The sequence below is a fragment of the Pseudoalteromonas luteoviolacea NCIMB 1942 genome (assembly GCF_001625595.1).
GTDB classification, from domain to species: Bacteria; Pseudomonadota; Gammaproteobacteria; order Enterobacterales; family Alteromonadaceae; genus Pseudoalteromonas; species Pseudoalteromonas luteoviolacea_A.
The window spans coordinates 1-46,709 of sequence record NZ_AUXT01000101.1; the positions used below are offsets into that span (position 1 = coordinate 1).

The following is a 46,709-nucleotide window of genomic DNA, read 5'->3' on the forward strand; positions in this document are numbered from 1 at the left end:
AAGTGTGATCCCGCCCTGGGTAATGAAAAGCAGATATTTATTGTTTGGTGCTATATGTTGCTTTTTTACACTTGGAGTGTATTGCAGGGCGCTGAATGGTATCGCTTTTTGGGAGTCGGAGAGCATATGGCTCAAATGGCGGAGCACGGACTATTGGAGCCTGCAATTGTCACTTCAATGATTGTGCTCATTTTAACTATTTGGGGATTCTACGGTTTATCTGGTTTTGGAATTTTACCGCGTCTTCAGTTCCAAAAGCTTATACTCGGACTTATTATCTGCGCACTAATGTTTCGAGGTATTGGCTTTCCATTAATCATGTCTCGTTTTCCTGAAAACTCGCTCACTTTTTGGCTTGTAAGCTCAGCTATTTGTTTGATTATGGGCGCATGTTTCGCAGTTGGTACATGGTCACTGGTTAAAAACACGGCAAAAGCCTCATAGTGCCTAATTCAGACAGTGTCAACTGGCAATCAATTTATTTTTAAAGCTATTACTTTCCTGTATACCGAATGCTTCCATAATTTCTGACTATAGTAATAGCTGGCACCATACTTGATAAGTAAACAAGTAGGCTCGTGTCTAATTTTCATCTGCACTATCCTATGTAGCGCGAATAGTGGACTAGGTAGGGCTGTCAGGTTTAAGCACAAACATAACAAGTATTGACATGGTGCAAGCTGCACCAAAAGGGGGCAAGAATGAATTATTATGAAGTGAATTTCGATGGACTTGTTGGACCAACACATAATTATGCTGGTCTGTCATATGGAAATGTAGCTTCTAAAGCAAACGCAAGTAGGTTCTCAAATCCTAAACAGGCAGCACTACAAGGCCTTGATAAAATGAAGGCTCTATCTCAATTAGGTTTGCATCAAGGCGTTTTAGCCCCCAATGCTCGGCCAGATATAAAGACGTTGAGAGCGCTTGGATTTGCCGGTAGTGATGAACAGGTCATTTCGAAAGCGGCAAAAGTCGAGCCGCAATTATTAAAAGCTTGTTATTCTGCATCATCAATGTGGACAGCAAACGCGGCCACCGTATCACCGAGTAGTGATACACAAGACAACAAAGTTCATTTCACACCAGCCAATTTGAATAACAAACTGCACCGAGCTATTGAAGCTGATACCACAGGGCGTATTTTGCAGTCAGTCTTTGATAATGATGAGTACTTTTCGCACCATACTCCATTGCCTCAACACAGCCTATTTGGAGATGAAGGGGCTGCCAATCATACTAGATTGACAGACGCCTATGGACACGCTGGACTGGCGGTATTTGTCTATGGTGAAGACGTCAACAGCACCGTGAGACCAAAGAAGTTCCCAGCAAGGCAAACACTGCAAGCGAGTCAAGCTATTGCTCGAGGACACCAGTTGAATTCAGACAGGTGTTTGTTTATTCAGCAGAACCCAAATGTAATAGATCAGGGGGTGTTCCACAACGATGTCATTGCGATTGGAAATGAAAATGTATTTTTGTTCCATGAGCAGGCCTTTCATGAGCAGGTAAAAGCTGTACATGCTATTCGACAGTCTTATACAGGTAGTAGGCCGCTGCATTTAATTGAAGTGTCAAATGCAGATGTGAGTGTAGAAGATGCTGTGAAGAGCTACATATTCAACAGTCAATTAGTAAGTTTACCAAGCGGAGGGATGGCACTGATCGCCCCAAGTGAATGTCAGCAAGTAAACAGTGTTGAAACATATTTAGGCACACTAAAAAGTGCCAGCAACCCCGTCAACGAGATTATTTATCTTGATGTAAAACAAAGTATGCAAAATGGCGGTGGGCCTGCATGCCTGAGGCTTAGAGTCACACTATCCGAGCAAGAGCTTGCCGCATCTAATCAAGCTTGCTTATTAACAGATGACTTGCATAAAAAGCTAACTATGTGGATCGAAAAGCATTATCGCGACAGATTGTGTGAGCAAGATTTAGCAGACCCTCAACTGCTCAATGAAAGCTATGCAGCATTGGATGAGCTTACGAATATTTTGTGTCTCGGCTCGGTTTACGAATTTCAATTGCCTTAAGGTACATAAAAGGTGCGCGGAACATTGCGCACCTGCATTTTACATGTTTTTACGTTAATTCGAGACTCATGCAATCAATCAATGTAGAATTATTGCTTAGATAGGAATAATTAAGCTTGATGCATAGAGCACTGGTTGCTTGGTAACTATTGTGCCGCATAACTCGTAATTACTTAAAAACTATAATATCAATATGTACGATTCTTTAATAACAACAATGCAGAGCCTCAGTTTTGTTGGTCTACTGCTGATCATCATGTTTATTGCAAAGTGGCTGTACAATTTCACCACTCCTTACGATACATTCAATGAAATACTGATAAAGAAAAATGCTGCTTTAGCCACGTCTGTAGCTGGGTATATCGTTTCCGTTGCGATCATTTTCTGTGCAGTTTTGATGGGGCCAAGCAATGGGTTGGTGAATGACCTAATTACGGTAGCCGGATACAGCCTAGCGGGTATGGTGATGTTACTCATGTCTAGAGTCATTAATGACAAATTAATTTTGCACGCGTTTTGTAATAGCGCCCAACTTATAGAAAAGCAAAATACTTCAACTGGGGTTGTACAAGCGGCTAGTTACATTGCAAGCGCATTACTAATTGGGGCATCTTTACATGGAGAGGGCGGTTGGGCATCCGCTATTGTGTTTTATGGATTGGGACAAATCACGTTAGTACTTTTCGCTCGAATTTACGACCTTTTGACCAGTTACAATTTGATGACTGAGTTGGAGTCTGGTAATAGTGCCGTTGCGGCGACATTTTCAGCGACCCTGATTGCACTGGGGATGGTGTTGTTACATGCGCTTGTTGGGGAGTTTGAAAGCTGGCATTCCAGTATTACCTTGTTTGTACAAGACGCAGTGATAGGATTTGTCATTCTACCGTTAGCACGTTTATTTATCGACAAGGTCATGTTTCCGAGCGTTTGTATTAATAAAGCTGTCGGGGAAGAGCACAACATGTCAGTTGCACTTGTTGAAGGCGGAGTAGCCCTGTCAGTGGCGGGTGTGATAGTAGTTGTGTTGTAACAATGAGTAAATTCCGGTGTGTAGCAACAACACTTACTTCTACTATATATTACGTCTGGTTTCGAAAATTGTGTATTAAAGGTCCTATCTGCATGATAAATAAAGCTTTCTAAGTTTCAAATACTACCGAACTACTCCATATTAATTCGCTACAACCGAAGATGGCGTCGTGAGCAGGTTAAATAGAGTGTCATTATATCCGAGTCAGGCGCGTTGTTGGAATAGAGGGTATAGGCCACCAACTAGGCCCCATTCTAGCTTTCAATAACGAGCGCTCAAATGTGTTACTAAACTCAATAATCATAGTTAGTTTATAATTATTAATATGTTACGAAGCTCATTGTGATGAGTATGCTTCGGTAGACGAAATATACCTGAAATCAGAAGTGAATTATTGAACTTGTTGATTATACTTTAATCATCCTATCTAGGCATTTTGTACGTGTTCTAGTCGATTGGCAATTCTCCGATTCGATTATTCGGTTTTGTTTGAGGTAGATAGTGATTTTCATACGATAACCAATGAGTGGGTGATTAGCTATGTCACTAGTACTTCGATGCGCACGTCTATTTGTGGCTCTGGTTGCATGTTGTGCGAGTTTTCTTTGTTTAGCTCAGGGAAACTCCTCTACAGCAAATGAAGCCTTTGAAAAAACAATATCTGAAATTCACAAAGCTTTAGTAAATAAGAACTACCAAGCCGCTTACACAAAGGCCGAACAAGGTATCGATGAGTTTGCTGGCGACCCTAATTTTGACTTCCTCTATGCTCAGGCCGCGCTTGAAGCGGCCAAGTATGATGAAGCTATTTTTGCACTTGAAAGGGTACTCGTTAGTTGGCCGGACCATGTGCCAAGTCATTATTTACTAGGGTTATCATATGCAAAGCAAAAGAACTATGGGCAAGCAAAGCAGATTCTTCAGGGGTTGCTCTCAGCCCAATTGACGTCCGCGATGAGGGGGAACGTTACACGTGCTTTAGATTCAATAGAAACGCGTTCCAGCGACTTAGAAGAGTCTTATAACCATGCAATTTCGTTGGTGCTTGGACACGACTCAAACGTAAACAGCGGTGCATTGGATGATAGGGTAGTAATTGGCGGAATACCTTTTTTACTTGATAAAACAAGTCAAAAAACAGCCGATAACTTCATGCGATTTCGATACAGCTTTAAAGCGAAATGGCAACAGACTCAATATCAGGCTTGGAAATTAGATGTCGATTACTCAGACCAACGTCATCAAGACACTAACGATTACGACCGATATCAAGGTACTGTCAGAGTGGGTTACGAACACAAAAAAGACAATGCAGCCTTTTCAGTTGGTGGGCAGTTTGGCGTATTAACTCTAGATGATAATACCTATCAGCAAGATGTTGGTTTATATGGCAGTGTTCAATATTACTTTTCGGGAAATTGGTTTACCGCAATAAGCGGCTTTGCTTTTTTACAAAATAACGTACAAGACAGAAATTTGGACAGCCGTATATTCACAATACAGGGCGGAGTTGGTCACTCTTCTGACTTATGGCTGGTACGCGTTGATGCCGGATATACTTGGCAGCCAGCTCGGTATGATGAAGGCGAGCACTACGGTCGAGACTATGACTTTATTTCGGGATCAGTATCTCATCGCACATCGGAAAATAGTTTACTGTCTTTTAAAGCCCAGTATAGGGATATAGAGCATCGAGCAGTTCATCCTTTTTTTCTAGAAACCAGAAATGAAGAACTCGTCATTTTAAACCTCAATTGGCGATATCAATGGGATCAGGCATGGAGCATCGACGTATCAGCATCCTATTACGACAAACACAGTTCCATTACTTTATACAGCTACGATCGTACTGAGTGGTTCACAGGAGTCCGTTATGAATTCTAACCTTACACCGTTTAATCAAAAGCAGCTTTGCATTGGTGCTATGGTACTTAGTTTGTTGTTACCACTTTCTGTATCTGCTGCGCAGGCTGGCAAAACCATCATGTCTCGAGGAGAGGTGGTTGCAACTGACACCGCAACTGAGGCGTTAAGAAATTTAAAAAGGCGCAGTCCAATTTATGACGTAGATATTGTCAATACGGGTGCTGCGGGGCAAGCGCAGTTACGTATGCAAGATGGTGCTTTGATTGCTTTAAAGGCCCAAACGCAGCTAAAAATTGATGAATATCAAATGGGCAGCGCAGATGGCGGTTCTGTTGTAATGGAGCTTATTTCTGGCGGTTTGCGCACGATTACTGGTGAAATAAAGGGTGATAAAGGCAATTATAAGCTGAAAACTCCCGTGGGAAGTATCGGTATTCGAGGAACGCATTATGAAGTTGAGTTGAAAGATAATGAATTATTCCTCGCCGTATGGGATGGCACAATTGAGCTAGATATGAGCAATGCGACAGGAGGGGATGAAGGGCCTGTTTTACTCGGTAAAGGTGGAGATTTCTCTTTTGCAAAAGTGAGTCAAAGCGGCGCTGTCACGTCCTTGCTTAAGCCTCCTTCACAGCTATCCTCAATCTCTTCTACAGTGAGCCAGTCAGCCCAAAGTACGGAAACGGATGAAGAAACTGTCGCAATTTCAAATACAGAAGTAAACACGACAACACAAACGACGCTACCCTTTTTAGCCGGTAACGTTTCACAAATTGTGAGAGATGTTTCTCAAAACGAATTTATTAACGAACAGGAACTGGATAGCTTAGGTGTGAAACCTTTGTCGGAATTGATTGCGGAGCGCTCAGGTAGTAGCGCGTATTCTGTATTGGACAGAATAGACGCAACCTCTAGCTTGGGGGCCGTCAGTGCGATTGATATGCAAATGACAGTGAACTTCGACAGAGGTACGGTTGAACAAGGTGCTTTGACATTTCAAGACTCCGGAGGCGAGTGGTTTGCTGCATTTAATGGCTTGATTAACCAAGAAGGAATGACTTTGGGCGTAAACTTTGCTGCTCATGGGCAAAGTTTGGCTACTGGCACTATCCAAAGTCAGTTTACGAATGGATTAGACCGTTTAACAGGCTCTTTTAATTTACAAGAAGTAGAGAACCCGAGTGTAGTTGCTCAAGGGGCTTTCATTTTGAGTCAGCCTTAGGAGATGGAAAATGCGCATTCAGTCAATTTATCAAACGCTTACTGCTGCTATAATCACAGGCTTTTTATTAACAGCTTGTGGTGGTGGTGAAAGTAAACCATTACAGCAATCCAGTAGTGCTGGCGACAACGCTTCTCCTACGCAACAGGCTCCGCAACAACCGAATCTGGTATCGAACACGCCAAAAATAGTCAATTTTTCCTATCAACCTCGGTTTCGCTTCGCTCGACTAACTGAAAACCAAGTTGTTGACGAAGTCATGATCAACGGAACTGGGGATCTTATACATCCGCTTGATACAGTGACAGAGCGCGGTAATTTAACCGTCTCGGTTGATAACATTGAAGACCCTGACGGCATAGGTCGCGTCTTGGTAGGGTTCAACGACACTGAGCAAGCGATTGTCTTATGCGAAAACAATTGTTCTTCACCTTTTAAATTTACTCAAACTGGTATTAACCCTTTCAACTTTGGTCAACAGAGTGGTTCAATTAACATACAAGTGTGGGTTGAAGACCTTGAAGGTAATGCGACAGTTGTGGCAACAAAGCAGGTTAATTGGATCCCTAGAAGTGTTGTTGTGGAACCATCCCAAAGGGGTGAAGATGGCACGCTCTCTGTGAGCTGGCAAGCGCTGGAAGAAGCGCTGCGATACAATGTATACCTCGCGCAATCCCCCATCAATGACCTTTCTAATGTGACTTCATTACCTGATGGCAGACGTGTTATTGCGCTGAGTGAAACTAGCCAAAACTTTACAGGCTTAGATCCACAAAAGCATTATTACTTGAGGGTAACTGGAATTGATGGCAGTGGTGAGAGTGCGTTTAGTGGCTCTATAATGCTACCTGCAACAGATTTAATTTTACCCGTTGTGAACGATGACTCATTTACAGGGGAGCAGTTTCAAACAATAAGCGGAAATGTGCTGAGTAATGATCAGGATTTAGGGTTTGGGCCTTTAGAGGTTGTGGTGCCAGCTGTAGTGGCCCCACAAAATGGTGTGCTTAACCTTCAGTCAAATGGTAATTTTACTTACACTCCAAATGAGAGCTTTTTTGGCTCTGACAGTTTTGTTTACCAAGTTGTCAACACACAAGGCGCCACTGCGCAGGCTACCGTTAGCATTACCATCGAGAGAACTAACCAAAACCCCATGGCTATTCCAAATAGCTATGCATTACAAAAAAATAGCGAATTGACTGTTTCAGGCGGTGGACTATTAGTCAACGACATTGATTTTGATGGTGATTCGGTTTCAGTCAATCCTACACCAGTAGTTAATGTGCAAAATGGTACGTTGACGCTTAACTCCGATGGTACTTTTACGTATGTACCGACTGCGGACTTTGTTGGGGCAGATTTCTTTCAATATCGAATTGAAGATGGTAATGGTGGTTTTGCGACAGCTGATGTGTCGTTAAGTATTGAGGAAGAGTTGAGCAATACACCGCCTGTAGCAGTGAATGATAATTATGAAACAAGCGAAGATATTCAACTGCAAACACCGGCACCCGGTATTCTAGAAAACGACAGTGATGACCAATTAGACAGCGACAGTACAAGTGTAATTGGTTTGCAAATAGACATCTCTGAGACGACAAAAAGTGGTACTTTGGAGCTTACCAGTGAAGGTGGTTTTAGATATACACCAGGAGAAAACTTTTCTGGTCAGGACTTTTTTGTCTACCAAATCACTGACCAACAAGGTGCAACCGCTGCCGCGTTCGCTGTTATAAACATTGTTCCGGTCAATGATCCACCTATGGCAATAGATGACTCTGTAGAAGTCACTGCTGGGGCACAAATCGAAATTGATGTAGCAAATAACGACTTGGATATTGACGGCGTGTTAGATCTGTCTACGCTGACGTCAGTTATGCAGCCAATGCACGGTAGTTTGTCTCTCAACAGTGACAATAAATTTGTCTATCAGAGCGAGTCTGGTTTTGATGGAACAGATTATTTTACCTACACGGTGAAAGATAATGAAGGTGCGGTATCCAATGAAGCATTTGTTTATATCTTTGTAACTACAGAGAATATACCGCCAGTTGCGGTGAATGATGTCGCTTCAACATCACAAGATGTGTCGGTTAATATCAATGTACTCGCAAATGATAGTGACACGGATGGCAGCCTGAATGGTGCAACATTGGAAATTGTTACAGCGCCTGAAAACGGCAGTGCCAGCATTGAATCACCAGAACATACTATTGTTTATATTCCAGCGTCGGGCTTCGTCGGAGTCGATACTTTTGAGTATCGGGTACAAGATAATAGAGGGGATTTCTCAAATACGGCAACAGTTACTGTCACAGTTTCTGCGGCTAATCAGTCACCAGTTGCAAATAATGACAATGCAGAGGTAGAGATTGGCAAATCGATATTTATCGCAGTATTGGAAAATGACTCAGACCCCGATGGATTGATTGATTTCAGTACGCTCGAGGTAGTAAGTTCGCCTACAAAAGGTACGGTGAGTATAGAGTCCACTGGTGCATTTTCTTATGTTCATACTGGGACAGCCGTTGGCACTGATAATTTCTCATATAGAGTGAGAGACAACGCGGGGGCGTTTTCAAACAACGCACTTGTTTCAATTACAATCGTTGAGCCTGATACAACGCCTGTGGCGAACCCTGATAGCGCGACGCTTGATAAAAATACTTCCGTCATGATTGACGTGTTAGCTAATGACGATGCAAAAGGTCTTACCTTGGTGCCATCAACGATTGAAATTGTTACGCCGGTTGCACATGGCTCCACCTTTATTGACACGTCAACAGGCTCTATTAGTTACATACCGATGAATAATTTTGTTGGTAATGATTCATTTACTTATCAAGTAAATAATAATAGCGGGCAAACTTCTAATATCGCGACTGTCTCGATTGTCGTAAATGATAGAAACTATGCACCTAGTGTCACAGGTGGTTCAGCCAATATTCAAACCAATGTGTCCGATGGTGACTTTGTGCTTCAAGTCAGTGCTTCAGACCCTGATGGTGATGATATTAGCTTGAGTCTAATTGGTGACGATGGTGGACTATTTGCAATTGCACAGGATGGCAGAATTACCGTGGCTAATTCGTCACTAATCGCGTCTAACGGGGCGGTGACTTATAACCTGACTGTTCAAGTGTGTGACAGTGTGTCCCCCCCACTATGTGCAACAGACTCTATTACTATTAATGTCACAGTTGCGCAAACAATATTCGTTGCTAACAAGCTGACTACCTTCGGAACGGATGGTGAAAAGGTCGTGCGTTTGAGATCGTCGCTGGAATATCATGAGGTCGGGCAATCAATCGTACTTTCTGATGGTAAAGTTTTGGTAGTAGGGGGTGTTGGTACTTGGGTTGAAAGTATTAGTAGAAATATTCATAGAGCCATCGTTACTAAGAGGTTACCTAACGGGTATCCAGATACCAGTTTTTCTAGTCAAGGCGTATTTTCGAGCTACTTTGGGATAGAAGTCTCAGACCAACCTCAAAACATAGTTGCTAAAGCGGTTGCTGTTGACAGTGAAAACCGCATTTATGTAGCTGGCTATGCTGATTTTGGGGCAACGGAAGCCCAAGAGCTGTTGCTGTTTAGGTTAACGCCAAGCGGCGCACATGATGCGTCTTATGGTGCGGGCTCAGGCTATACTAAATTGCCTCTGACAACGGGAGCACGCATAACGCCTGTTGCTGTCATGGTGGATGATTCTCAAACAGTGACTGTATTGAGTGATGTTAAAGTAGGTAATAACACTATAATTGCATTGACTCGAGTAGATGCATCTGGGGATATAGTTGGCTCATTGGATTTAGCTCCTAGCTCTTCTCAATATGCAGACGGCGTTATTGACTTGGGTACTCACTTGCTTGTTTATGGCGAAGTTATGTCAGAAGCGGGAAATAAAGATCTGTTATTTGCACGGGTTAATAAGTCCACTTTGTTGCTTGATACGGATTTCCAATCATCAGGCTTCTTACAAATAGATATTTACAGTGCTTCGTTTGATAATCAGGTTCATGATGCCATTGAACTCAGTGACGGAAAAATATTACTCACAGGTGATTCATACTTAACCGGCGGTAGTGACAAGTCTGCATTTATCATGAGGTTAGATAGTAACGGTAATATGGACACCACTTTCAATTCAAGTGGTTATATACTCTACGAATTAAATCAACTTCCCGTGTCTGGAATTGAAGGACAAGATTTCTCAGCTTGGAATGCCTACGGATTTGGCATTTATGCTGATGATAACCACTATTATGTTGGAATTGGGCGTGGCCAATTTAGTACTTCATCCAACGCAGCGCAAATAATCAGAACAGATCACAGTGGCACAATAGATTCTGCTTGGCTGCCTGACAGTGGCGGGCCAACTGCATATCGTCAATTTTTATTAGCACCTGTTAACATGCACCGCACTACTGAAGGGTTCTTAATGCATGGTTATCAATATCGTTCAGTCGGTAATAGTTTCTTTTACTCACTGTGGTTGGGGGAAATTACATCCAGTGCGCAGTTTAACGCTAATTTTGCGTCTGGTGGACAACTCGACTTAGATACAGGCGATGGAAACGAAACCTTCAGTTCTGGGCAAAGTGCAATGGCCGCCTCAAATCAAGCATTTATTGCTGGGCATGCGACAAGTTGGCAAGGTGGTGAAGTGCCCTACATTTATAAGTTAGATGATACAGGTAACGGCGTCGCTAACTTTGGCAATATAGGTAAATCTCAGTTTGCATTGAGTGCCACGGGGACTACAAGCGCCATGGTAGAAACAGAGGCTGGCAATCTATTATTGGCAGGAAACCAAAATACCAGCCAAGCTTTCATTGTTAACATGAGCAGTGCTGGGGCGCAAGACTTTGACTTCAAACCAGATGGAAGCGGCAGTGCTATTAGCATTAATGCTGGCGATTATGGTGGCACCGGCAGCACTGTTGTTGTAACCAAGTTATATAGTTTAATCACTGGTGATTTCTTAGCTTTTGCCAAAATAAATGATGGGTGTATTGACCAAAGCCACGCATTTATTTACTCCAGCGTTGGACTTATGTCTGGGCATTTCCAGTACCCAGTTCCCAGTGGAGTATCTTGTGGCACCACCGCGCGCGGCATTGATTTTATTCATCCAGTTTCGACCTTTTTAGTCGGAGTAGGAACTGATGAGCAAGAATTTACAGAGCCTCGTGTGATTTTAGCCAAAGCAACAGTGACAGGTGTATTAGACCCTACTTTTGGTACGGCGGGGGTCGCTGCACTGGATATAGGGCTTGTCACAGGTGAAACGTTGGCACTCAAAGGGTCGTTTGTCGATGGCGAGGGACGGTTTGTTATTTTTGGGACCGGTGGAACGAAGAATTTTGTGGTCAGAGCCAATGTTGACGGTTCTTTAGACAGTACCTTTGGCACGAATGGTGTCTTTATCTTCGAACAGTTAGGCACAACGGCTGTGGCTGTTAAACAAGGATGGGTTCAAAGTACAGGTGAGTTGGTTATGTTTTTACAATCAACCTCAGGCCTTGACGTCTACGTCGCTCGAGTGAAGTTAACAGATGATGCAGGTACATTAGACTTGTCATTTAACTCAGTCGGTTATCAGCAGTTCAGTGTAAGCATGACAGGGCAGCTAGAGTCTGCTATTAGTTTAAATAACGGCGATAGCTTTGTCCTTGTATTACAGCAAGATGAACCTAAAGTGATTGTCTTGCAAGCTGGCAAGATAGAGATCTCTGACTAGCCGACAGTGAGGTTTGTACACGATGAAGTTAAAATTCTACGGCGTACGGGGATCTATCCCAACGCCGGGACCTGACACGGTAAAATATGGAGGAAACACTGTGTGTGTTTCCTTACAAAGTAGTTCTAGCGCTCATATTATTTTGGACTCGGGAACTGGCATCAGAATACTGGGGGATGAGTTACTCAGTGACAAGCGACCGATATGTATTTTACTGAGCCATAATCATTGGGATCACATACAAGGCTTTCCATTCTTTGTACCTGCTTATATGCCTAATCGCGATATTACGATTGTTCCTGGGATTACAGAAGAGTTGGCTCCTGATGCAATATTAAAGCAAATGCAAGGTAGCTACTTTCCTGTTCAGTCTAAAGATTTACCCGCAAACGTTAAATTACAGGTTCAAAAACAAGATTCTTGGCTTTATCAAGATATCAACATAGAGCGAAAAGCGATGAACCATCCAGGAGGGGGCAGTGCTTATCGACTCACCGTGGATGGTATTACAATCGTGTATGCAATTGATAATGAACTCTATCCACCCAATGAGCCTGTGACTAGCTTTGATGATTGGGCTGCGTTTGTGAATGAAGCAGATTATTTGATCCATGACGGACAATTCATTCCAAGTGATTACCCATTAAAAATGGGTTGGGGCCACTCTCAAATCAAGGATGCTTTGGCACTCGCCGAGTTGGGACAGGTTAAAAATTTAGTCATTATTAGCCATGATCCTGCACGCACCGACGCTGATTTGGATAAAATAAACGAAAATATCCAAAATAGTAATTATCCATTCTATACTATTTTAGCCCATGAGGGGCTAGAAATAACATGAAGCTAAAGAAGTGGTTCAAGCTTTATCGCCTTCAATGGATCTCTGGCGCAGTCATCACACTTTTATTCATATTACTTCATTTCCTTGCCTTGTCACCAGCTTCACCTTATGGACAAGTTATCAAGCGCTTTGAGGGCCTTGCATATGATGTTCGATTAAAAGAGTCTCTAGTATTTCAGCAGCGCTCGTTCTTGCCGATTCTCATAGTTGATATCGATGAACAAAGTCTTATTGAAGTTGGAAGGTTTCCCTGGAGCCGACATGTGATGGGTCAGCTTCAAAGTCAGTTGGCAAATGCTGGTGTTGCTGTGGTTGCTTACGACGTACTGTTTTCGGAACCTGAGCTGAACCCTGCCATGCAAGTTGTTAGTCACTTGGGTGGTAGCAAGACCGATATCATCAATACTTTAGAGGCACTTGCGCCAGATATTGATGCTGATATCGCATTTTCGAAAACACTTGAAGCAACCGATACAGTATTAGGTATGTTATTTGAGCATCAAGAAGACATTTTGGTCGGTAACTTGCCTGCTCCCGTTTTTACTAGCAAAATTAAACCCAAAGAGTTGCCTATCCCTGATTTTGCAGGGCATGTTGCCAATGTAAGAGTATTGCAGCTTAACAGCCCTGGTACAGGGTTCATCAACAGTGCACCAGATGGTGATGGATTTGTCCGATACTCGATGTTAATGATTAAACATAATGAAGAGGCATATCCCGCACTCGCTTTAGAGGCTGCGCGACTTTATACGCTCGCTGATGAGGTAAAAATAGTCGCAAAACCTTTTGGGGATGGGCACAGTGTGCAGGGGATTAAGCTGGGCACGACTTTAATTCCGACAGATGATTATGGCAGAGTTGCTATCCCATTCAGAGGCCCTGCATTTAGTTTCCCGTATGTATCTGCGATTGATGTGTTAAAAGGAGAAATTGACGCGAAGTTATTTGATCAAGCAATTGTATTTGTTGGCACGTCTGCTGTTGGCCATGCCGATTTACGAACAACACCTGTAGGTGTGCAGTACCCGGGTGTTGAGGTTCACGCAAATGTTTTAGAAGGGCTCGTGTTTCCTGAGTTACTGCCATCAAGGCCTGATTGGATTGACGGGGCCGTAGTTCTGTTATTACTGTTGCTAGGTATTATAACCTCTATTGTTTTACCCATTTTGGGTGTGTTTGGAATGACCTTAGTTGCGCTTTTTATTACTGGCGCTTTTATATTTTTTAGTTTCTATGCGTGGGTTGTATGGCGACTCGACTTTCCACAAGTGGCGGTACTGGGACTAACGATTACTCAAACCACAGTTTTGGGCAGTCTAGGCTTTGTGAAAGAACATAAAGAGCGCGTACAAATAAAATCAATTTTCGACCAATACGTTCCGCCAGCCCATATAGCTTCGATGCTAGAACAACCAGATCAGGCTTCAATGGAAGGAGAAAAACGCGTAATGACAGTATTGTTTGCAGACATTAGGGAGTTTACAAGCATTTCTGAGTCCTTGGATGCAGGCAGATTAAAAGCTTATCTCAACCAGTATTTTTCTCCCATCACTCGGATTATTTTTGAATACCAAGGCACAATAGATAAATACGTTGGTGATATGGTTATGGCGTTTTGGAATGCGCCCCTATTAGTGGATGACCACCCAGAACTTGCCGTGAAATGTGCGATGCAAATGCAGGTACAAGTGGATGCGTTGCAAGCACAAATGAAAGCGCAGGGGTTCCCACCATTTGCCATTGGGGTTGGGCTCAATACTGGAGATATGAACGTTGGCGACATGGGCTCAGAGTATCGCCGAGCTTATACGGTATTGGGGGACGCAGTAAATCTTGGTTCACGTTTAGAGGGACTCACTAAATTCTATGGCGTTGGTATTTTAATTAGTGAAATGACCTTTGAACATTGCCCGAATATAATGTTTAGGCCGATCGATAAAGTAAAAGTGAAGGGTAAAAATGAGGCCGTCACTATCTATGAGCCTATTGCATTTAAAAATGATATTACGAACGAGCAACTGGAGGAGCTTGAAGCACATAATTCAGCTTGGCAGTTGTATTTATCGCAATGTTGGCAGGAAGCTTTGCCAGCTTTTACTAAACTTATAGAGTTGCAACCACAAAGAAAGGTTTACCGCTTGCTTTGTGAAAGAGTGCGTGAGATGCAGTTACGTCCGCCTGGTGAAAATTGGGACGGCAGTTACACGCACAAGTCTAAATAGAAAAGGCATGATGGGTCATGGATTTGTCTATTCCTAAAACTGTCACTGAAGAGGTGCTTATTGAGAGCAATGTTGCTCTTAAACACTTGCTCAAGTTGGCAACAGAGTTGTCTGCAGAACATGATACAGACAGATTGTTAGAGCATATTTTAGAGTCAGCTATTGCACTTAGCAATGCTGAAGGGGGCACGATATATTCAGTCTTCGAGAGCAATCAGCTTAGCTTCGCTACACTCATAAACGAACCGCTGGGTATGCATATGGGAGGGACTTCAGGGACGGACATTCCATTTCCTGCCATTCCGATATACCTAAAAAATGGGCAGCCCAATGAGAGTGCTTTGGTCGCCTTGGCGGCCGCGAAGAAGGAGCTGATTCGCATAGATGACGTCTATGATTGTACCGCATATGATCTTTCTGCAGCTCGTGCGATGGATAAGAAGACGGGCTATCATACCCAATCAGTCTTGACTGTACCGATGGCAAATCATGAAAGTGACCTCAATGGTGTTTTGCAACTCATAAACCCTCGGAGTAATGGCAAGGTGGTCCCATTTTCAAAAGGTCTTGTTGAGCTTATTTGCTCCATTACATCATTAGCCGCAGTAGCAATTACCAATCGACAGTTAATTGACGATATGGAAACACTGTTTCAGGCATTTACACGCTTGATTGCGAAAGCAATAGATGAAAAGTCGCCGTATACAGGAGGGCATTGCCGACGAGTACCAGAGCTGACAATGATGATTGCTGAAGCTGTCCATAATGCGAATGAAGGCCCAATGGCTGACTTCAAGATGGACCAAGCGGACAGGCATGAATTGTCTTTAGCTGGCTGGCTGCATGACTGCGGCAAGATAGCAATTCCTGAGTATGTAATGGATAAAGCAACGAAGTTACATTCTGTGTACGATAAAATTGATTTTGTGGTAGCAAAAATTGAAATTGCGAAGCGAGATGTAGAACTAGAATATATAAAGGAAATTACGCGCGCAGAAGTGCTTGACCAGCAGGAAAAGGTCACGTGTTTGAAAAAAGAGTTGGACCAAAAGCTTGCCGAAATGGAGCAAGAAAGTGCGTTTTTACAAAAAGCCAATATTGGTGGTGAGTTTATGAGGGACGAAGATCAGCAACGGGTTCAAGCTCTGGCTGATAATTACCAAGTTGAAATAGCATCAATTAAACAACCCCTATTGAGTGATGAAGAGGTATATAACTTGAGTATTGCTAGGGGGACACTTACCAAAGAAGAGAGGTTAGTAATCAATAAGCATATGGATATTACGCTTGAGATGCTTGAAGCTTTACCATTTCCTAAACACCTACGCAGAGTGCCAGAGTTTGCTGGCGGACACCATGAGAAAATGGATGGCACTGGTTATCCAAAAGGGTTGACTAGAGAGCAAATGTCGGTACCAGCCAGAATAATGGCAATTGCAGATATTTTTGAAGCACTGACAGCGGCAGATAGGCCATACAAAGATGCAAAACCGCTTAGTGAGTGCCTTTTCATCATGGGCAAGATGAAGCTGGGTGATCACATCGATCCAGACTTGTTTGATGTGTTTGTCAGCTCAGGCGTGTACTTAGAGTATGCTCAGCAATACTTAAAGCCTGAACAAATTGATCAAGTTGATGTGACCAAAATTCCGGGCTTTGAGCCTAATTAAAGTAACTCACTTCAATTGACACGCCATGGTGGGTTCAATCTATTTTCGCCCGCCCAATGGAGTTTTATCTGGTTAACAGAGGGATCAAATAGTACGGCTTCCTTCCATCGTGCTCGAAATAAATTGTAGCGCCATTATTGAATGTTTCAGTTTCGAGTGATAGAGAAAAATAGTTGTCACCTTCGGGGCATTTAAATCTAGCATAATGAGGTATAACAATAATTAATGTGAACCAAGGTAATTAATAAAAATCAAATGCTTATCTCATGTTTGTTACGGGCAGTGTAACTTGATTTAGATTCATTGCTATTAGCTCCTTGCAGTGATGTTATTTTTTTAATTGCGGGATTTTATTTGCATTTATTATTAAGAGAACCTGATTGAGATTCAAGAGCACTGTATATAACGTACTCTGTTAATTCAGGAAAAAAGCCTAAAAATAATTGCTCTAGCTCGTTGAAGTTATCTTCAATCTCTTCTCCAACCCCTATAAATTGATTGTCAAATCGTATCCGTTTTGAAATGTTGTCCAGCGCCTGAGTCGTTCCGTGCAGAGATTGGTAATGAGCAAACCAATCATTATTAATCATATTACCTACGACACGTTGCATCCCTAACGGCATATAAAGCAGGTTTTTCTGCAGTAATTGATAGCTATGCTGTTTAAAAAAATCAAACTGCACAGGGGTAAATAGATGCCAGTTTTTAATCAGCATATGGTCATACAATACGTCAAGTGCTACGCCAGAAAAGCGCTTTCTTTTGGGACTGAATAGTGCTTTTGAGCGCCTCACAGCGTCATGCTGGTCAGTAAATTTGTCGACTAAAATATGGTTTGCTAACCCACTCTTGACGTGGCAATTTAGCTGGCTCGTATCAAGGCCTTTTTGAAAATCGCCAAGTAAATTACCAAAATATGAGTCGGCATTATTCTGAGCTAAAAACAAATGGGCTAAGTAGTTCAAATGAGTACCCTTGTGCTATTCGAGATTACTGCGTTCATATCAATATTAAACCTCTTTAAATCTATATGGGTTAAAGAACAAATAATCAATTCAAGCACTCAAAATGCCCCCGAGTTAGTCACAATATGAACACAATCAAAAATGCTTTTATGTCCAAGTAATGAACGGAACGAGTGTGTTATTTTTTAATTACATGGCAGTCAAACTTTGATTTGTTCTGCTAATCTTAAAGTACGATTAATAGCAAAGAAGATCTTTAATGTTAAATCTACTGCACTCTGAAGATGAGGTACAGTGATGATTGCATATGGATTTTTGCCTTTCTCAGCATATGTCATTTCAGACTTTATATTTTTTCATCGCAACCGTTCCATAAGCTTTGATGTATTGGTGAGGCAGGTCAGGTTTACGGGGGTTGAAGCTCTTGGGCTTGTTGTGCTGATTGCGATGCTAATTGGTGCATTAATAATTGTTCAAGGGTATCCGCTTTTAGCAGCAATTGGTCAAGGCAATTGGATATACGACATTCTGATATCAACCATTGTGCGTGATCTTGGGCCGTTTATAGTTTGTTTTATTGTTTTGGCAAGGTCGGGAACAGCGATAACGACAGAACTCGGTAACATGGTAGTGAGCAAAGAAATTGATGCGTTGATCTCTATGGGCGTATCGCCTATCTCATACTTAGTAGCACCGCGGGTGTTAGGTATGGTTATCTCTTTGGTTTTATTGATGAGCTACTTCGTAGCCTGCGGGATTTTTGGCGGTTACTTAGTAAGTAATGCCTTCCAATCGATACCGGTTAGTACTTTCTTTGCCCGTTTAATAGGGGAGTTACATTGGCTTGATATTGTAATTATGTTGGTAAAAGTGGCACTGTCGGGTTTGTTTATCAGCCTTATTTCTAGCTACCACGGACTAACGGTGAACCGTGCGATTACTGAAGTACCTCAGCGCAATATAAAAGCGGTTGGACGGGGGTTAATCTCGCTGTGCTTAATTCATGTGGGGCTAACGTTACTGTACATCGTTATGGTGGGTAATTAGCTATGCACATTGAGTTTAAAGAGATCTCTCATACGATAAAGAATAGGCAGGTGTTTTCGGACTTAAATACTCAAGTTAGTAGCGGCCAGTGTTTGGTGATTTCAGGTCGTTCTGGGTGTGGTAAAACGCTGTTTTTTAGCATTGCCAGTGACATTATTCGACCAGATGAAGGAGAGATGCTAATTGATGGGGTGGCAGTCAAGAACATGAATGCCCAGAGATACTCGGAATTCAGACGAAATCTTGGCGTTGTGTTTCAGTTATCCGGGCTGATTTCCAATTTAACATTGGAAGAAAACTTAATGCTACCTTTGAATCGTCACCATAAAGATGTTTGCAAGCTAGAAAAACAAGCAAGAGTAAAGGCGATAGCGCGCGAGTTTGCTCTAGAGCAATATCTGTCGCAGCGCACAGAGCAGTTGTCGTCTGGTCAAGCCTCCTTGGCGGGATTGGCGAGAGCACTGTTACTCAAACCTAAAGCTGTCGTTTGGGACGCACCTATGGCAGAAATTGACGACCAGTGGAGCCAGTACGTTTTGGACTTATTGCTGTGTTTAAAGCAGCAAGGCACAACGTTGATACTGTGTTCCAATCGAAAAGAGGTCATAGACAAACTCGCAGACACACAATTGGAGTTAAACAGTAAAGTGTGTTTTTCGGAGCATTAGTATATGCAGCATAGCCCCAACAAAACCAACAATATTGTGCTGGCTTTTGGCATTGCGGGTATTGTCTTACTTATTGTATTTACCGCGATGATCTTGGTGAATAATCATACCTTTGCCGACAAAACATACTATAAAACCGTTTTAAACGATGCCAGCGGCTTGAGTTCATTGCCTGCGGTATATTTCAAGGGGCTGAAAATCGGTCGAATTGATGGGTTTAGATTGAACCATCAGACAAATCAAATTGAAGTTGAGTTGTGGGTATTTAGCGAGTATCAATCTAAAGTGGTTGAATATGCCGTGCTTGCTGGTGAGCAACACCCCATCTTTGATGATGTCACTACGTTCGAACTTATTTTACCCGACTTAGAGGCCGTGCAAAACTATCAGGCACTTGCGCCGGATAGTTTAATCCCACATATAAATAGTGAACTTGGAAAACGATATAGTGCAGAGGGCTTCATTCAGCAAAAAGGGGATGATATAGAATCGATTCTCTCAAGCATTAACCAACTTCTACAAAACTTTCAAAAAGAAGATAACCCAGAAGCTGGCGCAATATTTAAAGTGTTAGACCGTGTCGCCAAGATCAGTGATAACCTGATGACTGTCAGTGAAAAAGTCAAAGAAAGTGATCTACTACCAGACGCGGAGAGAACATTACTTCAAAGTCAGCAGGTGCTGGAGCAAATGCCTAAAGTTATTGGTCAACTCAATCAAACACTGTTAACAACAGAGCGACTAATGAATCAAGCTGAGTCGACATTAGACAACTACAATGAGCCCGCAGCAATTATAGGAGAAATAACCGATAGGCAGCTACCTGTGGTACTAAATAACCTCAACGAAAGTTTAACTGTGATGCAACTAATGCTCAAAGAAGTACATAGTGAGCGTGAGCAGTTTGCGATTGCAATTCATAGCATGCAACAGGTTTTGGATAAAATGGACAAAACTCTACAAGCGTTAAACAATCATCCAATTCTGAAAGATGGTATAGAAAAGCCACCTCAAAGCACAGGGATTGAGATGCATGATTAAGTATTTGTTGGGTTTATGCGTTTTATGTTTTGCGCTATTACAAACGGGTTGTTCCAGTGCCCCCGAGAAAAATTATAGTATAACTAGATACAAAGACCTATCAATGACTTGGTTGGCTAGGGGTGATAGAAAACGCCAAGAACAGCGATTAGCTCAGGCTGTTTTAAACTATAAAACAGCATATAAATATGCGAATCTTCGCAATGACGTCGAGCTAATGGGGCTATCTTTACTGAAACTGGCTTCGGTTTACTTAGACAAAGAAGACTTCATAGCAGCTGATGAGTCCATTGAACGTGTACAGACGATGCAACGTTTTGAGAATATTGACTTAACCTTGTCGATCAAAGCCGTATTAGCTAAAAAAGCGCATGTTGCAGGAGATAGTTCAAAAGCGGCTGCATATGCAAATGAATTGGTAAATATCTATACCGAGGATCTTGAAAAGTCGGTTTATTATCGATGGCTTGTTGTAAAATACTCGGCTGAGCCCGTTGATTTTGCTATCTTAGATAAAGATGTTCAATCGCTATTGACCCTTAAACACAGCGCAAAACTTGAAAATATTGAGGTGCTCTCTTTTATTCTTTATCAAAATGCACTGTGGCGCGTTGATAGCCTCGAACCGTCGGCCGTTGACGCTACTAAAAGTGCCATTGAACACTTCTCAGGATTAGAACTTACAAACAGAATTCGAGATTGCTATACACTTTTAGCAAAATACTATAGATCAATTGGTGATACCTCAAGTGCACAATACTTTGAGCAACGTATTGAGTCGTTAACGATTATTCCTAAATAAATAATGATCTGAACCAGTAAAACTGGACACTTCATTAAGCGATGTTTAATTGTTCAAATCTTTATGGGCTTAAGTAGCCCACGGCACTACGCCTTCTCTTCTTGTTATAATCAATTTCGATGTACTCAAATATGTGCTGACGCATAGCTTCACGATTCATAATTGTTTCATATTGAACAACTTCAACTTTCATTGACAGGAAGAAGCTTTCAACGCAGAAATTAACGCTCCTATGTCAAGGTCAACTTAATTTTGAAAGATCAGATATATAATCGGATATAATTCCCTCGCAATATACCGCTTCAGGCAACGCTGAATTTCTTTGTTTGATTTTCCTTCTGACGACCTTTTCTCAACATATTTTTGTGTTCGGTAGTCATTACTCATTCGTATTAATGCTACTGTCCACACAGTATTGTTAGCATCTCTTGCTCCACCACGGTTTAGCCGATGACGTTGTTGTTTACCCGAAGAGGCATCTAAAGGAGTAACTCCGCACAATGAGGCAAAAGACGACTCTTTTCTTAGACGCTCAGGATTGTCGCCAGCAACGACCATTAATGTTGCTGCAACATAACTACCTACGCCGTATTGTTCCAACAGTGTTGAAGCGGCTGAAGATGTTAACGATTTAAGTTTTTTATCTATTATTTTTTAGCTCTTGCGATAAGGTTTCCCAACGCTGAGATAATAACTTCATACATGCTAAAGCACATTGATAGCTAGAAGGTACATAACACTTAACGCTAACTCCTTGGCTTTCACTGAGCTTTTTCTAGCAACAACTCGAAATCTCATCGCCTCAACTACTCCGTCGTGATACTTTGGAATTGCAGTAGAACCGTGTGCTAGAACTGACCGTGCCGCATTTTCAGCGTCAGTTGGGTCTGACTTCCCCCTTAACCTGCGTATGTCCCAGTTTCTTCCAAACCTACTTGTTTTACCGTTCCAAAAGAACAACACCATTTGTGTAATTCTTTATATCCATTTGGGTTAACTGAAAATTAAAGAGTATCAATTACTTGAACGATGCCATTTACAAGCACAGCTACATGGTTATCAAGGTGAGTATCAACGCCTAATGTCAAATCACTGATTGTTTGATTGTCGTACATACCGGGCAGTCCTCATTATTTCAGTAACAGGACTGGACACAGGTGATGCAACACAATGCTCCTATTGGGTCACTGGCACTGAATGTGATGAAATTACTGACGAGTGAAGATCGACAGGTCAACACAAAGACACGAGATCAATCCCAGTACGGGTCAGATCATCATTGTCAGCATGAGTAAATATATTATCTATGTCCCAACAGTTGTCTTTACGGCTCGTGCTTTGGATTAAACCGCTCTTCTTCATTAAGTCACGATAAGCGTGAGCGTGATACTGGCTGCCACGGTCGCTATACACAATAACACTCTTAGCCTGACTTTTTCGCCACAGAGCCATTTGCAGAGCATCATAGACTAACGTTGAAGTCATACGGTTACTCATCGACCAACCAATCACTGAGCGAGAATACAAGCCAATAATACAAGCCAATAATGACGGCCAGATATAACCAGCCTTCACTTGTCATTAAGTAGGTGATATTACCCGCCCATTTTTGATTTGGCTTGTTGGCGGTAAAGTTCTGCCCTAGCAAATTCTATACTACTGGCGATGGTTTTAATGTCGTGAATCAAAAATGTGTCTGACTTTTTCATCACGCACTTGTTTTGTGCACGTTTCGTTTACTTGGTCGCTGACAAGCGTTTAACCATGAATAATACCCATTTGGTGAAACAGACAATGCACGGGTCATTCTGACAATGGAGAACAACCCATGATTGATTTTAATAAACTCAAATCTGGCTACTTTGGGTTATTTTCGAAGTAGATGGCTGCCTTTTTTAGGATTTCCAACTCCTCGGCTTGCTCAGCGAATTGGCGTTTTAACTTGGAATTCTCTGTGGCCAGAGTGCTTTCTCGTTCAGACGTGGACGCTTTCTTTTGCTCCGAGCTTCGCCATGCGTAAAGTTGAGATTCATAAATACTAAGCTCGCGCACAGCCTATGCAACTCCAACTTTAGCTGCTAGTTTTAGGGCTTCTTCTTTGAATTCTGCTGAATATACTTTTCTGGTTTTCTTTGTGGGTTTCATTATTCACCTCTGTGATTTAGTTCACTCACTTAATGAGGTGTCCAAAACTATTAGAGCAGGTCAGTTTTTTGAGATATTATTAAGGTTTATAATTAATGAGCTGATTTTTATTTTTATAATCTAAATTATAGGCTATAGAAAAGGCTTGTGATAAAATTGTGCTTTATTTTATAAATGGAAAAAACAAATGAATAAAGTTATATTAGCCGCAGCCTTTTTGATTTCTGGTTCTGTTAGTGCTGCACCACTATATTGCTCTGGAAAAGTTGCGGGAGTGTATATCCAGTCAAATGGTGATGTGAATATAAATGGTGCTTGGAGAAATACTTGGACTACTATTTGTAATACAAATAATAGTGATACCGTTATGTGCTCACTTTGGGCATCATATGCTGCGACTGCTGTTAAAGAAAACCTGAAAGTTACAGTGCATTATAATGTTTCAGACGGCAGCTCGTGTTCAACCTTACCTACTTATGGTTCTGCTCCAAAACCAAGCTATTTATTGATTCACAATCCAGCTAGTTAGTCTAAAAATGCGATAAAGCGTACTGAGTCGATATAACATTTTGCAATGAACATGGAAAATGATGATATCGACATACGCATTTAAGAGCATAAATCAGCCGCTAGGCTTCTTCATTGCTGTATAGCTCGCTTCGATTACGGCCGTTCTTTTTCGCGACATAAAGCGCGCGATCAGCCAGTGCTTGCGTCGATTCGATATGTTTTCTCGAAATCGTATCGCTGAACGCAAGACCCGCGCTTAAAGTTATCGGGTTAGTGATAAATTGATGAGACAGACGAAGAACGTTTTTCGAAAAAGCGTCTCTGATTTTTTCTGACAGCTGAAGAGAGTGAGTTGGAGTGATGTCGAACAGTAAAATGCAAAACTCCTCGCCCCCCCAGCGAACGACGAGATCAGAACTACGTACTTGTGTTTTTAGCGTCGCGCCCAGTTCAGCTAAGATGGCGTCGCCCATAGTATGCCCGTACGTATCGTTTACATGTTTAAAGTGGTCAACGTCTAGCATGATCACAGCGAGTGAGTCACATTTTCTTTTGGACAATGGCATCATGTTTTCTAAGCATTTGCTTAAACCATGACGATTAAGTATATCTGTCAACTCGTCGTGATGGGCTGAGTATTCGAGTTTTCTTACAAACCGACCTGCACTGAGCAACATCAAAAGCGGTGTTCCGGCAACGATGCCAATCAGTGCCACTAACCATGTATAGCCGCCAACCCAACTAAAGGTTGACCCAATATTAGGCAGTGAGCCAAAAGTGCCATACAGTGTGTAGAGCATGCTCAATGCTATCTCAAGTAAAACCACAACTACCGTAATTTGAGTTGCTAAATACTCATTTTTATCATGTTTAGCGTGTTGCCACAGCACCCAACCATAATGGCCGCGAACACATATAAGCCATACACCTATGACAGCTAATCGGCACTCCCTGTCAGGCAAAATCACCGTAAATATTAGCGATAGAATAAAAACAGGCACAATCAGGATTGCAATACGAATTAAAGATGGTTTGATATAGACGAAATACCATGCGCCAATGAGCCAAAGAGAATGGCCGAGTATTAGACAGGAATTAAATGTTGTCACGAGGAGAGGTCTCGGAGCACTCTGCATAGATATCTGCGATAGGTAGGCCAAAGATAACACGCCAAGTGCGGCAGCCCAGTATCTAGCACCTTCTACTTTTTGGCTCATTCTGGCCATTGAGATCAAGACTAGGGAGCCTGTCAATGATGCAATAAATAACGAGAGCATTAATGTTAAATCATGAACTTGCACTTATTGCTCAACCCCGTTGTTTAGTTATTAAGGGACAGTAATAAAAATTTTTATAAAGCAATCATATGGTTCCTGATCGTCATGCCTAACCTACAGCTTAGCAAACTTCAGTTTTTTTGCAGTTTAGTTCTTGCGTTCTTTTTAGCTTTACGGTTGAGGATAATCATGTAATAAAGCGTATAAGCTCAGGCTTAGTATGTATTAATATTTTGGAGAAGGATCTATGACTGACAACAACATAAGGTTATTTGTATACGGTACCTTAGCGCCTAATCGGGTTAATTCCCATATTCTCGAAGATATTGGAGGCACTTTTGAAAAGGCCTCTGTCAGGGGGAATTTATACCAAAAGGGGTGGGGCGCAGCTCATGGTTATCCAGGCATTAAACTTGATAGTGAAGGAATCGTTATCGAAGGGTATGTGTTTAAGTCGCAAAACCTAGAGCGTCACTGGCAGATACTTGATGACTTTGAAGGTGCTGGTTACAAAAGAGTGATATGTAAGGTTTCTGCAGAAACCGGCAAAGTCTATGAAGCCTATATTTACACGCTTTCGAAATAGCTTAAAGAAGTTAGGCTAGTAAATAGTAAATTATAAATACAAGGAGTTAGGTGTATGGAGCACCCAGTAAAGCAGTTTTTACAGTGGTGGGAGTGTGCTTTAAAGGACTCGCCTTTAAAGCAAAAGAGTGCAGTTTGCGTGTCGACTATTGATGACGGGGGGTTTCCTGCTACAAGATTTGTTGATTTAAAATCAGTGTCAAACGATGGCATAGTGTTCTGTACATATTTAGATTCGGCAAAAGGAAAAGAAATCAGTGCTTGCAATAAAGTCGCATTAACAGCCTGGTGGGACCATATAGGCTATCAAGTCCGAGTAACAGGTCTTGCTGCTCCATTACCAGATGAAGATGCTGACAAGTATTGGAAAACTCGTACAACTGGTGCTCAGATCACGACGCATGTGTGTGAGCAAAGCCAGCCATTGACGAACCCAAATGATTTAATCAATAAAGTTGCTGCAATTAAAAGGGTAAATTCGATTAACCCCTCAATAAGGCCTATAAACTGGGGAGGCTACAGTGTTGCAGCTCATCGCATTGAATTTTTAACATTCAAAGAGGATAGGCTGCATTTGCGTGAATTATTTATATTAAACGACGGGGTCTGGGAAAAGTCATTTTTACAGCCCTAGCTTCGAGAAACAGACCGCAAGAGCAACAGGTTTATTTTTAGTATCTATAATTTAATGATTCCATCATTGATATTAAGACAAATATGAAGAAGCGACTTATTGCGTTTACCATGTTGGTCGGAAGTCACTTTTCGGCCTTATCGGAACCTATCAGGGTGGTGGTAAATGACTGGTCGAGTCAACGAATTCTTGCGAATATTGCGAGTCAAATATTTATTCGGCTGGGGTACGAAGTTGAACTAATAAATATAACCGTTGATGTTCAATGGTATCTACTTAAAACCAATCGCGTTGACTTGCAGCTTGAAGTGTGGGAAGGCACGATGGAAGATAAATATGCACAATTGCATAAAGCCGGCGAAATCATAGATTTAGGAAATTACTCCGTCGTAACCAGAGAGGACTGGTGGTACCCGCTATATGTGAAAAGCTTGTGTCCAGGTTTACCTGATTGGAAAGCGTTAAAGCAGTGCTATGGCGTGTTTGCTAGTCCTAGTTCGAGAGGTAGGGGAGTATATATTGCAGGACCGTGGGAAAAGCCTGAACGAGCAAGAATCAAAGCACTCGAACTCAATTTTATTGTAGAACAAGTAGATGATGACAGCGCACTATGGGTACGACTTAAGCGTGCCGTAGAACAAAGGCGGCCAGTACTTATTTTTAATTGGACGCCCAATTGGGTAGGCGCTGTGTACCCCGGTGAGTTTGTTGAGTTTCCTGAGCATGCCCTAGAATGTGAGACTGACCCTACTTGGGGTGCTAACTCTAGATTAGAGTACGATTGCGGAAACCCAAAATCAGGCTGGCTTAAAAAAGTCTCGAGTCGTCGCTTTGTCAAGCTTTTTCCGTGCTTAGCGAAAAGTATTTCAAGCTTCGATTTAACGAATGAGGAGATAGAGCAACTATCTGCTCAGGTAAATAGAGAGCGCCTTAGCCCAAAACAAGTTGCCCAACGCTGGGTGAAAGACCATCGTACGCGTTGGGAGCAATTATTCTCAGAATGTAAAGTGACCTTACCAACCTCAAGCCGTTAAGAAGTTGACTGACGGCGGATTAATTTGGGGGGCAGCAAGGTATCGGTGATTTGCTCACCCTTTATTAAGGCCAATAAGTTTTGCACAAGCATTTGACCTGCGAGAGTGGTATTTTGTTGAACAGTTGTAAGTGAAGGGGTGATATAGTTTGCCGCCGCAATGTTATCAAATCCAATGACATTGACGTCTTCAGGTACGCTCAGCCCAGCCTCCTTTAACGCTTTTATTGCGCCAATCGCAATTAGATCGCTTGCTGCAAATAACGCATCAAACGAAACGTTATTGGCGAGTAGGGAGTGCGTTGCGTGGTAACCGGACTCTTCAGTTGATATTGCATTGGCAACGCATCGCTCGCCAAGAGCAATATCGTGCTGTTCTAATGTGTCTTTGAACCCTATAAAACGAGTAAGGAATTCGGGGCTATGCTCGGAAGCGTCGCCAATAAACACACAGTTGGTCCGATTAGCCGAAATGAAATTTTGGGCGGCAAGTTGTCCTCCGCCATAATTATCACAGCTCACTGTTAAGTCTGGTCGTCCTTCGACTGTTGCTCCCCAACAGACGAACTTTGTATTTTGAGCAAGTAGGTTTTGCAGCCTAGATTGGTAGTCCATGTAGTCGCCGTAGCCAAGCAAAATAATTCCATCGGCCCTGTGACTGTCTTCATACTCAGCACGCCAATCTTGACTGATTGATTGGAATGAAACCAAAAGGTCGTAGCCTTCTTTCGCACAAGCTCGAGTGATACTACCCAACATATTTAAAAAGAAAGGATTAATTTGGGATTCATCACCAGTAGGGTCTTCAAATAGCAAAATTGCCAGAGTTGCGCTTTGTTGAGTGCGTAAATTACTGGCGTTCTTGTCGACTTTATAATTTAGTTTATTGGCAATTTCCCACACTTTCTTGCGTGTTTCATCATTCACAAGTGGACTGTTTCGTAGTGCTCTTGAAACAGTCGATTGAGAAACACCTGCGTAGTGTGCGATGTCAAAAGACGTTGCTTTTCCTTTTGTTTTCATTTTCTATGTAGTTTTAATGACGTCTTGGATATTGTCTGTGATTCTATTTTTTTTGCAACCAATTTCATAAAAGGTGCAAATTTTTATTGATGATATTTGACACCGGTGTCATAATGTCACTGTTTTATCATTTTGTTGTCAAAACATATTTGGCTGCCCTGTTACAGGGCAGCATTTTTTCAGCCTGCGTGCAAAGTTTCGGCTGAGTATTAATTTTGGATAATTAGCAGGGGTGACCCTGAAAGGTGGTTGGAATACCACTACAACAGAGAAAAAACAACATGAGCCAGACAACACTTAAAAGTTTAAATGGTCATGACCGTGCGTTTGAACCAATCATCGTTGCTGATATTGGTGGGACTAATGCGCGATTTGCTGTCGTGACAGAATTTAATTTAGACACAAACCAGTTCGCTATAGACCATCAATTCACTTTTCCTAGTGCGGAATTTCAATCCTTTGAATCTGCCCTTGCTGCATTTCTTGCAACTTTAACAATAAAAAGGCCTTCCAGAGCATGCTTTGCTGTTGCAGGACCGATAAAAGGTCAGCAAGTTTATTTGACCAATTTAGGCTGGAATTTTAATACGCAAGATATCAAAATCCAGTTCGATTTCAATGAGCTTGCAGTGATCAATGATTTTGCGGCATTTGCTTATGCAGCGCCTCATCTAAGTAAAGATGACAATATTCAAATCAAAACCGGTCAAGCAGACCCAAAAGCCAATATTGCAGTGTTGGGTCCTGGAACAGGTTTTGGAGCGGCATGCCATGTCAAAGACAATCATGGCAGTGCGGTAATGAGTTGCGAAGCAGGGCACATTAGCCTTGCTGCGGTAACCGAGCTGGATAGACAGCTATTGCAAGTACTAAAAGAGAGTACACAGCATGTTTCAGTTGAAACGGTGTTCTCAGGACCTGGTCTTGCGAGACTTTATAAGGCAATGGCACAGGTTAAAGGGGTGCCTGCCGAAGATTTAAATGCAGCACAAATCAGCGCAAGAGCGAATGAATGTGATGTATGCGACGCAACACTTAATCAGTTTTGTGACTGGATAGGCAGTGTTGCAGGAGATATCGCGTTAACCTTTGGGGCGTTAGGTGGCGTATTTATTGGCGGAGGGATCTTGCCTCGCATGACTGAGCGACTTATTTCTAGTCGATTTGTTGAACGGTTTACGGAAAAGGGGATAATGTCTCAGTACGCTGGGCAAATTCCAGTAACGTTGGTCGTGCAGGACAATATTCCTCTGATTGGTGCTGCGGCGTGTTTACATGACCGAGACCAGTTTTCGTAAATTGGAATAAATATGAAGAAAGTTACCATAAACAGTGTTGCAGAGTATGCGGGAGTCTCTAAAAAGACAGTTTCCCGCGTGCTGAATAATGAACCTAATGTTAGTCCCGCAACGCGTGAAAAGGTGCTCAAAGTATTCAAAGAGCTAGATTACAAACCTAATCCAATTGCGAGGGGACTTGCGCGTAATAAGAGCTTTATTATTGGTTGCCTGTATGACAATCCAAGTAAAAGTTACATCACGCGGGTGCAAAGCGGCGCATTGGAGGCATGTCATAAGTTCAATTATAATTTGCTGATCCACCCTTGTGAGCTAAGAGGGACTGAACTAATTGAGAATGTCGGCCAGTTGCTGACGACCTCTAGATTAGATGGGCTGGTATTAACCCCTCCGTTTTCAGACTCTCAAGAATTGATTGATTATTTGAAAACGCAAGATATTCCATACGCACGGGTTGCTTCGGCTATTCAAGATGATTCTTCTATCTCTGTCAGGAGTAATGATGAGCAAGGTGCGTTCGAGCTAACTGAACATTTGATTTTACTGGGGCACAAAGATATTGCGTTTATTAAAGGACATCCAGATCACAGTGCGACAGAAAAGCGCTTCAGCGGCTATCGAAATGCACTTTTAAAACATGGTATCGATTTTAAATCTCATTTAGTCGCAGAAGGTAACTTCAGTTACCATTCTGGAGCTGACAGCGCAAAAGAGATCCTAGATTTGGATCCGATGCCAACGGCCGTTTTCGCGTCTAATGACTACATGGCTGCGGCGGTGTTAAAGCTTGCAACGCAAAGGCAGCTGAAAGTGCCGGAAGATATTTCCATTGCCGGATTTGATAATGCACCAATTGCGCGACATATATGGCCGGGATTGACAACAATTGCGCAACCTGTGGAAGAAATGACACGACAGGCTGTAGAGCAATTGATAATGCAAATATCTGATCCATCAACAGAAGTTTATCAAAAAGTACTAGAAGCTAAACTTATTACACGTGAGTCCACCGCAGCGCGCTAATTACGTTATTTTTACATTTACTTGCCCAAAGCCCAATCCTAGCGATTGGGCTTTTTTTGTCCATAATTTAGATATGCGCGTTATTTAATTTAATTTTCATATTCAACTATTGACACCGGTGTCAGTGATGTGAGTTAATATAGTGACACCGGTGTCAGGTTGAGGTGAGAGACAACCTGATAGCGTACCTTTGAACGGGTAAATCAAAGCAGCTCAGTACATATAGGTGTGCTGAGCCTTTTTCCTCTAAACATGCAGAGAGGCAGATTATGTTGCATCCTCGAATTCAAGAAGTTACTGAAAGAGTTGTGAAACGCAGCCAACAGACTCGAAGTGCCTACCTAAAGCGTATTCAAGAAGCAAAAAAACAAACGCGCGTTAGAGCAGGGTTAGGTTGTGGTAACTTAGCACACGTAATGGCTGCGTGTTCAAGCAGTGACAAGGCAAGGTTAAAGGCGGATGACCAACCAAACCTTGCAATCATTAACTCGTATAATGACATGCTCTCTGCCCATGTTCCGTATATCGAATATCCAGATTTAATTAAAAAGATAGCTACTAAGTACGATGCGACAGCTCAAGTCGCAGGCGGCGTTCCGGCAATGTGTGACGGGGTTACACAGGGGCGTGATGGTATGGAGCTGTCTTTATTTTCTCGTGATGTTATCGCTATGTCGACCGCTGTTGCATTGTCTCATGATGTATTTGACGGTGTGTTTTGCTTGGGCGTGTGCGACAAAATAGTACCAGGGTTACTGATTGGCTCACTGTCTTTTGGTCATTTACCAATTTTCTTCTTACCAGCTGGCCCAATGGAGTCTGGTATCCCTAACAAAGAAAAAGCGCGCGTTCGACAAAGCTTTGCACAAGGCTTAGTTAGTCGCGAAGAGCTTTTAGAAGCTGAGAGCGCGTCATACCATAGTGCAGGTACATGTACTTTTTACGGTACAGCGAATTCAAATCAAATGTTGATGGAAATTATGGGGCTACATCTTCCGGGTAGCTCATTCATCAACCCGTATACTGAGCTACGAGACGGACTAACGGCAAGTGCCGTTAAAATGATGCTTGAGCAACTTATTAACACTAAGTCTGCGAACCCAATTGGTGAAGTCGTCAGTGAAAAAACTGTTATTAACGGCTTAGTTGGCTTACTAGCAACGGGTGGTTCAACAAACCATGCGATTCATTTAGTCGCGATGGCAAAGGCCGCTGGCGTCCAAATTACTTGGAAAGACATGGCTGAGTTATCTGAAGTTGTTCCATTATTAACGCGCATCTACCCAAATGGTTCGGCAGATGTAAACCACTTCCAAGCTGCTGGTGGTATGGGTTTCTTGATGCGTGAGTTACGTGATGCAGGGTTCCTACATAACGATGTCAAAACCATTGTTGGAGAAGGGCTAGACGATTACACAATGGAACCTGTGCTGGATGTTAATACAAATGTGATCATGACAAACAGTGAAGGTCCGAGCAAAGTGAAATGGATACCTTGCCCTGAAAACTCTTTAGATGAAGAGGTTTTGAGACCTGTTTCGAATCCGTTCAGCAAGCAGGGTGGATTACAGCTATTAACCGGTAATTTAGGTAAAGCTGTAATTAAAGTATCGGCCGTTGATGAAAAGCATCAATTTGTGTCTGCGCCTGCAAAAGTTTTTAGTTCGCAAGCTGCACTTCAGGATGCTTTCTCAAATGGCGAATTAAATCAAGATTTTATAGCAGTAATCAAAGAGCAAGGGCCCAAAGCTAAAGGTATGCCTGAGCTACATAAGTTGACGCCTGTTATGGCGACACTGCAAGACCACGGCTACAAGGTAGCGATTGTAACAGACGGTCGTATGTCTGGTGCATCAGGTAAAGTTCCTGCTGCGATTCACCTTGCGCCTGAAGCTGTTGAGGGCGGAGTCATTGCCAAAATACGTGAAGGTGACTTAGTTACGCTAGATGCGCCGAACGGAGACTTGGTTCTTCACGTTTCTGACGAAGAGCTATCTAAGCGCGAGCTTGAGCTGACACAGCCAGGGTTTACATTTGGCACAGGCCGTGAGTTATTTACTGGTTTTAGAAACATGGTAAGCAGTGCGGATATGGGCGCAAGCGCCTTTGGTATCGACGATTAACATCATTGGGAATGGGGTAATTATGAGAATACAGGAAATTTTATCGGCAGCACCAGTGGTACCTGTCATTGTTATCGAAGAGCTTGAAGATGCAATTCCACTTGCAAAAGCTCTGTACAACGGCGGACTTCGTGCACTTGAAGTGACACTTAGAACGCCTATAGCAGCTGAAGCAGTAAAACAAATAAAAGAAGCACTGCCGGAAGCTTATGTTGGTACTGGCACCGTAGTAGATAAAGCGTCTTTTGAAGCTTCGGTAAACGCCGGTGCTGATTTTATGGTAAGTCCAGGTGTGAGCTCAGAGCTTTTAGAACTTGCTAAAAATACAGATATTCCGTTTCTACCAGGTGCATCGACACCCAGTGAAGCGATGGAACTAGCGGCTCATGGGTTTAAGTTTTTGAAGTTTTTCCCAGCTGAAGCTGCGGGTGGTACGCCAATGTTGAAGTCTATTGGTGGACCTCTTCCACAAGTGACATTCTGTCCAACTGGTGGGATCTCACTAGAAAGTGCGCCTAAGTATTTGGCGCTGAAAAATGTAATTTGCGTTGGCGGTACTTGGATGCTGGATAAAGCGCTAATTGCAAAAAAAGATTGGCAAGCCATCGAAGCGCTTGCGAAACAAGCAAGTGAAGTTAAATAATTAGGGGAATGTAATCATGATTAACATCGCAATTAATGGCTATGGCCGCATCGGTCGCAACGTATTACGCGCACTTTACGAATCAGGTCAAAATGAACAAATTAAAATTGTTGCAATTAACGACTTGGCACCAGCTGAAACTAATGCACATTTAACGCAATTTGATTCAGTTCATGGTCGCTTTAATGAAAAGCTAACTTTGGCTGGCAAAACACTAGTCATTGGCAACGATGAGATTACATTAACGCAAGAGCGTGATCCTGCAAACCTTCCTTGGAAAGCACTAAACGTAGATATCGTACTTGAGTGTACAGGTATTTTTACTTCACGCGACGCGGCGGCTAAGCACATTGAAGCTGGTGCTAAGAAAGTAATCGTTTCAGCACCAGGCACCGATTTAGATGCGACAGTGGTTCACGGTGTGAATAGTGAAGTGTTGAATGCAGATAGCAACATCATTTCCAACGCTTCATGTACAACTAACTGTCTAGCACCAGTTGCTAAAGCGCTAAATGACGTGGTTGGTATCGAGCAGGGTAGCATGACGACTATTCACGCGTTTACTAACGACCAAAACCTATGTGATGTTTATCACAAAGACTTGTATCGTGCTCGTAGCGCTACTCAGTCAATGATCCCAACTAAAACAGGTGCAGCGAAAGCTGTTGGTCTAGTGCTACCTGAGCTTGCTGGTAAACTTGATGGTATGGCCGTACGCGTTCCTACCGTAAACGTTTCTCTTGTTGATTTAACCTTTGTTGCTAAGCGTGACACTACTGCTGAAGAAGTGAACGAAATTGTAAAAGCTGCAGCAGAAGGTGCGATGGCAGGCGTATTGGAATACAACACGCTACCGTTGGTTTCTATTGATTTTAACCATAACCCTGCGTCTTCTGTGTTTGATGCAACTCAGACAAAAGTTGAAGGTAAACTGGTTAAGGTGATGGCCTGGTATGACAACGAGTGGGGCTTCTCAAACAGAATGTTAGATCAAGTTAAAGCACTGGGTGCATTCTTATAATTGAATAAATTTTGTGTAAAAGCACCGCGTTGGCGCAATGCCGCTCACTTTAGAGGAGCAGCTTTGCGATTAACAGGGTAACGGCTTTTATTCATCTTAACGACCCTAGGTCTACTTGGCCTAGGGCGTTTTTTTTAAAGAGTACAGTTAAGTCCCCTGTTAAACAAATAAGTGTTTGCCATAAAAAAATCCGTAATCAGGAAACTAATTACGGATTTTTCATGATCTTTTGGATAGGTCAACTGATCATTTTCTTAATTGATCTGCATTGCTGCGTTAGCGGGGATTTGTTTTTACATAGCTGTAACACACGGATTTTTAGCGAAAGCATTTTTGGGCTAGACCATACAGCTTGATTCTTGAGCAAAGACTTTGCGGCCGCGATTGAAAAGGTACAAACTGTTCGAAAACCTATCATCAATTGGTATAAGTCACTTGAGAATCCATGCACAATATGAAAAAATTCCAAACAAATAAAATACAGTAAACTCCGAATCGAGGAACATAATATGCGCATTATCCTTTTAGGCGCGCCTGGTGCTGGTAAAGGCACTCAAGCTCAATTTCTAATGGAAAAATTTGGTATCCCACAAATCTCAACTGGTGACATGCTACGTGCAGCGATCAGTGAAGGTACGCCGCTAGGTCTAGAGGCAAAGAAAGTAATGGATGCAGGCCAGTTAGTTTCTGATGAAATTATCATTGGTTTAGTAAAAGAGCGCATTGCAAAGCCTGATTGTGAGAAAGGTTTCCTTTTAGATGGCTTCCCACGTACTATTCCTCAAGCAGACGCGATGAAAGAGAACACTATCAATATCGATCATGTAATCGAGTTTGATGTTGCTGACGAAATCATTGTTGAGCGTATGGGTGGACGTCGTGTACATTCTGGTTCAGGACGCGTATACCACGTTGTTTACAACCCGCCGAAAGTTGAAGGTAAAGATGACGAGACGGGTGAAGACTTAATTATTCGTGCAGATGACACTGAAGAAACAGTTCGTAAGCGCCTAAGTATTTACCACGACCAAACAAGACCTCTTGTAGATTACTATCAAAAAGAAGCACAAGAAGGTAATACGCAGTACCATAAATTAGACGGTACTCAAGCAGTTGAAAGCGTGAGCCAAAAACTTGGTGAACTACTAGGTTAATTGCTGAAAACGCATTTGGACTATAACACCCAGCTTCATGCTGGGTTTTTTATGCGAAAAAATGCGCCTAAATAAGGCGCCAATTAATCAGGGGTAATTCAAATGCCAAACTAATTAATTTGGACAGTGTTATTAAACACGAATTGTGTGACCAAATTATGACAATGAGGCTGTGCCAACTTCTGGTTTTTTGAGTATATTAAGCAATTCCTCAGCAGGACATGGCTTGCTGAACCAATAGCCCTGAAACTCTTTAATCCCTAACTCATTCAGCATAGTGAAGTCACTATACGTTTCGACACCTTCTGCCAGTAATGCTATTTGCATATTGTCGCAAATTGTAATTAAACCAAGTAATAATGCTTGTTGCTTCTTTGCATCAGTTATATCTGTTAGCAGGCTTCTGTCTAACTTGAGCCTTTTTATTGGACACTCTAACACGCGAGCGATGTTAGAATATCCAGTTCCAAAGTCATCAATACTTAAAATAAATCCAAGGGCCTCTAACTTTTCCATTGTCTGATTGTGATCATCAGCAAAGCTATATTCCGTTAGTTCAAGCTCGATTGACTCGGGAGAAATACCATATGACCGAGTAATTCTCTGAATATCATTAACAAACTCAGGGTCTGCTATATCTCGTGAACTAATATTGATAGCAATAGGAACATCAATGTACATGTTCCTTGTTAAAAACTCGCAAACCATAGTGAGCATACTGCGAGTAACGTTTCTCACTAGTCCAAATTCCTCAGCAATAGGAATAAACTGTGACGGTGGAACCCAACCTAAAAGGTTGCTGCGCCATCTTGCCAACGATTCGTAGCCAATGATGTTCTTGTTCGCATCATGCTTACTTTGCAAGTAAAGTTTAAGCTCACCTAGCTCTATGGACTTCTCTAAAAGCAATGCCATTTCATGTCGTGCTAGTGTTTGTCTGCGAGTTAGTTGATCAAATATAGTGACCATTTGTTCTGGCGCTCTTAGTTCACAAGCTTGTAGTGCATTCTTCAGAAGTCTTTCTGCTACATATCCGTGCTCAGGGTAGGTGGCTATGCCAATCGCATACTTAGAGTGGAATTGGTGTTGGCCGAGTTTAAGCCAAAAATCTAAATTTTTATGCCACCTGTTGGCCATCTCACTCAGTGAACTTTGAGTCTCAACGAGTATAGCTATACGGCCAGCACCGATATAAGCAATTTGATCCAGTAGATCAGCCTCATGTTCAACAAGCTGATTAATTCGTGCATAGAGCGTGCGGTGTTGCTCGCCATCAATCATATAGTCTAGGACGTGTTTATTGAGATTATCAGCGATAAGTAGGGCGAACGGAGTACCTCTGTCTATATGCACTTGTAACTGTTCTAGTAGCCATGTTTTGTTTGGCAAATTAGTGGTTTTGTCGAAGTACTTAGCCTGTTGATGGGCGACATCTAATGCGAGTAAATCGTGTTGCATCTGCTGCTGATCTGACACATCTTCTAAATACCAAGCTTTAATCCTGTCTGAATGCTGCTCTTGTGCTGCTACCTCAATGCATCGTTCATTCACTGAAAAGGTCTTAGCAACATCCATTAATAGGTCGCTATCTGATTTGAGGTAGGTTATGTCATCGTCGGTGATGCGGCTTAAGTTGAGTGGTAAGGAGGCCGTTTGAATCCCCAGTAACCTTTTAGCTTGATCGTTTGCTTCAACAATACTTAAACTGGGGTCGACAAGAATGATGGCGTTGTAAGACTTTTGGAAAAACCGCTGATATATCTGTTTTTGCGATCTCAGCAAAGTATTGTTTTCGAGCATATGTTGGTTCAGGCGGTTTGCTGCGAGGCTGGTTCTCCACACTGCCAAAGGAATACAACAATTCAAAAAGAAAAACAGCAGTAGTTGAATATGCAGTGGAGCGTCAACTAATATCCGTTGCCCTTTTGGAATGAGGGAAATGTCGATATTGTTTATAATTACTAAAAAAGGCAGGATATTAACGACGGCGTAAAGTGTAGCTGTTTTTTTACCAATCAATATGAGCGCAATGATAGGTGTGATATACATAAATATTGAGCCAAGGTGAGAAAGCTCTACGTTAGGTATATACAGGTTAATAAAAAGACCAGCCAGAACAATGCTCAGTAACAGCAAATGCGCGGTAAGAAAAAATGCGCGTTTACTGAGGAAAAGTAAACCACCTAAGCTAACTGTATAACCTGCGGTCAATGCAATCACATAGTTTAAATCATAGTCGATGGCTGCAGGTAAACTGTTAAGAAAAATGCCAAAGCATAATATTAACCCAGTGGCCAAGATAATTCTTAGCGCACTTAGTCGCCAGGCTGGGACTTTAACCGTGGGTCTTTGTTCTTCTTCAAGCAAGAAAAATCGACTAAAAGTACTCAAAACTAAATATTTCGTATTATTGTTTTGAACAATACTAAGGTCTATCCGTACACAATTCAATGACAAATAGTCAAAATAAGGACTTAAATCAAACTGATTGCGTTGTCATAAGATATTGCGAATAGAGTAAAAAAGCATTCAGTGCCACAGTCGGTGGCTTTCTGGTCAACATGCATAGTGATAACGTCGATATAATTGGTTAATTGAACGATTAATATCCAAAAGCGTCTTGCAGTACTGATAAATTACATAAAAGGCGTTAAGATACAGGCATATCATGCATTAGAAGAAGGCTTGGATGTAAAATGAGCAAAGGGTTCATGTTGGTTTGTGATGGTAGCAATGGTGCAGGTAAAACCACAGTAATTAAGGGCATTGAAGCCCACTTGTTATCAAAGGGGTACGAAGTTGTTCTAACACGTGAGCCAGGCGGTACAGAAATAGGTGAAAAAATCAGAGACGTGATTTTAGATCCTTCAACGCCTCAGATGTCTGATATCACCGAGTTAATGCTTTTTGGCGCCGCACGAGCGCAGCATGTTATAGAAAAAATCAAACCTGCTTTGGCGGCTGGTAAAGTTGTGATTTCAGATAGGTTTGATGCAGCTACGTTTAGTTTTCAACACTATGCGAGAGGAATTGACTTAGAAACCATTAAAACTATTAACGATCTGGCATTAGGCGGTTTTAAGCCTGATTTGAATATCATCCTAGATTTAGACCCTAAAGTAGGTTTAGAAAGAGTCCAGCAGCGCGGTGAAGGGATGGATCGATTAGAAATAGAAAAGATTGATTTTCTCAGCCGAGCTAGAGATGGGTATTTGGCGCAAGCTGCTACAGAGCCAGATATATTTGCAGTGATTGATGCAAGCTTCTCCAAAGAAGAAGTATTAAAGCGCTGTATCGCGAGCGTAGATAACTTACTTAAAAAAGTATGAATTACCGTTTTTTAGATAGGGCCGTTTAACATTATGTATCCTTGGTTACAGGTCTTTCAAAACCAATTACAAGTGAGTTTTGCCCAGCAGCGTTTTCACCATGCTCAGCTATTTCATGGGTTAGAAGGCGTTGGAAAAGGTGCATTGGCAACAAACTTGGCCAATGCACTTTTATGTGTGAATACGCAAGATACACTAACGCAGTGTGGCAGTTGTAAGAGTTGCAACTTATTTAGTGCTCAGAATCATCCTGACTTATTCGTACTATCTGCTGAGCAAAGTAGTATTGGTGTTGATGAAGTCCGAGCGTTGAATGAGTTTATATTTCATTCTGCTCAGCAGGGTGGCAACAAAGTAGTCGTTATTGAGCAAATTGAAAAAATGACTGAATCTGCGACCAATGCGCTGCTTAAGACGCTCGAAGAACCTGCGCTGAAACGCTATATTTTAATGACATGCGATGACTTATCTCAAATTAAGGCAACTATTTTAAGCCGCTGTAATAAAGTACAAGTAAATATTGATGATAATCATCAAATCCAAATGTGGTTAGGACAGCAAGGTATTAATACGTCATTGTACCCATGGCTAGAGACTTTTTGTGACCAACCTCTGCTATTACAACGCTGGTTGACACTTGGAATTTTGGATAGCGTAGATAGTCTATGGAAAGTAGCGCATGATATTGTTAGGATCTCAGATATCGCCGAACTTGATAGTGAGTTAAGCAAAGATCCAAGTCTTTTGAATGTTTTTAGTCGCTTTCTAATGAATGTCACTAAACAACAGGTGATGAATGGTCAACTAAACTATGTAGAGTACCAGCACTGTGCTGCAAGTATCGAAAAGTTTTTGTCTGACCACCGCAGTGTATTGGGGTTGAACAGGAATTTAAGCCTATCAAACTTAGTTTTTGGGCTTCAGAGTGCAATGAAACAGGATTAAATATAGTGCAAGAACTATTAGTTGATATTGAAGATCAAGATGAACTGTACCGAAGTTATATGCCGTTTTTGAAAAATGGTGGTATTTTCATTAAAACAAATACACGTTTTGATATGGGAGTCGCCGTTTCACTGCGAGTAATGTTGCCTGATGCATTAGAGGAGGAGGAAGTTACTGGCAAGGTGGTATGGATAACACCTCAAGGTGCTCAGAACTCAAACCCTCCAGGAATTGGCGTTAGTTTTGACCCCGAGTTCGAATTATTAAATGATAAAATCGCTAAGCTTTTAGGCACAGCGCTAAACCACGATAAACCAACCTATACAATGTAAGAAGTAGTAATGATTGTAGATTCACACTGCCATTTAGACCGTTTAGATTTTGCTAAGCTAAAAAGCGAGTTGCCAGAAATATTGCAAGCTGCTCGTGATAAGCAAGTGGAGCACTTTTTATGTGTAAGTGTCACGCTTGAACAATTTCCTGATATGCTTAAAGCAATCGAAGGGTTTCACGATGTATCGGCGTCGTGCGGTGTTCACCCATTAAATCAAGAGGATGCGCTAGATAGAGCAAAATTGCGTGAGCTTGGACAACATGAGCGTGTGGTGGCCATCGGTGAGACAGGACTTGACTATTACTACTCCAAGGACACTCATAAAGTACAGCAAGACAGTTTTGCTGGGCACATAGATGTGGCAAATGAGCTCGATAAGCCTTTAATCATCCATACTCGAGATGCGAGAAAAGACACGCTTGATATTATGAGAGCACATAACGCTGAGAAATGTGGTGGCGTTTTGCATTGCTTTACCGAAAATTGGGAGATGGCGAAAAAAGCCATAGATATGGGCTTTTATATTTCCATTTCTGGCATAGTTACATTTAAAAATGCAGTAGACCTTCAAGAGGTGGTAAAAAAGCTGCCTTTGGACAGATTACTAATCGAAACGGATTCTCCTTACCTTGCGCCAGTGCCTCACAGGGGTAAAACCAATCAGCCTGCATATGTTCAAGATGTCGCGTATTTTATAGCAGATCTTAAAGGCTTGTCTTATAAAGAGCTTGCGCAAGCGACAACAAACAACTTTTATCAGCTATTTAGCCTAGCAAACAGAACCAATGGCATTACCTCAGGTTAATCTACCAAAAATATTAAGCGGGCCTATGGTCCGCAGAGCAGAGCCCAATAGTATTTGTTTGCAATTTATCGTAACCAAACCTTTTCAACTGACGGCCTCTATTGATGGTATAAGCACGGATAGCAAGCAGACTACGATTGGTCTTGGTGAGCGTTTGTACTTAATTTTTTTGAGTTTAACTCCAAAACAAGGCGATTTTCCTCTCGACAAGGCTTTGCCATATCATGTGTCATTAGATGGCTCTACTCAAAAACATGACCATTTGAGTTATGGTACTACACCCACTTTGATTGTTCCTAAAAAGCTGTCAGGTGTATTACACGGCTCATGTAGAAACCCTCATCACCCCAGTAAAGATAGCTTGGTAGCCGCTGATGAATACTTGCGTCAAGGCGCTATTGCGAGCGAACAAAGGGCAAGCTTGTTATTAATGTCCGGCGACCAAGTTTATGCGGATGATGTGGCGGGACCAATGTTAAAAGCAATAAATCAATTGATCTCTATACTTGGTATCTACAAAGAGCAGTCATTAGATTTGCCACTACCTGATACCTTAGAAGCACAGCTCTATAAAAGAGATGAGTTTCTGCCAAAAGAATCATGGGAAAAGCGCAGTAAATTGTCGCTGGGATACTGGACTAGAAAAGATGAGCCGCACTTTTCAAGTGTCAAGGCAGGTAATCACTTAATAAGCTTTGAAGAGTTTATCGCATTTTATGTTTTAAATTTCAGCTCTATAGCTTGGACTCTTGTAAACCCATTTGAATTCAATAAGGCGAAATTGAGTAAACCACACGCGTTACAATTTGAGGCTGAAGAACGTGCGCTTCGCGATTTTGTTGATACCTTGCCTAGTGTCGAAAGGTTGATGGCTAATATCTCAACTCTGATGATGTTCGATGATCATGACATCACTGATGACTGGAACCTTACACCAAAGTGGGAGCAAAATATAGCTAACTCGAATGAGAGTAAGCGAATCGTGAACAATGGCCTGATAGCTTACTGGTTGTTTCAAGGGCTTGGAAATGATGCGTTGACCCAGTCCGGCACGCTACTTAGCGAATTCAGGCAGTCATTGAAAGGTGATGAGTGGTGCTTCGTTAGATTCGATAAAACGATTAACCGTTTTGGTCAATGGCACTATTGTTTGGACACTTATCCAAAGGTGGTTGTGCTGGATACCCGGACGCATCGTTGGCGCAGTGAGCAAGACTTTAATGAGCCCAGCGGCCTGATGGACTGGGAAAGTTTAATGGAACTGCAAGATGTCCTTATCAATCATGAGAGTGTGTTGCTTGTAAGTCCCGCCCCAGTTTTTGGCGTAAAAGTAATTGAGACGATTCAAGCGATATTCAATAGTTGTGGACAACCTCTGGTTGTCGATGTTGAGAATTGGATGGCACATGAAGGCGCGGCAAAAAAGCTCATAGATATCTTTAAACGTGAGGACACGCCTAAAGAGACCATTATACTGTCAGGAGATGTGCATTATTCTTTTTGTTTCTCTGTCCAAGCACGCTTTGGCCGCCATCACAATCGAATATGGCAATTGACAGCATCAGGTATTAAAAATGAATTTCCTAAAGGTTTGTTGAACATATTAGAGAAACTTGATACTTGGTTATTCGCGACGTGGAGCCCGTTTAACTTATTTACAAAACGCTGGCAATTGGCGGTATCCAAACATAGATCTGACTATGGAAAGGGACGATACCTAGTGTCTGACTCTGCGATTAGCTTAGTTGAATTGGAAGAAGGTAAACTAAAGCGATACGCGTTGCTTCATGGCACAGGAGAAATCAGCAACTTCGATTTGAATTAAAACTCACCGCTTTACAACGCCAAACGTAGCTTTTGCTATAGTTATTGGTAAGTTTCGATACTAAGTGGCATTTTATGCTGTTTAAGTTGCACTTACTGGTAATGATAAAATCGTTTGCTAATGGAGCTGTATGTAGGCTGGTGTTGTTGGCTTTCTTGCTGACAGGATGGTCTAGTGTTTCTATCGCAGGCCCTCTTTTTACTGATACTTCACAAGTAATGCGTAGATTTGACTATGAGTCTGGATTAAGTCAGGTCACGATCATGGCACTTGCTGAAGATCAACTCGGTTACATCTGGATTGGAACTCAAGCGGGGCTAAACCGCTTTGATGGCCATGAATTCAAACAGTTCACTAGCAAACAACAAGATCCAAATGAGCTTGCAGGGGCATTTATAACGGGCCTTTGCCACAGCGGGGAAACCGTATGGATCGGTACCAGTACAGGGTTAAGCGCCTACCACACTGTAACTGGCCGATTTCAAAGCTTTCTTAAAGAGCACTATGATGTTATATCTTCTGATCGAGTAAAAACCCTGAGCTGTAGTGGTAACCACATTGCGGTGTCTACAGAAAATAATAAGTTTTATTTGATTGATAAAGTGACCCTTGAACCGAGTTCCCTTGAGCTCAGTGGGCGATTTATCAGCCATATTGTCACGAATAAAAATCTTATTTATTACCTATCAGAAGAGGGCTTGATGGCATTTAATACGCAGTCCGGACAAGGAAGTCAACTCTTAAACGGTGATTACAAACATATGCGCCTAAATGGTGAAAGAGTATTCTTACTGTCTAAAAGTAACGAACTAGTTAGTTATGACACCCTCTATGAGCGCATCCTCTGGCGCAGCAAAGTGAGTGAACGCATAGGCCTAGAACTCAACTATATTCACATTTCATCTGGCAGTTTATTTTTAGGCACTAACTATGGTGTTTATCTATATGACCTCAAAGGAAACCTCAAGAAGCATTGGTTTAAGCACAAAGGGCAGGGGTTAGGGCTGCAGGACAACAGCATTATGTCTGTATTGAAAGACAGTAATAGTGACCTTTGGTTTGGTACTGAAACCGGAGGCCTTCACTTTATCAGTCGATTGAGTGAAAACTTTGGTCATGTGAGTGAATACAACTTCCCAGATAGCCCTATGCAAGAGCCTGATATTCGTAACTTTGCGCTTGATAGGCAGGACAGGCTTTGGCTCGCAACATCATCAGGCTTATACTTTTTTGACGGTTCAGGGTTTAAAGCCGCCTTCCGGGAATATAAGCAGCTCTCACTGCTTTCGAATGCGTTCATTACCAAGCTACATATTGAAAATCATTATATGTGGCTGGCTACAAGAGGGCTTGGTATATTCAGATTGGACTTTGGAAGTGGTGAGTTGTTGAAATTGTCAACTGATGTAGGTAAAGGACCGGAGCTAAGCTTCAATGACATCATATCATACAAGGGCAAAATCTTGGTCAGTTCTCGGACTATGGGGCTTTTGTATTTCAATGAGGCATCACAGCAACTCGAATCATTTATAAAATTAGACAATGCACCGAACCACGTGTCATCTATTTTACCTTTTGGTGACGGACTTATTTTTGGCAGCATTGGAGATGGGTTGTTCAAGTACGAAGAAGGCGTATTGGAGCAGTTAACGATTGCTGATTCGCTTGTGTCTGATATCGTGTTTATGCTCAAAGAGGACAGCTATGGTCGTATTTGGGCTGGTAGTGAATCAGGTGTGTCCATTGTAAATAGCAATTTTACAGTTATGAAAGTTATAAAAAAATCAGACGGACTGAAAAATGGTGCTGTTTGGGCATTAATATATGACGAGCAGGACCATGTATGGCTTGGCACCAGTGGGGGGTTATCGAGAGTTAATATTCATGATTTTAACATCGACAACTTTCTACCTGTGGATGGCGTACAGGGGAACGAGTTTAATTATAATGCTAGTTGGTTGTCCCCTGACGGTAGAGTGTTTATTGGGGGGTCTAAAGGGTTTAACCAGTTTTATCCAAAACAAATTAGGATTGCGCCAACCAGTAGGCCGTTGTTGGTGTCGAGCATTGAGTTGTTGGGAAATGAATTGCACCCGTCTACTGATGATGAGTTGAAACTCGCACCGGAGTTAACGACACGTATTCACCTCAATCATAATCAAGACATTTTATCGCTTCACTATTCAAGTTTGGATTATGGCTCTGAAGGGCTGCGCTTTTACTACCGTATTATTGGGCTGAGTGAAAAGTGGCTGAAGTTAGCTGATGGTGTCAGACAAATTAACCTGCTAAAACTCAATCCAGGCAAATACCAAGTTCAAACCTATACCATAAATCGATTCAATCAAGTCTCGCCAACACATTTGTTTGATATAGAAATACAAGCGCCTTGGTGGTGGGATAATTACACAAAAGCTGTGTATATTCTAACGTTAACTTTGGCTTTTTATTTATGGATAAGGCAAAGGCAGAAACGTTTCCAGCAAGTTGTCAGTGATAACCAAACCATGAACGAATTGCAGGAGCGGTTAGAGCTGTCGCTCTGGGCAAGTCAAGATGAATTATGGGATTGGCATATTGAAACTGGAAAAATCTACCGCTATAGCGTTAAACCTCGAATTGACTATGGTGACTGCCGGTCTTGGATGGCAGTGAGCGATGCTGTTCATTTTATTCACCCCAAAGACTGTGTTACGTGGGAAGAAAAGCTAGAAGCTTGCTTAGAGGGAGATGAGGATACCTATGAAACCGCGATTCGAGTAAAAACTGTCGACGGTGATTGGACTTGGGTACTTGAGCGGGGAAAAGTTGTAAGTCGTGATAGTCATGGTAAAGTAATGCGGGTCGCTGGTGCACTAAAGGACATTGCTGAATTAAAAGCCCATCAAAATGCCTTGCAGTCTTTAAACGAAGAACTCGAGATAAAAGTGGCAGTGCGTACGGATGAATTGTATCGCAAAAACCAAAAGCTTGAGCAAGCTATGATTGAGCTTAAACGGACGCAGCAAGAGTTGATCGAAAGTGAAAAAATGGCCTCATTGGGCAATGTTGTTGCGGGTATTGCCCATGAAATCAATACACCTTTAGGCATTTCAATCACCGCTATTTCATACAACGAAGAAAGCCTCAAACAAATTTCGACGAAATTAGAAAATCAAACCCTTAAGCAATCGGAGCTTGAACAGTCAATAATAGAGCAAAGGGAAGGGTACCAACTGATGAATCGCAATTTGGACAGGGCGAGAGAACTTATTAGCAACTTTAAGCAAGTAGCTGTTGACCACTCAAGCGAAGTCCAGCGCGATATAAATGTAAAAGAATACGTAGAGGATGTTTTTAGCTCACTTGCGCCTCTCGCAAAAGGTAAAAACGTTGTGTTAAAAATTGATGGAGACGAACGAATCGACGTAAATACATACCCAGGAGCCATCTATCAAATATTGACCAACCTGTATAATAACTCAATGATCCATGGGTTTGAGCATCAAGACGAGGGCTGTGTTCAAGTTAATTTGCAGCTATTGGAGGGGTCTTGGTCGCTGATGTACAAGGATAATGGAATTGGTATGAGTGGTAGCAGCTTAACCACTTTATTCGACCCATTTGTGACCACAAAACGCAGTCAGGGTGGATGTGGGTTGGGTATGCACATTGTTTATAATTTAGTAACTCAACTGCTAAAAGGCGAAATATCTGCTTGGTCAAAACCTGAAAAAGGCCTTGAGGTAAGGATTAAGGTTCCTTATGTAAAAGCAGCAAGGCCGATTGACGTGAAAGAAGCCTAGCTGATTTGTCCTATTAAAAAAGCCACCGAGGAGGTTAATGCCAGTCAGTTAACAA

At 42.1% G+C, this 46,709-nt stretch carries 35 protein-coding genes and 3 pseudogenes; 29 read left to right on the forward strand and 9 right to left on the reverse strand.

Features of this window, described 5'->3' with window-relative positions; genetic code table 11:
- The 9 genes from N482_RS05450 to N482_RS05490 all read left to right on the forward strand — a co-directional run.
- The coding region (locus tag N482_RS05450; RefSeq protein WP_231100798.1) for a hypothetical protein at nucleotides 1-444 on the forward strand (444 nt) is incomplete at its 5' end.
- 257 nt (nucleotides 445-701) lie between these two features.
- Complete coding sequence (gene astB, locus N482_RS05455) at nucleotides 702-2,039, forward strand: N-succinylarginine dihydrolase (protein ID WP_063376103.1); 1,338 nt, start codon at nucleotides 702-704, stop codon at nucleotides 2,037-2,039.
- A 217-nt stretch (nucleotides 2,040-2,256) separates the two neighbouring features.
- The gene (locus N482_RS05460; protein ID WP_231100799.1) at nucleotides 2,257-3,072 is read left to right on the forward strand and encodes a DUF350 domain-containing protein; all 816 of its coding nucleotides are present in this window, start codon (nucleotides 2,257-2,259) and stop codon (nucleotides 3,070-3,072) included.
- A gap of 540 nt (nucleotides 3,073-3,612) precedes the next feature.
- Complete coding sequence (locus N482_RS05465) at nucleotides 3,613-4,956, forward strand: tetratricopeptide repeat protein (RefSeq protein WP_063376105.1); 1,344 nt, start codon at nucleotides 3,613-3,615, stop codon at nucleotides 4,954-4,956.
- Nucleotides 4,946-6,160, forward strand: a complete 1,215-nt coding sequence (locus N482_RS05470; RefSeq protein WP_081227778.1) for a FecR family protein — start codon at nucleotides 4,946-4,948, stop codon at nucleotides 6,158-6,160. Before N482_RS05465 ends, N482_RS05470 begins: the two co-directional genes overlap by 11 nt.
- Before the next feature lie 10 nt (nucleotides 6,161-6,170).
- Nucleotides 6,171-11,906, forward strand: coding sequence for an Ig-like domain-containing protein (locus N482_RS05475; protein ID WP_063376106.1), 5,736 nt, complete (start codon nucleotides 6,171-6,173; stop codon nucleotides 11,904-11,906).
- A 22-nt stretch (nucleotides 11,907-11,928) separates the two neighbouring features.
- Nucleotides 11,929-12,747 carry an MBL fold metallo-hydrolase gene (locus N482_RS05480; RefSeq protein ID WP_063376107.1) on the forward strand — a complete coding sequence of 273 codons (819 nt, stop codon included), beginning with the start codon at nucleotides 11,929-11,931 and terminating at the stop codon, nucleotides 12,745-12,747.
- On the forward strand, nucleotides 12,744-14,969 hold the full coding sequence (locus N482_RS05485; RefSeq protein ID WP_081227779.1) for a CHASE2 domain-containing protein: 2,226 nt from the start codon (nucleotides 12,744-12,746) through the stop codon (nucleotides 14,967-14,969). The genes N482_RS05480 and N482_RS05485 overlap by 4 nt, the downstream gene beginning before the upstream one ends.
- Nucleotides 14,970-14,986: 17 nt before the next feature.
- The gene (locus tag N482_RS05490; protein WP_063376108.1) at nucleotides 14,987-16,639 is read left to right on the forward strand and encodes an HD domain-containing phosphohydrolase; all 1,653 of its coding nucleotides are present in this window, start codon (nucleotides 14,987-14,989) and stop codon (nucleotides 16,637-16,639) included.
- 11 nt (nucleotides 16,640-16,650) lie between these two features.
- Here N482_RS05490 and N482_RS25520 read toward each other — a convergent pair.
- Together N482_RS25520 and N482_RS05495 are read right to left on the reverse strand one after the other, a co-directional pair.
- Nucleotides 16,651-16,943 (reverse strand): annotated as a pseudogene (locus N482_RS25520) (VOC family protein).
- A gap of 46 nt (nucleotides 16,944-16,989) precedes the next feature.
- A complete protein-coding gene (locus N482_RS05495) occupies nucleotides 16,990-17,604 on the reverse strand; it encodes an ACP phosphodiesterase (RefSeq protein WP_063376109.1) in 615 nt (204 codons plus the stop codon).
- 297 nt (nucleotides 17,605-17,901) lie between these two features.
- Between N482_RS05495 and N482_RS05500 the strand changes: the two genes are divergently transcribed.
- From N482_RS05500 to N482_RS05515, 4 genes are all read left to right on the forward strand, one after another.
- A complete protein-coding gene (locus N482_RS05500) occupies nucleotides 17,902-18,651 on the forward strand; it encodes an ABC transporter permease (RefSeq protein ID WP_063376110.1) in 750 nt (249 codons plus the stop codon).
- Nucleotides 18,652-18,653: 2 nt separating this feature from the next.
- Entirely contained in the window at nucleotides 18,654-19,319 is a 666-nt protein-coding gene (locus N482_RS05505) for an ATP-binding cassette domain-containing protein (RefSeq protein ID WP_063376111.1), read from the forward strand.
- Between the two features lie 3 nt (nucleotides 19,320-19,322).
- A complete protein-coding gene (locus tag N482_RS05510; RefSeq protein ID WP_063376112.1) occupies nucleotides 19,323-20,360 on the forward strand; it encodes an MlaD family protein in 1,038 nt (345 codons plus the stop codon).
- Nucleotides 20,361-20,463: 103 nt separating this feature from the next.
- Nucleotides 20,464-21,162: a hypothetical protein gene (locus N482_RS05515; protein WP_155730506.1), complete on the forward strand. Its 699-nt coding sequence runs from the start codon at nucleotides 20,464-20,466 to the stop codon at nucleotides 21,160-21,162.
- Between the two features lie 61 nt (nucleotides 21,163-21,223).
- On the opposite strand, the pseudogene N482_RS24140 reads toward N482_RS05515, so the two are convergent.
- The 4 genes and pseudogenes from N482_RS24140 to N482_RS25525 all read right to left on the reverse strand — a co-directional run.
- Nucleotides 21,224-21,385, reverse strand: a pseudogene (locus tag N482_RS24140) (IS3 family transposase); the annotation flags it as partial.
- A 23-nt stretch (nucleotides 21,386-21,408) separates the two neighbouring features.
- Nucleotides 21,409-21,762: a transposase gene (locus N482_RS25180; protein ID WP_196765314.1), complete on the reverse strand. Its 354-nt coding sequence runs from the start codon at nucleotides 21,760-21,762 to the stop codon at nucleotides 21,409-21,411.
- A 105-nt stretch (nucleotides 21,763-21,867) separates the two neighbouring features.
- Nucleotides 21,868-22,128 carry a hypothetical protein gene (locus tag N482_RS25185; protein ID WP_196765315.1) on the reverse strand — a complete coding sequence of 87 codons (261 nt, stop codon included), beginning with the start codon at nucleotides 22,126-22,128 and terminating at the stop codon, nucleotides 21,868-21,870.
- Between the two features lie 342 nt (nucleotides 22,129-22,470).
- Nucleotides 22,471-23,307, reverse strand: a pseudogene (locus N482_RS25525) (DDE-type integrase/transposase/recombinase); the annotation flags it as partial.
- 187 nt (nucleotides 23,308-23,494) lie between these two features.
- Between N482_RS25525 and N482_RS05535 the strand changes: the two are divergent.
- Entirely contained in the window at nucleotides 23,495-23,836 is a 342-nt protein-coding gene (locus N482_RS05535) for a hypothetical protein (RefSeq protein ID WP_063376114.1), read from the forward strand.
- A 100-nt stretch (nucleotides 23,837-23,936) separates the two neighbouring features.
- Here the strand turns inward: N482_RS05535 and N482_RS05540 are convergent, their stop codons facing one another.
- Complete coding sequence (locus tag N482_RS05540; RefSeq protein ID WP_063376115.1) at nucleotides 23,937-25,118, reverse strand: sensor domain-containing diguanylate cyclase; 1,182 nt, start codon at nucleotides 25,116-25,118, stop codon at nucleotides 23,937-23,939.
- A 223-nt stretch (nucleotides 25,119-25,341) separates the two neighbouring features.
- Between N482_RS05540 and N482_RS05545 the strand changes: the two genes are divergently transcribed.
- From N482_RS05545 to N482_RS05555, 3 genes are all read left to right on the forward strand, one after another.
- On the forward strand, nucleotides 25,342-25,680 hold the full coding sequence (locus tag N482_RS05545; protein WP_063376116.1) for a gamma-glutamylcyclotransferase family protein: 339 nt from the start codon (nucleotides 25,342-25,344) through the stop codon (nucleotides 25,678-25,680).
- A 54-nt stretch (nucleotides 25,681-25,734) separates the two neighbouring features.
- On the forward strand, nucleotides 25,735-26,313 hold the full coding sequence (locus tag N482_RS05550; RefSeq protein ID WP_063376117.1) for a pyridoxine/pyridoxamine 5'-phosphate oxidase: 579 nt from the start codon (nucleotides 25,735-25,737) through the stop codon (nucleotides 26,311-26,313).
- Between the two features lie 83 nt (nucleotides 26,314-26,396).
- Nucleotides 26,397-27,347, forward strand: coding sequence for an ABC transporter substrate-binding protein (locus N482_RS05555; RefSeq protein WP_063376118.1), 951 nt, complete (start codon nucleotides 26,397-26,399; stop codon nucleotides 27,345-27,347).
- Here the strand turns inward: N482_RS05555 and N482_RS05560 are convergent.
- A complete protein-coding gene (locus N482_RS05560) occupies nucleotides 27,344-28,369 on the reverse strand; it encodes a LacI family DNA-binding transcriptional regulator (RefSeq protein WP_063376119.1) in 1,026 nt (341 codons plus the stop codon). The two genes, N482_RS05555 and N482_RS05560, sit on opposite strands and share 4 nt — an antisense overlap.
- A gap of 281 nt (nucleotides 28,370-28,650) precedes the next feature.
- On the opposite strand from N482_RS05560, the gene glk reads away from it, so the two are divergent.
- From glk to adk, 6 genes are all read left to right on the forward strand, one after another.
- The gene (gene glk, locus N482_RS05565) at nucleotides 28,651-29,667 is read left to right on the forward strand and encodes a glucokinase (protein WP_063376120.1); all 1,017 of its coding nucleotides are present in this window, start codon (nucleotides 28,651-28,653) and stop codon (nucleotides 29,665-29,667) included.
- Nucleotides 29,668-29,679: 12 nt separating this feature from the next.
- Entirely contained in the window at nucleotides 29,680-30,690 is a 1,011-nt protein-coding gene (locus N482_RS05570; protein WP_063376121.1) for a LacI family DNA-binding transcriptional regulator, read from the forward strand.
- 269 nt (nucleotides 30,691-30,959) lie between these two features.
- Nucleotides 30,960-32,813: a phosphogluconate dehydratase gene (gene edd / locus N482_RS05575; RefSeq protein ID WP_063376122.1), complete on the forward strand. Its 1,854-nt coding sequence runs from the start codon at nucleotides 30,960-30,962 to the stop codon at nucleotides 32,811-32,813.
- Nucleotides 32,814-32,835: 22 nt separating this feature from the next.
- A complete protein-coding gene (locus tag N482_RS05580; protein ID WP_063376123.1) occupies nucleotides 32,836-33,456 on the forward strand; it encodes a bifunctional 4-hydroxy-2-oxoglutarate aldolase/2-dehydro-3-deoxy-phosphogluconate aldolase in 621 nt (206 codons plus the stop codon).
- 16 nt (nucleotides 33,457-33,472) lie between these two features.
- The gene (gene gap, locus N482_RS05585) at nucleotides 33,473-34,477 is read left to right on the forward strand and encodes a type I glyceraldehyde-3-phosphate dehydrogenase (protein WP_063376124.1); all 1,005 of its coding nucleotides are present in this window, start codon (nucleotides 33,473-33,475) and stop codon (nucleotides 34,475-34,477) included.
- A 509-nt stretch (nucleotides 34,478-34,986) separates the two neighbouring features.
- Nucleotides 34,987-35,631: an adenylate kinase gene (gene adk, locus N482_RS05590; protein ID WP_063376125.1), complete on the forward strand. Its 645-nt coding sequence runs from the start codon at nucleotides 34,987-34,989 to the stop codon at nucleotides 35,629-35,631.
- Nucleotides 35,632-35,787: 156 nt separating this feature from the next.
- Here adk and N482_RS05595 read toward each other — a convergent pair whose 3' ends face one another.
- The gene (locus N482_RS05595; RefSeq protein ID WP_155730507.1) at nucleotides 35,788-38,022 is read right to left on the reverse strand and encodes a GGDEF domain-containing phosphodiesterase; all 2,235 of its coding nucleotides are present in this window, start codon (nucleotides 38,020-38,022) and stop codon (nucleotides 35,788-35,790) included.
- Between the two features lie 305 nt (nucleotides 38,023-38,327).
- On the opposite strand from N482_RS05595, the gene tmk reads away from it, so the two are divergent.
- From tmk to N482_RS05625, 6 genes are all read left to right on the forward strand, one after another.
- On the forward strand, nucleotides 38,328-38,960 hold the full coding sequence (gene tmk, locus N482_RS05600; RefSeq protein ID WP_063376127.1) for a dTMP kinase: 633 nt from the start codon (nucleotides 38,328-38,330) through the stop codon (nucleotides 38,958-38,960).
- A 33-nt stretch (nucleotides 38,961-38,993) separates the two neighbouring features.
- Nucleotides 38,994-39,905, forward strand: a complete 912-nt coding sequence (gene holB / locus N482_RS05605) for a DNA polymerase III subunit delta' (protein ID WP_063376128.1) — start codon at nucleotides 38,994-38,996, stop codon at nucleotides 39,903-39,905.
- 5 nt (nucleotides 39,906-39,910) lie between these two features.
- Nucleotides 39,911-40,237 carry a PilZ domain-containing protein gene (locus tag N482_RS05610; protein ID WP_063371835.1) on the forward strand — a complete coding sequence of 109 codons (327 nt, stop codon included), beginning with the start codon at nucleotides 39,911-39,913 and terminating at the stop codon, nucleotides 40,235-40,237.
- Between the two features lie 9 nt (nucleotides 40,238-40,246).
- A complete protein-coding gene (locus N482_RS05615) occupies nucleotides 40,247-41,044 on the forward strand; it encodes a TatD family hydrolase (RefSeq protein WP_063376129.1) in 798 nt (265 codons plus the stop codon).
- Nucleotides 41,025-42,869, forward strand: coding sequence for a hypothetical protein (locus N482_RS05620; protein WP_063376130.1), 1,845 nt, complete (start codon nucleotides 41,025-41,027; stop codon nucleotides 42,867-42,869). The genes N482_RS05615 and N482_RS05620 overlap by 20 nt, the downstream gene beginning before the upstream one ends.
- A 74-nt stretch (nucleotides 42,870-42,943) precedes the next feature.
- A complete protein-coding gene (locus N482_RS05625; protein ID WP_231100800.1) occupies nucleotides 42,944-46,654 on the forward strand; it encodes a two-component regulator propeller domain-containing protein in 3,711 nt (1,236 codons plus the stop codon).
- The last annotated feature ends 55 nt before the right edge of the window (nucleotides 46,655-46,709 follow it).

What these genes read in the sequence shown, in the direction of transcription:
- N482_RS05570 (WP_063376121.1), top strand. Translation starts at nt 29,680, where the DNA reads ATGAAGAAAGTTACCATAAACAGTGTTGCAGAGTATGCGGGAGTCTCT.
- N482_RS05480 (WP_063376107.1), top strand. Translation starts at nt 11,929, where the DNA reads ATGAAGTTAAAATTCTACGGCGTACGGGGATCTATCCCAACGCCGGGA.
- N482_RS05620 (WP_063376130.1), top strand. Translation starts at nt 41,025, where the DNA reads ATGGCATTACCTCAGGTTAATCTACCAAAAATATTAAGCGGGCCTATG.
- N482_RS05535 (WP_063376114.1), top strand. Translation starts at nt 23,495, where the DNA reads ATGAATAAAGTTATATTAGCCGCAGCCTTTTTGATTTCTGGTTCTGTT.
- edd (WP_063376122.1), top strand. Translation starts at nt 30,960, where the DNA reads ATGTTGCATCCTCGAATTCAAGAAGTTACTGAAAGAGTTGTGAAACGC.
- glk (WP_063376120.1), top strand. Translation starts at nt 28,651, where the DNA reads ATGAGCCAGACAACACTTAAAAGTTTAAATGGTCATGACCGTGCGTTT.
- N482_RS05510 (WP_063376112.1), top strand. Translation starts at nt 19,323, where the DNA reads ATGCAGCATAGCCCCAACAAAACCAACAATATTGTGCTGGCTTTTGGC.
- N482_RS05515 (WP_155730506.1), top strand. Translation starts at nt 20,464, where the DNA reads ATGACTTGGTTGGCTAGGGGTGATAGAAAACGCCAAGAACAGCGATTA.
- tmk (WP_063376127.1), top strand. Translation starts at nt 38,328, where the DNA reads ATGAGCAAAGGGTTCATGTTGGTTTGTGATGGTAGCAATGGTGCAGGT.
- N482_RS05615 (WP_063376129.1), top strand. Translation starts at nt 40,247, where the DNA reads ATGATTGTAGATTCACACTGCCATTTAGACCGTTTAGATTTTGCTAAG.
- N482_RS05475 (WP_063376106.1), top strand. Translation starts at nt 6,171, where the DNA reads ATGCGCATTCAGTCAATTTATCAAACGCTTACTGCTGCTATAATCACA.
- N482_RS05470 (WP_081227778.1), top strand. Translation starts at nt 4,946, where the DNA reads ATGAATTCTAACCTTACACCGTTTAATCAAAAGCAGCTTTGCATTGGT.
- N482_RS05545 (WP_063376116.1), top strand. Translation starts at nt 25,342, where the DNA reads ATGACTGACAACAACATAAGGTTATTTGTATACGGTACCTTAGCGCCT.
- astB (WP_063376103.1), top strand. Translation starts at nt 702, where the DNA reads ATGAATTATTATGAAGTGAATTTCGATGGACTTGTTGGACCAACACAT.
- N482_RS05560 (WP_063376119.1), bottom strand. Translation starts at nt 28,369, where the DNA reads ATGAAAACAAAAGGAAAAGCAACGTCTTTTGACATCGCACACTACGCA.
- N482_RS05490 (WP_063376108.1), top strand. Translation starts at nt 14,987, where the DNA reads ATGGATTTGTCTATTCCTAAAACTGTCACTGAAGAGGTGCTTATTGAG.
- N482_RS05500 (WP_063376110.1), top strand. Translation starts at nt 17,902, where the DNA reads ATGATTGCATATGGATTTTTGCCTTTCTCAGCATATGTCATTTCAGAC.
- N482_RS05555 (WP_063376118.1), top strand. Translation starts at nt 26,397, where the DNA reads ATGAAGAAGCGACTTATTGCGTTTACCATGTTGGTCGGAAGTCACTTT.
- adk (WP_063376125.1), top strand. Translation starts at nt 34,987, where the DNA reads ATGCGCATTATCCTTTTAGGCGCGCCTGGTGCTGGTAAAGGCACTCAA.
- N482_RS05505 (WP_063376111.1), top strand. Translation starts at nt 18,654, where the DNA reads ATGCACATTGAGTTTAAAGAGATCTCTCATACGATAAAGAATAGGCAG.
- N482_RS05625 (WP_231100800.1), top strand. Translation starts at nt 42,944, where the DNA reads ATGCTGTTTAAGTTGCACTTACTGGTAATGATAAAATCGTTTGCTAAT.
- N482_RS05485 (WP_081227779.1), top strand. Translation starts at nt 12,744, where the DNA reads ATGAAGCTAAAGAAGTGGTTCAAGCTTTATCGCCTTCAATGGATCTCT.
- N482_RS05460 (WP_231100799.1), top strand. Translation starts at nt 2,257, where the DNA reads ATGCAGAGCCTCAGTTTTGTTGGTCTACTGCTGATCATCATGTTTATT.
- N482_RS05550 (WP_063376117.1), top strand. Translation starts at nt 25,735, where the DNA reads ATGGAGCACCCAGTAAAGCAGTTTTTACAGTGGTGGGAGTGTGCTTTA.
- gap (WP_063376124.1), top strand. Translation starts at nt 33,473, where the DNA reads ATGATTAACATCGCAATTAATGGCTATGGCCGCATCGGTCGCAACGTA.
- holB (WP_063376128.1), top strand. Translation starts at nt 38,994, where the DNA reads ATGTATCCTTGGTTACAGGTCTTTCAAAACCAATTACAAGTGAGTTTT.
- N482_RS05465 (WP_063376105.1), top strand. Translation starts at nt 3,613, where the DNA reads ATGTCACTAGTACTTCGATGCGCACGTCTATTTGTGGCTCTGGTTGCA.
- N482_RS25185 (WP_196765315.1), bottom strand. Translation starts at nt 22,128, where the DNA reads ATGGTGTTGTTCTTTTGGAACGGTAAAACAAGTAGGTTTGGAAGAAAC.
- N482_RS05580 (WP_063376123.1), top strand. Translation starts at nt 32,836, where the DNA reads ATGAGAATACAGGAAATTTTATCGGCAGCACCAGTGGTACCTGTCATT.